41 protein-coding genes and 2 pseudogenes are annotated in these 53,242 nt (G+C 62.7%); 23 read left to right on the forward strand and 20 right to left on the reverse strand.

The window, feature by feature from the left end; genetic code table 11:
- Positions 1-398 precede the first annotated feature (398 nt).
- The 5 genes from CRO07_RS15960 to CRO07_RS15980 all read right to left on the reverse strand — a co-directional run bounded on the left by CRO07_RS15960 (position 399) and on the right by CRO07_RS15980 (position 6,045).
- Positions 399-1,250 carry a phage exclusion protein Lit family protein gene (locus CRO07_RS15960; RefSeq protein ID WP_204840035.1) on the reverse strand — a complete coding sequence of 284 codons (852 nt, stop codon included), beginning with the start codon at positions 1,248-1,250 and terminating at the stop codon, positions 399-401.
- Positions 1,251-1,636: 386 nt separating this feature from the next.
- On the reverse strand, positions 1,637-3,505 hold the full coding sequence (locus CRO07_RS15965; protein ID WP_097031660.1) for a TniQ family protein: 1,869 nt from the start codon (positions 3,503-3,505) through the stop codon (positions 1,637-1,639).
- Positions 3,502-4,485 (reverse strand): TniB family NTP-binding protein, encoded by a 984-nt coding sequence (locus tag CRO07_RS15970; protein WP_235841046.1) that lies wholly within the window; start codon positions 4,483-4,485, stop codon positions 3,502-3,504. The genes CRO07_RS15965 and CRO07_RS15970 overlap by 4 nt, the downstream gene beginning before the upstream one ends.
- A gap of 4 nt (positions 4,486-4,489) precedes the next feature.
- A complete protein-coding gene (locus tag CRO07_RS19440) occupies positions 4,490-5,128 on the reverse strand; it encodes a hypothetical protein (protein WP_204840036.1) in 639 nt (212 codons plus the stop codon).
- Positions 5,125-6,045, reverse strand: a complete 921-nt coding sequence (locus CRO07_RS15980; protein WP_235841048.1) for an AAA family ATPase — start codon at positions 6,043-6,045, stop codon at positions 5,125-5,127. The genes CRO07_RS19440 and CRO07_RS15980 overlap by 4 nt, the downstream gene beginning before the upstream one ends.
- Positions 6,046-6,174: 129 nt before the next feature.
- Here CRO07_RS15980 and CRO07_RS15985 point away from each other — a divergent pair, with 129 nt between their 5' ends.
- Together CRO07_RS15985 and CRO07_RS15990 are read left to right on the forward strand one after the other, a co-directional pair.
- Positions 6,175-6,528: a helix-turn-helix domain-containing protein gene (locus tag CRO07_RS15985; protein ID WP_097031661.1), complete on the forward strand. Its 354-nt coding sequence runs from the start codon at positions 6,175-6,177 to the stop codon at positions 6,526-6,528.
- A complete protein-coding gene (locus CRO07_RS15990) occupies positions 6,528-7,409 on the forward strand; it encodes an ImmA/IrrE family metallo-endopeptidase (protein WP_097031662.1) in 882 nt (293 codons plus the stop codon). The genes CRO07_RS15985 and CRO07_RS15990 overlap by 1 nt, the downstream gene beginning before the upstream one ends.
- Positions 7,410-7,455: 46 nt before the next feature.
- Here the strand turns inward: CRO07_RS15990 and CRO07_RS19530 are convergent.
- Both CRO07_RS19530 and CRO07_RS18485 read right to left on the reverse strand, forming a co-directional pair.
- A pseudogene (locus CRO07_RS19530) lies at positions 7,456-7,653 on the reverse strand (IS3 family transposase); the annotation flags it as partial.
- Positions 7,654-7,995: 342 nt separating this feature from the next.
- Positions 7,996-8,544, reverse strand: coding sequence for a hypothetical protein (locus tag CRO07_RS18485; protein ID WP_141400086.1), 549 nt, complete (start codon positions 8,542-8,544; stop codon positions 7,996-7,998).
- Positions 8,545-8,858: 314 nt separating this feature from the next.
- Here CRO07_RS18485 and CRO07_RS16000 point away from each other — a divergent pair.
- A pseudogene (locus CRO07_RS16000) lies at positions 8,859-9,139 on the forward strand (transposase); the annotation flags it as partial.
- 436 nt (positions 9,140-9,575) lie between these two features.
- On the opposite strand, the gene CRO07_RS16005 reads toward CRO07_RS16000, so the two are convergent.
- Together CRO07_RS16005 and CRO07_RS18490 are read right to left on the reverse strand one after the other, a co-directional pair.
- Positions 9,576-9,854, reverse strand: coding sequence for a TM2 domain-containing protein (locus CRO07_RS16005; protein ID WP_097031663.1), 279 nt, complete (start codon positions 9,852-9,854; stop codon positions 9,576-9,578).
- Positions 9,855-9,911: 57 nt separating this feature from the next.
- Positions 9,912-10,328, reverse strand: a complete 417-nt coding sequence (locus tag CRO07_RS18490) for a hypothetical protein (protein ID WP_176504605.1) — start codon at positions 10,326-10,328, stop codon at positions 9,912-9,914.
- Between the two features lie 494 nt (positions 10,329-10,822).
- Between CRO07_RS18490 and CRO07_RS16010 the strand changes: the two genes are divergently transcribed.
- The 6 genes from CRO07_RS16010 to CRO07_RS19210 all read left to right on the forward strand — a co-directional run bounded on the left by CRO07_RS16010 (position 10,823) and on the right by CRO07_RS19210 (position 22,188).
- Positions 10,823-12,967 (forward strand): AAA family ATPase, encoded by a 2,145-nt coding sequence (locus CRO07_RS16010; protein WP_176504606.1) that lies wholly within the window; start codon positions 10,823-10,825, stop codon positions 12,965-12,967.
- A 230-nt stretch (positions 12,968-13,197) separates the two neighbouring features.
- Entirely contained in the window at positions 13,198-14,412 is a 1,215-nt protein-coding gene (locus CRO07_RS16015; RefSeq protein WP_097031665.1) for a DUF3644 domain-containing protein, read from the forward strand.
- 181 nt (positions 14,413-14,593) lie between these two features.
- Positions 14,594-16,660: a type I restriction-modification system subunit M gene (locus tag CRO07_RS16020; protein ID WP_204840037.1), complete on the forward strand. Its 2,067-nt coding sequence runs from the start codon at positions 14,594-14,596 to the stop codon at positions 16,658-16,660.
- 14 nt (positions 16,661-16,674) lie between these two features.
- Positions 16,675-17,910 (forward strand): restriction endonuclease subunit S, encoded by a 1,236-nt coding sequence (locus CRO07_RS16025; protein ID WP_097031667.1) that lies wholly within the window; start codon positions 16,675-16,677, stop codon positions 17,908-17,910.
- 237 nt (positions 17,911-18,147) lie between these two features.
- A complete protein-coding gene (locus CRO07_RS16030) occupies positions 18,148-21,141 on the forward strand; it encodes a type I restriction endonuclease subunit R (RefSeq protein ID WP_097031668.1) in 2,994 nt (997 codons plus the stop codon).
- A 135-nt stretch (positions 21,142-21,276) separates the two neighbouring features.
- A complete protein-coding gene (locus CRO07_RS19210) occupies positions 21,277-22,188 on the forward strand; it encodes a hypothetical protein (protein WP_235841049.1) in 912 nt (303 codons plus the stop codon).
- A gap of 55 nt (positions 22,189-22,243) precedes the next feature.
- Here CRO07_RS19210 and CRO07_RS18965 read toward each other — a convergent pair whose 3' ends face one another.
- Together CRO07_RS18965 and CRO07_RS16050 are read right to left on the reverse strand one after the other, a co-directional pair.
- Positions 22,244-22,669: a toll/interleukin-1 receptor domain-containing protein gene (locus CRO07_RS18965; RefSeq protein ID WP_235841050.1), complete on the reverse strand. Its 426-nt coding sequence runs from the start codon at positions 22,667-22,669 to the stop codon at positions 22,244-22,246.
- 436 nt (positions 22,670-23,105) lie between these two features.
- On the reverse strand, positions 23,106-25,367 hold the full coding sequence (locus CRO07_RS16050) for an adenosylcobalamin-dependent ribonucleoside-diphosphate reductase (RefSeq protein WP_097031670.1): 2,262 nt from the start codon (positions 25,365-25,367) through the stop codon (positions 23,106-23,108).
- 131 nt (positions 25,368-25,498) lie between these two features.
- Here CRO07_RS16050 and CRO07_RS16055 point away from each other — a divergent pair, with 131 nt between their 5' ends.
- Positions 25,499-25,930 (forward strand): DUF1489 family protein, encoded by a 432-nt coding sequence (locus CRO07_RS16055; protein WP_097031671.1) that lies wholly within the window; start codon positions 25,499-25,501, stop codon positions 25,928-25,930.
- Here CRO07_RS16055 and hisG read toward each other — a convergent pair.
- Genes hisG through hisS form a run of 3 tightly spaced genes read right to left on the reverse strand, consistent with a single transcriptional unit; the run spans position 25,923 to position 29,208 of the window.
- Positions 25,923-26,630, reverse strand: a complete 708-nt coding sequence (gene hisG, locus CRO07_RS16060; RefSeq protein ID WP_097031672.1) for an ATP phosphoribosyltransferase — start codon at positions 26,628-26,630, stop codon at positions 25,923-25,925. The genes CRO07_RS16055 and hisG overlap by 8 nt on opposite strands.
- A complete protein-coding gene (locus tag CRO07_RS16065; protein WP_235841053.1) occupies positions 26,627-27,727 on the reverse strand; it encodes an ATP phosphoribosyltransferase regulatory subunit in 1,101 nt (366 codons plus the stop codon). Before CRO07_RS16065 ends, hisG begins: the two co-directional genes overlap by 4 nt.
- Positions 27,724-29,208, reverse strand: coding sequence for a histidine--tRNA ligase (hisS, locus tag CRO07_RS16070; protein WP_097031674.1), 1,485 nt, complete (start codon positions 29,206-29,208; stop codon positions 27,724-27,726). The genes CRO07_RS16065 and hisS overlap by 4 nt, the downstream gene beginning before the upstream one ends.
- 88 nt (positions 29,209-29,296) lie before the next feature.
- Between hisS and CRO07_RS16075 the strand changes: the two genes are divergently transcribed.
- A complete protein-coding gene (locus CRO07_RS16075) occupies positions 29,297-29,497 on the forward strand; it encodes a SlyX family protein (RefSeq protein WP_097031675.1) in 201 nt (66 codons plus the stop codon).
- Positions 29,498-29,542: 45 nt separating this feature from the next.
- Positions 29,543-30,595 carry an AbrB family transcriptional regulator gene (locus tag CRO07_RS16080; RefSeq protein WP_097031676.1) on the forward strand — a complete coding sequence of 351 codons (1,053 nt, stop codon included), beginning with the start codon at positions 29,543-29,545 and terminating at the stop codon, positions 30,593-30,595.
- On the opposite strand, the gene dnaE is transcribed toward CRO07_RS16080, so the two are convergent.
- Positions 30,592-34,083, reverse strand: coding sequence for a DNA polymerase III subunit alpha (dnaE, locus tag CRO07_RS16085; RefSeq protein WP_097031677.1), 3,492 nt, complete (start codon positions 34,081-34,083; stop codon positions 30,592-30,594). The genes CRO07_RS16080 and dnaE overlap by 4 nt on opposite strands.
- 169 nt (positions 34,084-34,252) lie before the next feature.
- Between dnaE and xdhA the strand changes: the two genes are divergently transcribed.
- The 9 genes from xdhA (at position 34,253) to CRO07_RS16130 (ending at position 45,736) form a co-directional block, all read left to right on the forward strand.
- Entirely contained in the window at positions 34,253-35,647 is a 1,395-nt protein-coding gene (gene xdhA, locus CRO07_RS16090) for a xanthine dehydrogenase small subunit (RefSeq protein ID WP_097031678.1), read from the forward strand.
- Positions 35,644-38,049 carry a xanthine dehydrogenase molybdopterin binding subunit gene (gene xdhB, locus CRO07_RS16095; protein WP_097031679.1) on the forward strand — a complete coding sequence of 802 codons (2,406 nt, stop codon included), beginning with the start codon at positions 35,644-35,646 and terminating at the stop codon, positions 38,047-38,049. The genes xdhA and xdhB overlap by 4 nt, the downstream gene beginning before the upstream one ends.
- Positions 38,042-38,977, forward strand: coding sequence for a xanthine dehydrogenase accessory protein XdhC (xdhC, locus tag CRO07_RS16100; protein WP_097031680.1), 936 nt, complete (start codon positions 38,042-38,044; stop codon positions 38,975-38,977). Before xdhB ends, xdhC begins: the two co-directional genes overlap by 8 nt.
- Positions 38,974-40,497, forward strand: coding sequence for an ABC transporter ATP-binding protein (locus tag CRO07_RS16105; protein WP_097031681.1), 1,524 nt, complete (start codon positions 38,974-38,976; stop codon positions 40,495-40,497). Before xdhC ends, CRO07_RS16105 begins: the two co-directional genes overlap by 4 nt.
- Positions 40,484-41,566, forward strand: coding sequence for an ABC transporter permease (locus CRO07_RS16110; RefSeq protein ID WP_097031682.1), 1,083 nt, complete (start codon positions 40,484-40,486; stop codon positions 41,564-41,566). Before CRO07_RS16105 ends, CRO07_RS16110 begins: the two co-directional genes overlap by 14 nt.
- Complete coding sequence (locus tag CRO07_RS16115; RefSeq protein ID WP_097031683.1) at positions 41,566-42,498, forward strand: ABC transporter permease; 933 nt, start codon at positions 41,566-41,568, stop codon at positions 42,496-42,498. The genes CRO07_RS16110 and CRO07_RS16115 overlap by 1 nt, the downstream gene beginning before the upstream one ends.
- 48 nt (positions 42,499-42,546) lie before the next feature.
- The gene (locus CRO07_RS16120; protein ID WP_097031684.1) at positions 42,547-43,638 is read left to right on the forward strand and encodes a BMP family ABC transporter substrate-binding protein; all 1,092 of its coding nucleotides are present in this window, start codon (positions 42,547-42,549) and stop codon (positions 43,636-43,638) included.
- 129 nt (positions 43,639-43,767) lie between these two features.
- Positions 43,768-44,838, forward strand: coding sequence for an NAD(P)/FAD-dependent oxidoreductase (locus CRO07_RS16125; RefSeq protein ID WP_097031685.1), 1,071 nt, complete (start codon positions 43,768-43,770; stop codon positions 44,836-44,838).
- A 103-nt stretch (positions 44,839-44,941) separates the two neighbouring features.
- Positions 44,942-45,736, forward strand: coding sequence for a glycoside hydrolase family 25 protein (locus CRO07_RS16130; protein ID WP_097031686.1), 795 nt, complete (start codon positions 44,942-44,944; stop codon positions 45,734-45,736).
- A gap of 71 nt (positions 45,737-45,807) precedes the next feature.
- Here the strand turns inward: CRO07_RS16130 and CRO07_RS16135 are convergent, their stop codons facing one another.
- Positions 45,808-47,472 (reverse strand): cation acetate symporter, encoded by a 1,665-nt coding sequence (locus tag CRO07_RS16135; protein WP_097031687.1) that lies wholly within the window; start codon positions 47,470-47,472, stop codon positions 45,808-45,810.
- Positions 47,469-47,777: a DUF485 domain-containing protein gene (locus CRO07_RS16140; protein WP_235841054.1), complete on the reverse strand. Its 309-nt coding sequence runs from the start codon at positions 47,775-47,777 to the stop codon at positions 47,469-47,471. The genes CRO07_RS16135 and CRO07_RS16140 overlap by 4 nt, the downstream gene beginning before the upstream one ends.
- Before the next feature lie 211 nt (positions 47,778-47,988).
- Between CRO07_RS16140 and CRO07_RS16145 the strand changes: the two genes are divergently transcribed.
- Positions 47,989-48,570, forward strand: a complete 582-nt coding sequence (locus CRO07_RS16145; RefSeq protein ID WP_097031689.1) for an eCIS core domain-containing protein — start codon at positions 47,989-47,991, stop codon at positions 48,568-48,570.
- A gap of 119 nt (positions 48,571-48,689) precedes the next feature.
- Here CRO07_RS16145 and CRO07_RS16150 read toward each other — a convergent pair whose 3' ends face one another.
- Both CRO07_RS16150 and CRO07_RS16155 read right to left on the reverse strand, forming a co-directional pair.
- Entirely contained in the window at positions 48,690-49,772 is a 1,083-nt protein-coding gene (locus tag CRO07_RS16150; RefSeq protein ID WP_097031690.1) for a ParB/RepB/Spo0J family partition protein, read from the reverse strand.
- The gene (locus CRO07_RS16155; RefSeq protein ID WP_097031691.1) at positions 49,750-51,156 is read right to left on the reverse strand and encodes an AAA family ATPase; all 1,407 of its coding nucleotides are present in this window, start codon (positions 51,154-51,156) and stop codon (positions 49,750-49,752) included. Before CRO07_RS16155 ends, CRO07_RS16150 begins: the two co-directional genes overlap by 23 nt.
- 584 nt (positions 51,157-51,740) lie before the next feature.
- Here CRO07_RS16155 and CRO07_RS16160 point away from each other — a divergent pair.
- Positions 51,741-53,066 (forward strand): replication initiation protein, encoded by a 1,326-nt coding sequence (locus tag CRO07_RS16160; RefSeq protein WP_097031692.1) that lies wholly within the window; start codon positions 51,741-51,743, stop codon positions 53,064-53,066.
- Here CRO07_RS16160 and CRO07_RS18970 read toward each other — a convergent pair.
- Positions 53,035-53,242: hypothetical protein (locus tag CRO07_RS18970; RefSeq protein ID WP_204840038.1), on the reverse strand; the 208-nt coding region annotated here is incomplete at its 5' end. The two genes, CRO07_RS16160 and CRO07_RS18970, sit on opposite strands and share 32 nt — an antisense overlap.

A 53,242-nucleotide genomic window follows, 5' to 3' on the forward strand; every position in this document is an offset into this window, starting at 1 on the left:
CCGCGCCGAATCCTATGAAATCCTGCAGGCCATGGCCACCAAAACCTCGGGTTTATCGCCTTGGATCAACCACTTCACGGTTGTTCAGGCCGGACCATTTAACGCGCAGCAAGTACAAGTGATCCACTTTGTCCATTAACGTCAAGGTTCATGTCCATGCCAGATACATGCGCCGGGCACCGCCAGGAAAGAAAACGTACCTCACGGAGGTTAACGTCAGCTTAGAACCAGCGAAGAAGGATTAGCTGCTGATAGATGAAAGAGTGTAACGACTCACGACTGACCTAATTCGACCAGACAATGAACCATAAAGGACAGTCCGAACAAGTGCATTGAAGGCAAATAGGAAACCTAGCCCCTATTCACCGCAGGTAGTCACAAGTTTATTATTGAAATCGCTACTTTCGAAAGAGCTCCGTTAAGCGATTCGCCGTCCATTCAAATAGTTCTTTCGGCGTCTCGCAAGCGGGCGATTTTGATGCTGGATCGAAAATAGCTTTCAGTACATAAGCGGCATTCTCTAATCCAGCGCTTCGTTCTCCCATTTCGAATTTTGCTACCGATTCTTGAAAACGAGTAATGGCTGCAGGGTGATCCCTACCTTGGCCAAGCTTTTCCTCATTGAGAAAAAGCCAAGATAATGCAACACATACAACTAGAACTCGGAACTCGCGCTGTATACCAAAACCCGCTTCGTCCAGTATCCAACAAGTGGCAAAGTTATCCGCCTGGAACTCCTGTCGCAATCGCTGATCAACTGGAATGTCTTTTTCATGCTTGAGATGTACGTGTCCAATCTCATGCAAAAGTATCCAAGAAAGAGCTCCGAAGAAAATGTTGTTCACCCGCCCTTCCGGAGCTTCAAACATGGCACTGACGTTAGGAATTTTAAGGCTTGAAGGCCATTCTCGGTCACTATGAAATAGGTCGCGAGCATAATTTATATACTGATAAATCTGCAACTCCGCGCAAAACTTACCAATATCGAAATGCTTCGCTCCCGTGTCTATTTCTCGCTGTAACCGCGACGCTATGTCTGAAATGTGAAAAGCCGCGTAAGAAAGACACCAAAGGCTAGCTAAGCCTGCATACGACGCAGTTACCTTGGCTTCAACTGGGTATGCGTAGAAATTGGCCTCCCCGTGCGTTGTAATTAGTTTCCATCGCCCCTTTACGAAAACCTCTTCGGAAAGATTTTTTCCTCGTTCGGGAGCGATATTAAATGGGGCCCTCTTTGCAAGTTGGAACAATGGGTCCATAAGTGTCTGAGTGGTTTTTTCCATTATTCAGCCTTTCTGCTTGCCCCATTGTATAACCATAAATGATACATTGTTCCACAAGAATCCACGACATTCTATCTTTCGTAAATGGCGGACTTGGAATATTCTCAGAAAGCGGCAGGGGTTACGACCTTGCCGCCATGTTCCACAAGCCTTCTCTGAAGGGCACCTCCATCAATGCCGGCTCCTCGGAGTTAGCTGCCATAAATCCATGATTTTGCGTACAGCCTGCATCGACCGACCGAATTATCAGAGGTGCCTTGAGGCATATTAATGGACAAAAAATGAGGCTTTGGCCCATTGTATTCTGTCTTACAGCGATGAGAAGTAAGATGGCTTGGGTTCAGTGATGTCGTTCACCCCGACCAAATGTCCACCGGCGCATTCGCGATGTCCGCCCAGCGATAGATCCTGACGCCGATCTCCTCCGGGTCCACCACCGGCTCGACGCCCATCTTCTTGAGAGCGTGGCTCAGTTCCATGTGATGCAGCCCCGTCTCCGTGCAGAGATGGCCGTGGGTCACATATTCGCGCTGAAAGTCCATGAGATCCTGCGGCATCAGCCAGATCCCGGCCCTGGCAAATGCCGAAACCGGCACCTTTTGCGACCTCAACAGCGGACCGCCGGGCCGGTCGGCAAGCAGCGCGTGGCCGACACGGAGCGACACCTTCAGGATCTTGAAAGCCTCGCTCGGACCATAGCCAAGCGGCCGAACCGTCGCAAACCGAGCCAGTTCGACAGGGTCAAGGCGCACCGCCGCCAGCCCGTTCTGTCCGGCCAGCCGCGCGGCGCTCGTCAGCTTGCCGTCGAACAGCGCCGGGAGGATCACATCCAGAGTCACCCGCGACAGTTCGGCCGTGCGGGCAAGCCCGTGACGCCCCTCCGGTTCTGTCCGAATGACCGGCAGGCGGCGTTTCAGATCTGCCATCAGCTCTTCAACCTCCCGCCGATCGACGGCGCAACGACTATTGCCGATCTCGATGCCTCCATGCCCGATCGGCTTGAGAATGCCGCAGTCAACCATCAATTGCGCTTGCGACCTCGTGCAGTTCATGAGCTTCGGCAGGTTGGAAACAGGAACGGCGTTCTTCAGCAGTTCAGCCAGTCGCTCGCCCTCCGCGACATCGAGCGTGACGAGGCTGTCCGGCTGCTCCTCGCAGTCGGGGGCGACGGCGCCGCAGGCTTTCAGGAAGTTCCGCAGCGTCTTTGGATGGACCTTGATGTGCTCGGCCAGGGACAGAACGCTGTGGCGGCGCCGCACCGGCAGAACCTCGCCCAGGACTTCATCCCCCGGCGCCACGGCCATCGTGTCGAAGATGTGCTCCCGAAGGAGGTCCCGGATCGGGCCGACGTCCTTTTGGTTCGTGCCGTAAGCCAGCCACTTGAACATCTGTCCGAAAACCTTTTGCGGTCCCACTTTCCCGTTTCGGTCCCTGAACGCATCCTGCACCGTCTGCAGCGCTTCACGGACCCCTTCCGCGCCGCGGCTGGTGTAGTGCCAACCGGTGCGGCAGGCTTGGTCCCGTTCCGCCAGCGTGAGATCGCTTGTCACGCGGTCCCGACCGAACTCAAGCAAGGTGCCCAGCACTTCGGTGGTGCGCGCTGCCTGTTCGATCCCTTGTCCGTCGAGCCAGGCTGGCCCGGTCCCTCCCTCCAGCCGTGAGATCAGATAGTCCTGCAGCCCCGACGGTGCCCGCCGTTCCAACCCTTCAGCCAAGGCGGCAAGGGATTCCCCCTCTTCCGGCACCAGCAGCGACAGTTCGTGATAGATCGAATCCCAGGACTCCCGTCGCCGCTCCACGAGCGGCAAGCCGTGAACCGGGCAGGTGAGCACATGGCGCAGCGTCCAGATCAGCTTCCCCCGTCGATGGGCATGCATGTTTCCGCCCGCCCGGTCGTCTTCGGCCAAACAGGCCGGGCAGAAGGCGGTCATCGCACCCTTGGTGAATTCGAGCGGAAAGACTTCGTCGCGCAGGGCAAATCGCCGGACGCCAGCGCGTTTCAGGCGGTTCTGCGCAACAACGGCCGGATCCTGGCCGGTCACCTCGCAGAGCCTCTCCACGGCATCTTCCGAGTTGAGAACGATACTTTTCGGTTCGATTCCGAAATCCCGCAGGAACGGCACGAAGCGATCGCCGGTGTGGAGGGCCGCCAGACGGGCGGCCCAGGAGAGCAGCGTCTCTGCCGGATCAAACGGCAGGAACGGTCTCAGAAGTTCGGTCATTGCGCTTTCCCCTTACGGGTCTTGCGGGCGGGGACGATCGACCCGGACGGCTGGTCAGGATCGATGGAGCCCCAGTTCGGGCTGAGAAAAACGTTGCGCTCGAGGGGGCAGCCTTCGTCAAAGGCCCAGGCTTCGGCGAAATGCTGCACGTTGAGCCGCGTCGCGCCGTGTTTCATGGCCCATTCGATGGCCTTGATCGCCGTCTCGAGCGTGCGTCCGAACCGGTAGCGGCTGGCATGCATCAGCCGGTCCACCAGATCGGCCTCCGTTGGCGGCTCGAGTCCAGCCTTGCCGCAGTAATGCGCGATCACCGAGGCAATGTCCGGGCCGTTCAGCGCCGGCGTGACGGACGGCAGCGCCAGCGTCGAGAAGCGCCGTTGCACCTGCGGGTCAGTGCGGATCAGATCCCGCAGTTCATCGGTGCCGGCCAGGATAACGATCAGGGCGTCATCACCCTGCATCAGAGATTTCAGCCCGCGCAGGATGAGCCGCCGGTCGTTGCAGAACAGGTCGTGCGCCTCGTCGAGGCAGAGCACCTTGATCCCTTGATCGAACATCCGGTAACGGCAGAGGGACCAGATGCTCCAGGCTTCCCGGCGGCTGGAGATCTCCGGATAACCCGTCGCACGCAGCACCTCGAAACCGACGCTCTTGAAGGTGGCCGGGCTGGGGAAGTTGAGGAACAGGTAGTGATCCTGGTCAGCTCTCGCCGCAGCGCTGAGCGCCGGATGGTTCGCGAGGTTGCGCCTGATCACTGTCGATTTTCCGCTGCCGGGACCGCCCGTCACGATCACACCGCGGGTCTCCGCATTGCCGGAATGGCGGACAGCCTGGGGGAGGAGGTTGCCCTCTTCATCCCTCTGCAGAAGCCGGTCGAGATGTTCGCGGAACATCTGATCGCGCTCGGTTCGGAAATAGATCGAGCGGAGGGTTTCGGTGGTGGCGGAGATTTCCGCCGGGGTGCGAGTCATGGCGTTCATGGGGTTACTCCTCAATGATCCAGGAAGATTTCGTGGGGACGGGCGCCGCAACGGTGTCCGGCGTCGCGGGAGTTTCGGTGTTGGTGGCAGGCACGGTCACGGCGGGGGCCGGACGTTCGACGGCCGGCGGTGCGCCGACGGGCGAAACGGTGATCGGCACCTCGGGCACGGACAGCCCCAGTTGACCGTCCGTTTTCACCGGCCGGGGGCTGGCATCGTTGAAGGAGACGTGGCGGAACAGGTTGACTTCGGTGCTGTCGCGCGCCGTGATGCGCGTACTGTGCTTCTTGAGGGCGCCGCGTACCCAGTCGAGTTCTTCCGCCGCGCAGGGGAGCGAAACGGCCCAGTCGCCGCTGAGGGGATCGAAGCCGACCTTATCCTCGTTCGCGTCACCGCCGTCGATGGCGTCGTCGTCATAGAGGCAGTAGATGCGCGTCCGCGGGCCGTCACAGGTGACGATGATCGCGGCGTCGCGGGGCGTCTGGTCGGTGATAAGGCTGGACGCGACGCCGGACACGGCCATCAACTCGTTATACGCGGCACCGGTCCGGCCTTGGGTCAGGAGCGCGACGATCGCCGTCCAGGTGTCATGGGCGTTGCGATGCGGGATGCTGCGAAAAGTGCGGCTGGCGACGGTGCTCATGAGCGGCCCTCCGTGGTGGTGCGGGACTTCTTGGCGGCATGGGTGGCGGACAGCAGATCGTCGATCGTGACGAGGGCTGGGTTCATCGCAGTCTTGGGGTTCGTGGCCAGGGCGTTCGCCACCATCTTGCGGATCGCGCGCCCATCGAGCCCGACGCAGGCTTCGGCGCAGGCCGCGAACTTCGGCGACGCGGCGAGCTTGGCGATGGCCGGATAGCTCTGGCCGAGCCCCGTGAGGCAGTCCGCGAGGATACGAGCGCACGCCGCCTTGCCGGGAAGAGGCACCGGCATGATCATATCGCAGCGTGACAGGAAAGCGCTGTCGATCGCCTTAGGGAAGTTGCTGGTCGCGACAAACAACAGGTTGGTATGCTCCTCGGCGAGGGCGTCGAGCTGGACGAGAACGGCGTCGGTGGCGCGGTGAACGTCGACCGGGTTCGCATCAAGGCTCAGCTTGGAGCGGTCAGCAGCAAGCGTCTCGACCTCATCCAGCAAGACGATCGTCGGCCCGCCCGCTGCCGCCTCGGCAATGGACTGAGAGAATAGCTCCGTAACGGCGCGCTGCGTCTTGCCGTGCGCGGCGCTTGCCAGAGAATGGGGTTCCACCTCGAGGAGGCGGAAGCGACCGCCGCTGAATGACTCGGCTACGCGGTGCGCCAAGCCCCGCGCCAACGAAGTCTTGCCTGTGCCGGGCGGGCCAACGAGCAGGATGACGCCGTGTAGTGGGATTACACTACGTGGGACCTGCGGGCGGACGGTGAAGTTGAGCACCGCCTGCGACAGCAGGCGCGCTTTCTCACTCTCGTCCATGATGATCGAGTCCCACAGCGCCCCCAGAGTCGCATCCGGCAGACGCCTGATTTTCTGGATGCCCTTGGGCCGCTCTTCGATATCCTTTGACGGCTGGTGCTTCATCATGAGTTTCGTCCTTCTGGCAGACGGGCTGCCGTCAAAGTTCTTGTGCTTGTCGGGTTCGACATGGTTACCTTGTCGGTGAATATACCGGATGGCCCAAAAACCCGTCAAGTTTTACCTGTCGGAGAAGACATGACTGACAAGATCACCCCCTCGCAGATCTTCAGCGAGAGACTGCGGGAAGCCCGAAAACTAAGGGGTTACAATCAGGAAGATCTGGCGGCGAGGGCCGAGATGCCGGCCACGACGATTGCCCATTTTGAGACCGGGACCCGCAAGCCGTCATTCGAATCGCTGCGGCGACTCGCGGTTGCGCTGGAAATCACGACCGATTTTCTCCTCGGCCGAGTCGACAGTCCTGAGCTCGCTCAGGCTGGCGATCCGCTGTATCGCGATATCGGCCGCCTTAGCGGCAACGACCGGGAGATAGCCAAGGACTTCCTCAAGATGCTGGCCGACCGCAATGCAAAGAAGGACAAGGGCTAGTGGGTCGTCCGTTCCAGCTCATGTTGGCGCGGCGTACAGCGGAGGCTTTCCTCCGCAAGGAGGCTATCACGACATTGCCCGTCGACCCGTTTGCCATCGCCGAGAGCCGGGACATCCTCGTCCAGCCTAAACCCGACACTGAACCAGGGGTGTCCGGAATGCTGCTGCGGCACGGCAACAGCTTCGGAATTATCTACGCGACGCACATTCAGAGCCTGGGATTCCAGAGGTTTAGCGTCAGTCACGAGCTGGGACATTTTTTTCTTGAAGGCCACATCGACCAAATTCTGAAAGACGGACTCCACGCATCGCGCGCCGGCTTCGTGACAGCTGATCCTTACGAGTTGGAAGCCGATCACTTCGCGGCCGGGCTCCTGATGCCTGAAACGCCCTTCCGAGCCGCAATGGATAATGCAGAACACAGCCTTGCTGGCATCGAAGCGCTTGCGGACCAGTGTCTCACCTCACTCACCGCCACGGCAATCCGCTATGCCGGACTCACGCGCAAAGCTGCCGCTGTAATTGTCAGCACCGGTGACACGATTGACTATTGTTTCATGTCGGATGCGATGAAGACGCTTCCGAAACTCGCGTGGCTGCGTAAGGGCACTAAGCTCCCGGCGGGCACCGCGACCGCACGCCTCGCCGGTGATCCAGCCAAGATACGGGTCGGCGCACGCGTCACTGACGAAACCGATGTACGTGACTGGCTGGGCGGGACGATCAGACAGGGTGTTTCCGAAGAGTCGATCGGCTTGGGCAGCTATGGTAAAGTCCTGACTGTTCTCTCCTCTAAGGCCATCGGCCGTGAAGATGACGATTATGACGAGGAGGAAGATGAAGATACCCTCGTCGAAAGGTGGACGCCGCGGTTCCGATAACGCGGCCGACTTCTCTTCGCCGATCCTGAAGGCTGCGTCGATCAGCAGGTGCCGGCACGCGGAACTCGCGGTTCACCTTGTCCAACGGGCACGGAGCCTTCTTGTGCGGAATTGTTGTACGGTGCGGCTTGCCGCGGATAATGCCTTGAATATCCATGTCCTTCATCAGCCGTACCACCGTGCAGCGGGCGACGTTGAAGCCCTCGCGGCGCAATTGGCGCCAGACCTTGCGGACGCCGTAGATGTGCGGTGCAGCCGATCTTCGCCGCGATCGGCATCACCGCCTGCCAGCGTGACGGGTGTTTGGCCTCGGTCTCTGGAACCAGCCGCACGGCTCGCTCGCGCACGTCAGGGGAAAACTTATTCGTGGTCTTGCTCATGATGCTCCATCCTACTCAGGAGTTGGAGCCTCCCGCGAACCCGGCGCGGTTCACTGTGGCAATTTACAGGCGCGATGCATGCAAACGGCTGCAAGCACGCTTTGCCGATCTTTGAACCCAGAAAACGGCGGCCTTTCCGCGCCTTGCAGTAAGTTTCTCATGGATTTTGCCGATCTGGCTTGCCGATCATGGGGTCTAAGTTTGCATTATTCGAGATCAATACCACCACTTCCCTTTGAGAAGGAAATAAGTGGCTGAGAATTTCCAAACACATCCATTTCAACTACACAAACTTTTTCGTCATTCTTCCCACGACCACAGAGGGCAAATTTATTCACGTTCTCCCCAAGCCCCCAATCAAGACGAGACTCATAACTAGCCTCCAATCCAGAGACAATACCCTTGTCAACAATAGACTGACCAAGTTCCTTTACGCTGTAGCCACAAGCCTTGAAGTTCTCGCAGGAGTATGTCAGCTTAGTCGCATCAAGCGACATTTCGACTGTGGAATTTCCACTGGAGCAAACATAACTCAAGCCTAAAATCATCGCCCTATCGAAGTTGAATTTTTCGCACTCATAACCACGCGACTCCAAGACGCCAATCATTTGCGACGGCGTCAACTTCCAGCATATCCCCTTTATCTGTGTCATGCCGTTGCAAACGCTCTCTGCGTGAAGGAGTTCTTCCTTTGGCGCGGCCAATGCCGTGGCCTCCCCAAGAAGGATAGTTGCAAAAATTAGGGGAAGAAGCATAATTTTGTTTCCTTCTGTGCGCATTCCTCATGAGAGCAATGATATACCCTAAACGGATTTCGTTCCTCTCTTTTCTTGCTGCTAGGATTAAAACAATGTGGATAAACTGGCTGCACAAGATGCACTGCAAGAGAACGGACGCGGTCACCGGCTGGCGAACGATGAAGATGTTTGCTGGCATCCCGAGGATCATCCTGCTGATCCTGCAGAGTTGAAGAAAGATCGATTCGCATGAGCTTATAAGGATTATCTTACAGATTTTTTCCATCCTGCTGCGACCTCCGATAATTCGTCCATCTGATGCTAGACCGAACATGAAGAGATGGAAGTTCACCCAAGAGCAGATCATTGCGAGCCTGCGTGAGCAGGAGGCAGGTGCCGCAACGGCAGAGGTCTGCTGCAGGCACGGGATCAGTAGCGCCACATTTTATGCCTGGAAGTCGAAGTTCGGCGGTATGGAATTGTCGGAGGCAAAGCGTTCGAAGGCCCTCGAATACGAGAACGCCAAGCTGAAGCGGCTGCTTGCCGAAGCGATGCTCGAAAACACCGCGCATAATGATCTGCTCTCAAGAAAATGGTGACGCCCGCCGCCAAGTGTGAGGGGCACGGGCTTGAGCCTCCGCCGTCTGCGCGAGAGGGCGCCTCGCGCCGGCGCCCGCCTGACTATCTCTGGCAGACGGATGACGCTGGCGCTATCCGCAGTGGCGGCACCGTTCTGGTTTGTGCTCTGGCCGCGACCGATGACGCTGCACTGGGCCGACCCGTAGCAAGCTGAAATCGCGCCGGACCGGAAAGCCACAGCGCCCATGGGTGCCTTGGCCTCATGCGCACACGGTGCCCGAGTGACAAGGGAGCAGGACGAAAACCCCAGTTCGTCGTCGCGATGCCTCGCAGTCGTCTAGCGAAGCCGTCTCGTAACCGCGAAAGCGGCCCAAACGACCCCTAAACCCACCCGATCCGGCCGACAGCGCGGGCTCGGTGAATAAGCTGAGCTTAAGCGCTCAGCCAATGTCAGATACGGGCAGACGATATCAATCGATTCGATTTCCGTCGCCATCTCTGAAATTTCCTGTAAGGATCAGGATAAAGTCGATGAGTACCCAGAGACCAAGTCCGCCGAATGTCAGAATCATCAGAATCGCGGTTCCGGGTTTTCCGACAATAAAACGATGAACACCAATGAACCCCAGAAAGAAGCATACAAGTGCCATAACGATCTTGTCGTGCTTGCTTTTATCGACAGCCCCACAAGCGGGACAACTCTTGGCCGACTCATGCAGTTCCTTGCCGCATCCGATACAGTATTTCATTTTAGGTCCCTTTCATCTATGCAGTGTCATCGAGACTATCACGCGCCAGAAGATTGATTATTGGATCGCCTCATTATTCTGAGGGTTCACCTTATCGATTTCAAAAAGAAGATTCGACTGGATGTCATTATAGATTGTTTTCATATCTTCATCGATCCCCGGTTCACCAACAGGAAGCCATGTGATAAGCTTGACTTTGATACGAGCGAGCGCAGGATTTTTATCTTTTAGACTGAAAACCTCTTGGATCTTTTTATCCAGCTCCGCGGTCTGTTCCTTTCTCAAATTTTCTCGGTCTTCCTCTATCTTCTTAATTTGCTTAACAAATCCATCTGTCACTGAATTGATTGCATTTATATCGGCGGTAAATGCCTCCATATCAAATGGTGCAGGAGTTACATCTTGAGCTGCTGCACCAGTGAAGGCGCTCACGGAAACTACAACAGTAGTCAGAACGCGTATTATGTAGGACATGCTCATCCCTCCTTATGATTGACTTCGCATTCCAATCAGGATGCACTGAATTGAATTAAATTGCATCTGCTTTATTGCGATATTGAGTTCAACTATGTGGATAACCATGCTGCGCAATAAGCAACTTGCAATATGCCCTTTATAGCAATATTGTCTTTTCGCATTAGTGCGCAACTTTCAGGGCAAGATGAACTATCCTGCGATAACCCGGGCGGCAATAATCTCTAATGGTCTGCTAAAGCGGCTTTTCGGACGGGTCCCTTGGTTCAGGTGTTTTCTAGGGATAAGCTCTCGCGGATGATTGACCCGAGCGAGAATACGACTTTTTCCCTGATCCCATTGGCGCAGATGTTGGATTTATCATTAGAGCTCGCAACGTTTTTCAGTTTTTGCAGTGAAAACAGCGTATTGACTCCACCTTGCTCCTCTGATCGGTAAGCTCCGCGATGGAGTGGATACCTCGACTTCATCCGGATTTAATCAGGAGAAAGTTGATGAGCCAGGAGTTTTTCGGCACCAGAAATTTCGGGTATGACGATGCGGTGACGATCAGCAATCGGTCCCATGGCGCCGCCAATGATGAACGCAGGGCAGTTCCCTTTTCATCGGAGATTTCCGCAGCCGGCCTGGCGGATCCCGTCTGCCTCTCCTTTGCGGCCGAAGTCGTCGAGCGTCTGCGCTCTGTCGAGCAGGCCAATGCCGTCGTTTTTTCGTCCGGCGACGGCAACGACAACAAATGTCACCCGACCGCTACGCAACTTCTGCTCGCGCTGCGCCTCGCTGCCACCTTCGGCAGCCGCCGGGCCGTCGACTCCTGCCTGGCGCCACAGGCCCTGACGATGTTGTCCGGGCTGCAATTAACGGAGGTCAAGCCGGTGTTGGAAGTGCTGGACTACGGCCTTCTCCCTCCTGGAACCCGGACGCTGACCAAGTCACGGCGGTCACCGGGCGTCACGCCTGATCTGGTCCTGTGCGCCCCCGAGACTGACGGCCGTGAAATCAGCCGGTTCAACCTTCGAACCTTTCACGAAGATCTCGTGGATGCCTTCGATTCCCGAATCCCTGTCCTGATCCTCTGGCCGGATGAGGAAGAACTCTCGGCCGATATCGCCCGATTTCTCCCGGCACCGCTCAGGCTGGTGCCGACGGACCGCGCGATCGTGCTGGAGCTTCTGCGCCTGACCTATGGTGAGTCTGGCACCTTCGCGGCGGGTGCAATCCTTGCCGCGCTGCCGGACGATCGCGCCTTGGCTGATCTGCCGCCTCTTGCGCTGAAAGCGGCACTTCGGGCGTCCTCAGCGTTGGAGGCGGCGCGTCAACTGGCAGATTTTCTACGTCCCGCAGCCAAAGTGGGGCCAAGTCTTGACGATCTCTCCGGAGATGGAGAGGCCCTGGCCGCAGCCCGGCGGCTGGTGGAGGATCTCGGGCTCTGGAAAGAGCGCCGGATCAAATGGAATGAGCTTTGCCGATCCATGCTGATGTTCGGTCCGCCGGGAACGGGCAAAACCTGGCTTGCGCGGGCCATGGGCGCCAGCGCCGGCGTCGACTTCATCGCCACCAGCTTCGCCGAGTGGCAGGCCGCCGGTCACCTTGGCAACATGCTGGCCGCCATGCAGAAGAGCTTCACCGAAGCGCGCCGGCGATCGCCCTCCATCCTGTTCATCGACGAGATCGACTCGGTCGGGTCCCGGCTCAGCAGCGACAGGCACGGAGCGAACTATTCCCATCAGGTCATCAATGGTTTCCTCGAGCAGATGGACAGGATCTCGAGGGAGGAAGGCGTGATCGTCATCGGGGCCTGCAACTTTCCCGAGCGGATCGATCCGGCCGTGCTGCGGGCCGGGCGGTTCGATTTGAAGATCGAGGTTCCCCTGCCCGATGGCGATGCCATTTTCGGCATGCTGAAGCGCAGTCTGGTGAACGATTTTCCGGAAGCGGATATGCGCGCCCTGGCTCGGTCGGCCATCGGCCGGAGTGCAGCGGATGTCGATGCGGCGGTCCGTAAGGCCCGAAGTGCTGCCCGCAGCGCCGGGCGCGCGCTTCGCCTCGAGGACATCCGGGCGGAGTTTGCGCCGGCCGGCGCCGTCACAGAGGCGGTCGAATGGCGCACCGCCGTACATGAATGCGGGCACGCCTTTGCGGCCATCGCCTTTGGCCGCGGCTCGATCGAGCGCCTCACGCTGACGCCCGACGGTGGGATCACGACTAGGATGCCGGTCAACGACGAGGGTCTGATTGCCGAAATCGAGGCGGAGATGGCCTATCTGATGGCTGGCCGGGCGGCTGAGAGGCTAGTCTTCGGCGAGGTCTCTGCCGGGGCGGGCGGCCCGGAACATTCTGATCTGGCCAAGGCCACCGCGTTGGCGGTCATGTTGGATACCCGGTTCGGCCTCGGGGTCTACGGCTCCCTCTGGATCGACGCGAGCCCGGATGTTCTTCTCCGCGACCCCGAGGTTCGCGATCGCGTCCGCGCGAGGGTCGATGCGGCGGAGGCGCGGGCTGGAGCTCTGCTCACTGAGCACAAGGACCGTCTGGAGGGCATGGCCCGGGTCCTCGTGCGCGAGCGACTGCTGGCCGGCAAGACGCTGGCGGATTGGCTGGTGCCGTTGTCGGGTGTCGCGCCCTCGAACCCCGAGTAAAATCAGACTGACCGGCCCGGTGTAGCCAGATCGGGCCGGCGGCACCCATACTGTCGCTCACAGGACGCGCGGAAGCTTGTCGTGAGCGACGTCCGAGAAATTGCCACCTGAACTCATTCGCCGCGATTCCGGCATCAAGCAACCGTGCGGCGCATCGTCGCTTGATGCCGGCTGAAGCGTCTCTTCGTGCATGATCCGTTGCTTGTTATTCATCTCCCAGGAGGTGCAGCATGGCAGATAAAGAGGACAAGAAGCCCAAGGTAACAAAGCGGCGCCGGGGCAATACCTTGGAAAATTGGGAAATCGCTATCGTGAAAGCCATGATCAGACGCGGCGGTCTTTTCACGAACGACCAAGATATCCTTGCGTATTTCACGCGCCCCACCCGATCGGTGAACCATAGGCTCATTGGTGAAATCAGAAACGAGGCCAAGCATAAAGCCGTAAAGGCCGGGAGCGATGAGGATCTTGATGTCTTCCTTGCAACATGGCCGGATGTCGACCATGAGACGGGCCTAAGTGTCCGCGGTGATGAGCTCCTGATCAAGGCGCGAGAGGCCATGATCGCCGCCGTTCAAACATTCAACAGCGCGGGCCTGACCTTCCGGGCCGAACTCTTCATCGTCACTGCAATCATAGCGTGGACATACCTTATGCACGCTTGGTTCCGGCGTGAAGGGGTTGATTATCGCTACCCGAGCCAAAAGACGAAAGAAGGTGCCGATAAGTATTGGGACCTCGGCAATTGCCTCAAACAGACGAAGTGCCCGGCGAAAGGTGGAGTTGCGAAGAACCTCGAATTCCTGATCGAGCTCAGACACGAGATCGAGCATCGATCGACCAACAGGATCGACGACGCGCTGGGAGCCAAGCTTCAGTCCTGCGCGTTAAATTTCAACGAACTTCTCAAGAAGGAGTTTGGAGTACAATACGGCCTGGAAAGGCGTTTGCCCCTCGCGTTGCAGTTCGTTTCATTCGGGTCGGAGCAGCGAATGGCACTCAAGAAAGCCACTAGCCTGCCCAAGCACATCGAGGCTGCGATAAATGCCTTTGAAAACGGGCTGACCGAAGATCAGATGAAGGACCCGGCTTACCGGATCACCTATGGATTCGTACCAATGGTCGCGAAGAGAGCAGGTGCTGCGGACACTGCGGTGCAGATTGTATCGGCTGGTAGTGATGAGGCCGGTGAGATCGAGAGGATCATCCTCAAGGAGGTAAACAAGGAGAGATATCCGCCCGGAAAGGTCGTGAATAAGGTGAGCGCTGCTGGTTTCCCGCGCTTCAGGATCCAAGACCACACCGATCTTTGGAAGGAACTTGACGCGAAAAAGGAGGGCAAGGGCTTTGGCTGCGTTGGAGATTACGGAAACTGGGTTTGGTTCGATCGATGGATCGAAGAGGTTCTGAAACACTGCGAAGCCAAGGGCGCAACATACCGTTAAAACACGATCAGGCCGAACATCTCACCAACGCGGCGTACGAATTGGGTGTTGGATCAGAGAATGATTGTCTCTACGTCCGGGACCTCCATTAATGTTCAATGATGGTCACGGCAAAAACTTGAGGTTTTCCACATTCCTGTGTCAATTGACACATTGAACGCCTGCGCAATTCGGCTTAGGATTGACCGGAAAGCTCTCGGAATTGAAGGGCTGCAATTGGAGTGACGACGTGGGGCAGGAAGCCATTCAGAATAATGCGGCCTTCATCTGGTCGATCGCGGAACTGCTCCGCGGCGACTTCAAACAATCGGAATACGGCCGAATCGTTCTGCCTTTCACGGTGCTGCGCCGCCTCGACTGCATTCTGGAGACCACCAAGGACCAGGTCCTGGAAGCCGCCGCCAGCCTGCCCGAAGGCACCGACGACGAAGCCCGGTTCATGATCCTGACCTCGGTCGCGAACGCTGGCGGCCAGATCTACAATGTCAGCCCCTTCACCTTCGCCACGCTGCGCGAACAGGACCCCAAGCACCTTCGCAAGAATCTCGTCGACTACCTGATGGGCTTCAGTCCGAACGTGCGTGACATCTTCATCGAGAAGTTCAAGTTCACCGAAGTCCTGAAGGGTCTCGAGGACGCCAAATCGCTCTGGCGCGTGTTCGACAGCTTCGCCCGTGCGGACCTGCATCCGAGCAAGGTCTCCAACCTGGAAATGGGCTACCTTTTCGAGGAGCTGATCCGGCGCTTTTCGGAAATCTCGAACGAAACCGCGGGGGAGCACTTCACTCCGCGCGAGGTGGTCCGCCTGATCGTCGACCTGATCATTGCCAACGACGAGGTTGCGCTGTCAGGCAAGGGCATCATCCGGCGCATCTATGACCCCGCCTGCGGCACCGGCGGCATGCTCTCCACTGCGGAAGAGGCGATGACGGCCCTCAATCCCGGGCTGAAGGTCGACCTCTTCGGGCAGGAACTGAATGCGGAATCCTTCGCGGTCTGCAAGTCCGACATGCTGGTCAAGGGACACGACGCTTCCCGCATCGCCTTCGGCAATACGCTGACCGAGGACGCGCACCGGAACGAGACCTTCCACTACATGCTGTCGAACCCGCCGTATGGCGTGGACTGGAAGAAGTACGCAGACGAGATCAAGGCCGAAGCCGATCGCAAGGGGCACGAAGGCCGGTTCGGGGCGGGCTTGCCGCGGATCTCCGACGGGCAGCTGCTATTCCTGCAGCACATGATCTCGAAGATGCGCGACGACGAGAACGGCTCGCGCATCGGCATCGTCATGAACGGGTCGCCCCTCTTCACCGGCGGTGCCGGTTCGGGCGAGAGCGAGATCCGGCGCTGGATGCTGGAGAACGACTGGGTGGAGGCGATCGTCGCCCTGCCGACCGACCTGTTCTACAACACCGGCATCCAGACCTATGTGTGGATCCTCGACAATCGCAAGGACGCCGCCCGACGCGGCAAGGTCCAGCTGGTCGACGCCTCGGGCGAACGATTTTGGAAGGCCATGCGCCCGTCGCTCGGCTCGAAACGGCGGCAAATCCCCGACGAGGCCCGGGCCGAGATCGTCCGCATCTACCACGAGTTCCTGAACGGCAAGGCCGGCTATGGCGACGTGTCGAAGATCTTCGACACCACGGACTTCGGCTATCGTGAAATCCGGGTGGAGCGCCCGCTGCGCCTGCGCTTCGACATCACCGGCGCGAAGATCGTCGAGATGGATGACGCGAAGGGCCTCGACAAGCTGGGAGATGACCTGCCCGGCCTGAAAGCGGTCCTGCGCGACAGCCTGATGGGCCAAAGCTTCACCAGCCGCGATGCCTTCGAAGGCGCGGTCGCGGCGCTGGCCAAGGCCGTCGGCGTGAAACTGTCGACACCTGTCCGGAAGGCGCTGGTCCAGCACTTCGGTGAGCGGGACGAAGAGGCCGAGATCTGCCGCGACGCCAAGGGGCAGATCGAGCCGGATCCGGAGTTGCGGGATTTCGAGTTGGTGCCGCTGAAGGAGGACTGGAAGGCGTACTTCGCCCGTGAGGTCACGCCCTTCGTGCCCGACGCCTGGGTGGACACCAGCTACACCGATGACAAGGATGGGAAGGTCGGACGGGTCGGCTACGAGATCAACTTCAACCGGTACTTCTACCAGTATGTACCGCCGCGGCCGCTGGCGGAGATTGACGCCGAACTGAAGGAACTGGAAGCGGAGATTGCCGGGCTGCTGAAAGAGGTGGTGGCGTGATCAGACTCCGACACATGCTTCGCATGGCGCCTTCGGCGGGCGAGATCGAAGGCCTTGCATCTGACGACGATGTCACATTCGCGCCGATGGAGGCGCTCGCCGATGGAGTTGGCGGCCTTGATGTTTCAGCCACGCGACCTCTGCGCGATGTCGCGGCAGGCAGCTATAACTACTTTCGAAATGGCGACGTTCTGGTGGCAAAAGTTACTCCTTGTTTCGAAAACGGAAAGAAGGCTTTGGCCGCGGACCTGAAGAATGGAGTGGGTTTCGCCACATCAGAGGTCCACGTGCTTCGTCCAGACCCCAATAAGCTGGATGACCGTTTTCTGCTTTATCTCCTGTCTTCCGAAGATTTCCGTGCAGACGGTATGCGCAGTATGACCGGTGCTGGTGGCCTCAAACGTGTGAGTGACGCAGCCATTCTGAACTACAGGCTGAAGATCCGAGTCCTCGCCACTCAAAAACGGGTCGCCGCATTCCTCGACCGCGAAACCACGCGGATCGACGAACTGATCGCGAAGAAGGAACGGTTGGTGGATGTCCTGAAGGAAAACCTTCTTTCGGAGCTGGAACGCCTGGTGACGCCGGAAGAGCACATTCATGAAGAATTGATCCCCTTCCGCTGGGTTTGCCGCATCACCGAAGGACAAGTCGACCCGACCCAACCGGGATGGACGAATAAGCCGTTGATCGCACCGAACCATATCGAGTCCAGAACCGGACGTCTTCTCGGTATGGAGAGCGCAGCAGAGCAAGGCGCGATCAGCGGGAAGTATGCGTTTCCTGCGGGCACCGTGCTCTACAGCAAGATCCGCCCAAATCTGGCAAAGGCGTGTGTTTCACCGGTGCAAGGTATGTGCAGCGCCGACATGTATCCGGTTCTTCCGGATCGCCGCCTTCGCCCGCAATTCCTGCTGATGCATCTGCTTTCTGCCAAGTTCACTGATTGGGCGACACTGGAATCGATGCGTGTGGCGATGCCGAAGATCAATCGCGAAACATTGGGATCTTACAGGCTATGGGTGCCCGCACTCGATGTGCAGGACGCGGCCGCTGACAAGTTCTTTGCAGAACAGGCACGGAACGAGGCTTTGACCGACAAGGTCAAGGCTTCACTGAGCCACCTCCGCGAATACCGTTCAGCCCTGATCACTGCCGCCGTCACCGGCCAGATCGACGTGGAGACTTATGGCAAGGAGGGCACCGCCTCTGCCTCACTCGACCGGATCGAAGAGGAGATGCAAATATGACGACCACAACCCGCCATACTGTAGCATGTCCTTGCGGTCATAAAGGCACAATCAGAATGCGCGAGAACGACGCCCCATTCACCAGGCAATGGGAAAGCTACTCTTTGGAAGGGCTGAATGGGGGTTCCACAGAAGTGGACGGTTTTCTTTCATGGGAAGAGGTCTTTGCGCGGATTGCCCCTAGTTGCCCGAAGTGCGGCCAGAAATTGACCCCGGATCATTTGACAGGTGATTGAGATGATGAGTCCCGCCCTTTCCCGTGACAAGTTGCACACCGAAGAAGCGGTGGAACTCCATCTCGTTCACCAGCTGGTCTCGCGGCAGGGCTGGCAGGAGCGGCCTTCGACAGCCTATGATCGGGTATCTGCCCTCGATCCAGAGATGATTGAGGATTACGTGCGGGCAACCCAGCCGGACGCCTGGAAGCGCCTGTCGGACCAGTATGTCGGTAAGGCACGCGAAACCCTGGTTCAGCAGCTGGTAAAGCAGCTTCAGGCGGTCGGCACGCTGGAGGTGCTGCGCAACGGGATCAAGATCATCCCGGGCATCAAGATCAGCCTCTGCGGGTTTCGCCCCGCCTCGGGCCTGAATGCCGATCTGGTCCGGGCCTATGAGGGCAACCGACTGACCGTGATGCGGCAGGTCCGCTATTCGGCGCGGAACGAGAATGCCATCGACGTGGTGCTGTTCATCAACGGCCTGCCCATCATCACGATGGAGCTGAAGAACACGGCCACGGGCTCGACCTACCTGACAGCCGAGAAGCAGTATCGCAACGATCGCTCGCCAAACGGGGAGCCGCTCCTGACGTTCAAGCGCGGGGCGCTGCTGCACCTTGCCGTGGACCAGGACAACGTGTCGATGACGACGCAACTGGAGAACGGGCGCACCCGGTTCCTGCCCTTCAACCGCGGACGCGATGGTGGCGCCGGCAACCCGGACCTTCCGGACGAATTCCGTATCGCCTTCCTCTATCGTGGCATGGATGGAGCCGAAGCGGCGCTGTCCCGTGACGTGCTGCTCGACATCCTGAACCGGTTCGCCCTGGTGTCGGAGGTTGAACAACCGGGTGGACGGCTGAAACGGACCACCGTCTGGCCGCGGTATCACCAGCTCGATGCTGTCCGTCGGATCGTGAAACACGCCCGCCGGCTGGGGGCGGGGCACAACTACCTGCTGCAGCACTCGGCCGGCTCGGGCAAGTCGAACACCATCGCCTGGACGGCCTATCAGCTGGCCCTGCTGCACGATGACAATGACCGGCCGGTGTTCGACAGCGTGATAGTGGTCGTGGACCGAAAGGTGCTGGACCAGCAGCTGCAAGGCACCATCTGGTCCTTCGTCACAACGCCCGGGTATTTCCGGCCGATCGACGAGACCTCCGCCCAGCTGCGCAGCGCCATCCAGAGCGGGGCACGGATCATCGCCACGACCATCCACAAGTTCTCGACCGACCATGTGAATGTCCTGAAGAACGAGGCAGGCAAGCGGTTCGCCATCATCATCGACGAGGCACACAGTTCGCAGTCGGGGAAACACGCCGACAATCTCGGCCGGGTTCTGGCCGAGTCCATGCTTGCCGACGAAGATCTGGATGACAACGAGCGCGCGCTGCTCGAGCTGCAACGGATGCGGGGCCCGCAAGCCAACCTGTCCTACCTGGCCTTCACTGCCACGCCGAAGAACGTGACGCTGGAGCGGTTCGGCGTGCGGGGGCCGGACGGCCTGCCGCATCCCTTCCACCTCTATTCGATGCGCCAGGCGATCGAGGAGGGCTTCATCCTTGACGTCCTGCGCAACTACCAGACCTACAAGACCTATTTCGCTTTGGAACGTGCCATCGAGGACGATCCCCAGCTGTCGCCTCGGAAGTCCAACCGCAAGGTCGCGCGCTACGTCGATTTCCATGAGACGGCGATGGAACAGAAGGCCGAGGTCATCGTCGAGCACTTCCGCCGTCATGCCCTGCCCGAACTGAATGGTCAGGCGAAGGCGATGGTGGTTACGGCCAGCCGCGAGCATGCCGTGCGGACCCATCGCGCCATCACCCGCTATATCCGCCGGGAAGGCTACGACGATCTCAAGGCGCTGGTCGCCTTCTCGGGCGAGATCGTGGTGGACGGCGCGAACCTGACCGAGCCCGGCATCAACGGCTTCGGTGAGACGGAATTGCCGGGCCGCTTCGACAGCGATGACTACAATGTCTTGGTCGTTGCCGAAAAATATCAGACCGGCTTCGACCAGCCAAAGCTGGTGGCGATGTATGTCGACCGCCACCTAAGCGGCATTCAGGCGGTCCAGACCCTGTCGCGTCTGAACCGGACCTTCCCAGGGAAGGAAAAGACCTACGTCCTCGATTTCCGCAACGAGGTGGAGGACATCAAGGAGGCGTTCCGGCCCTATTTCAACACGACCGCGATGGAAGAGGTCTCCGATCCGCATCAGGTCTATGCGCTGTTGGCCAGGATGCAGGAGATGCACATCCTCGACCAAGACGAGATCGACCGGTTCGTGTCACGCTTCCTGCAAGCCAATCAGCGCGCCGATGAGCGTCCGGTGCTGGAAGGCATCGTCCGGGAGACGGTAGAGCGGTTCCGGATGGTCCTGACCGAGGAGCAGCAGGAGGAGTTCCGGCAGCTACTGGCGTCGTTCCTGCGGTTCTATGCCTTCATCTCGCAAGTCATCGCCCTCGAGGACAGCGATCTCGAGAAGATGTACCTCTTCGGAAGCTGGCTGAAGCGCCTGCTGCCATCCCGCGAGGCGCCCCAGGGTGGCGACGTCACCGACGACATGCTGGAGTTGCAGGCCTTCCGGCTCTCGGAAGGCGATGTGGTCGATGCATCACTTGAAGCGACAGAGGCGAAGCCGCTGTCACCGATCGACCGGTTCGGGGCAAACCCGTTCACCGAGGAGGAGCGGCGCACGCTGTCAGAGATCATCAGGGCGTTCAACGACCGGCACGCCACGAACTTCACCGAGGACGATTACATCCGCTTCGAGGCGGTGAATGAAGCCATCCTCGACGATGAGGCCTGGGCCGAAATGCTGCGGAACAACCCGCCCGAAGTCGTGAGACCGCGGTTTGGCGAGGAGTTCATGCGTCGGGCCATTCTTGCCTTCCAGCGCGATCGTCAGATGCAGAGCGCCTTCCTGCAGGATCGGGAAGGGCGGGAGATGATCATGGGGCTGATGTTCGGGCGAGCTGTGCGCGGAGCAAGAAGATCAGCATAGAAATTGAGAATTAAGCACTTGTCCGGCAGAAAGGCCTTCCCGAAATTATATCGGGCGAAATTCAAAAGAGCCGCCGTATTGAAGTTGTTTGACAAAATACACATGTAGTTAAAATGCAGCCGCTCGGAGGGCAATATGGACGGTCAGAGAGTATCACAGGAAGAGTTTGAGGAACTCTTGAGGGAACGGCTGAGTCTGTATGAGCAGCTCCATCGTCGACAGTTTCGAGGTGAAGGCATTGGCCTCAAGCTCGCAGACTATGGTTGGCGTCGCCGTGACACCAACAAAGGCGGCCTCTCTTTTGATCTCATGCATTTTGACCAAATGTCTGCCGAGTTTGCCAGAGACGCCGCAAACCACATCAACGAACTCGTGGTTTTAACGAGAGACGTTGCGGATTGGACTGACATGATGAGTGAGACCGAGAACGAAGGCGAAAAAGATGAAATCTACTACGAATTCATCGGGTTGCCAGTCACACTCGCGCTTTGCATGCCGCAGGCGATGAAGGAAAAGTTCTACTTTTACATCTCCCACCTTGCCAATCAGGCGCGACGGATATCACATGGACCCGTGCAGGATAACCTTGTCGAGGATCATCGCATAAATCGCGATGTTGCGAGGAAATTGATTGGCGACTGGCCGAAAGGACAAGACTTTCTGACCCTTCTGGATCGGATTTCTGATGAAGAAATGTCCAGAAGAACTCAGAACTTCAGAAATGGCTTCAGCCATCAAATTACGCCGGGCATTCACGTTGGGATGACTCGGTTTGTCACCCGGTCCATTTTCAAGAATCAGGAAGATCTTGACGTCATTTTCGGAGACCAGAGCAGGATGCCGCAAGAACTTCGGCGCCCGCCAATGAAACCTGGCGAGAAGCGTATCATCTACGGGTTTGGCGGACAGGACGCGCTGAAGCTTCAAGATGTCGTCGCTGTACTCGTTGAACAAATACAACGAATTCATGAATGCTACGAAATGTTCAAAGAGTATGTCTGGTTCTACGAGGATCAGTTCTATAGGGATGCCAAAAAGAGTGTCTGAGGGGAAGGCATTCGTTCGCGCGCACGGCACATCCTCGGTCTTGAACCTGGCGCGACTATGCGGAGACCAATTCGGCGATCTTGGCCGCAACTTCTGCCATTGACTCTTCGGCAGTGCTCAGACCAGCTCGGGAGGCCAACAGGAGACTGACCTTCTCAAGCTCTTCATAGGTTGTACCATGAACGACCGGGACAAGACGCTCACGCCGAAGGAGAGCCGAAAGCTCCTTGTCGGCGATGCCTTCTGTCGGCAGGCGGCGCAACATGGCCGGGGTCACTAAAACAATACCGACTCGCGAGTTCACCAGGCCCTTATCGATCGCGCGCATCATCGGCACCCCGAGGCCAAGGTCCTTCTCACTGAACCACACGCGGACACCCCGGGCCTCGAGCAAATCATGCAATTCCTTGGCGGAGCCCTGCCTGTCATCCCAGGCATGACAAAGAAACACGTCTCGAAGATCAGGCTGCGAGGCCGCCAAGCTCTCGACGTTTTCGCGGACCGGCGTAAGCGCCTGAACCTGTTCAGGCGTGTACCAAACTGACGAACCTGTTCCCGACCAGCGTGGCTTGGCGGTGCGGCGCCCCGAACTACCGCTGGTCCGACCGCTGCTGCTCCCTGAGGAGGATGAAGGAGACGGATATGATCCGTAACTGCTGGATCCATAACCACTATAGCCGCTGGAGCGGCTGTAGCGACTCCCACATGCAGGACATGCGGCCGCGGCAGCCGCCGAGCGATGACCATATACTGGTGCAGTACATCTCGCCATGCCTCTTCACCTCCTTCACCAAACACCACTTCGTCAGTCCGCGGATCCATTGCGCACCACGGCTATCCGTCGCTTTTTGCTCATTAGACGTCGTTTTTCAGCATAATGGACAATTTATCTGAACCGCGAGAACAGCGCAGGTTTCTCAACCAGAACACTTCGAGAAGCCGCAGCTTGCGCAGGTCATGCAGCCTTCGACCATCCGCAGGTCATAGCTTCCGCAGGACGAACATGCTTTGGCCTTCACGCCCAGAACCTCCACATCGGCCTTGGGGTCGACCTTCAGCCCCATGCCCTCGCCCTCGATGAAGCCGATCGCGATCAGGTGACGCTCGATCACGCCGCCGATTGCTGCAAGGATCGAGGGGATATAGCGCCCCTCCATCCAGGCGCCGCCGCGGGGGTCGAAAACCGCCTTCAACTCCTCGACCACGAAGGAAATGTCGCCGCCGCGCCGGAACACCGCCGAAATCATCCGGGTCAGCGCCACCGTCCAGGCAAAATGCTCCATGTTCTTCGAATTGATGAAAACCTCGAACGGGCGACGGTGACCGGCGATCACGATATCGTTCACCGTGATATAGATTGCATGCTCGGACCCAGGCCACTTCACCTTGTAGGTGGCGCCTTCAAGCGCGGCGGGTCGGTCGAGCGGGTCTGTCAGATAGACCACCTCGCCGCCCTTCGCCTCTGGCGCCGCGGCGTCTGCGGCATCAGAAACCGACAGCACCGAGCCGGTCACCTCATTCGGGCGATATGTCGTGCATCCTTTGCAGCCCATGTCCCAGGCCGCCATGTAGACATCGGCAAAATCGTCGAAAGAGATATCCTCGGGACAGTTGATCGTCTTCGAGATCGAGGAATCGATCCATTTCTGCGCCGCCGCCTGCATCTTCACATGATCCAGCGGCGCCAGCGTCTGCGCATTCACGAAATGATCGGGCAAGGGCGCGTCGCCCATCTTCTCGCGCCACAGACGGACGGCATGATCGACGACCTCTTCTTCGGTCCGGCTGCCGTCCTTTTGCAGAACCTTACGCTTGTAGGCATAGGCAAAGACCGGCTCGATCCCGGACGACACATTGCCGGCATAAAGGCTGATCGTGCCGGTGGGCGCGACCGAAGTCAGCAGCGCATTGCGGATGCCATGGGCGGCGATCGCATCGCGCACATCCTTGTCCATATGAACAAGCGAGCCGGATGCGAGAAACTTTTTCGCATCGAACAGCGGGAAGGCACCCTTCTCTTTCGCCAGATCGGCCGAGGCAAGATAGGCCGCCCGCGCGATGGCCTTCATCCAGGCTTCGGTCTGGGCCGCCGCCTCGTCGGAACCATAGCGCAGCCCCACCATCAGAAGCGCATCGGCAAGCCCGGTCACGCCAAGGCCGATACGACGCTTGGTCTTGGCTTCATGTGCCTGTTCCGGCAGCGGAAACCGCGAGGCATCCACCACATTGTCCATCATCCGAACCGAGATCCGCACCAGCGCATCAAGCTCGGCCAGATCCAGCACGGCATCATCGGAAAACGGTTTCACGACCAGACGCGCAAGGTTCACCGACCCAAGAAGACAGGCGCCATAGGGCGGCAGGGGCTGCTCGCCGCAGGGGTTTGTGGCGGCGATGGTCTCGCAATAGGCAAGGTTGTTCATCGCATTGATCCGGTCGATGAAAATCACCCCCGGTTCTGCGAAATCATAGGTCGAGCGCATGATGCGGTTCCACAGATCGCGCGCCTGAAGCGTCTTGTAGACCTTGCCGCCAAAGACCAGTTCCCACGGGCCATCGGCCTTGACCGCAGCCATGAAGGCATCCGTCACCAGAACCGAAAGGTTGAACATCCGCAGCCGCGCCGGATCCTGCTTGGCCACGATGAAGCTTTCGATGTCGGGGTGATCGCAGCGCATGGTGGCCATCATCGCCCCGCGGCGCGAGCCTGCCGACATGATGGTGCGACACATCGCATCCCACACATCCATGAACGACAACGGCCCCGAGGCGTCTGCGGCCACGCCCTTCACCTCGGCGCCGCGCGGGCGGATGGTCGAGAAATCATAGCCGATCCCGCCGCCCTGCTGCATGGTCAGGGCGGCTTCTTTCAGCGCATCGAAAATCCCGCCCATGCTGTCGGGAATCGTGCCCATCACAAAGCAATTGAACAGCGTCACGGTCCGCCCCGTGCCGGCGCCGGCGGTGATCCGGCCGGCGGGAAGAAACCGGAAATCTTCCAGCGCACGATAGAAGCGGTCTTCCCAAAGCTGCGGATCGGCCTCGACCTCGGAGAGCGCGCGGGCGATCCGGCGCCAGGTATCTTCCACCGTTCCATCCAGCGGATGGCCGCCGGCATCCTTCAGCCGATACTTCATATCCCAGATCTGCTCGGCGATGGGGGCGTGGAAGCGCGACATGGGAAGATCCTTGAAGTTGTGGAAAAGCGACAGCGAAGGCCCAAGATATGCCCTGACGCACGCCGGGTCAAACACCTTGGACCGGCAGGGCGGCCGCGCTATATGACCAGCCTGCGAAGGAGGAGAGTCCCTTGCCCGGCCATGTGCACATCCTGAAACTCTGCGTCGGCGCCGAGTCGGTCGAAGACCTTGTGGCCTGGCAAGACAGCCAGCGCGTCCGCTGGCCCGAAGGCAGGCCGCGCCACATCACCCGGATGTGGCCCAAACGCGCCGACGAGATTCGCGCCGGAGGTTCGCTTTACTGGGTGTTCAAGGGCCAGATCCTTGCGCGGCAGCGCATCCTTGACCTTGAACCGGTAACCGGCCCCGACGGCATCGAGCGGTGCGCCCTGGTGCTTGACCCCGACGTGATCCGCACCTCGGCGGCCCCGCGGCGGCCGTTCCAGGGCTGGCGCTATCTGGCGCCTGCGGATGCCCCTGCCGATCTGCCCCAAGGCCGCGCCTCGGAAGAAACGCTGCCGCCCGATCTGGCGCAGGCCTTGGCCGAGATCGGGCTTAGATAACAGCCGGAAGCGGCAGGCCCAGGCGGTCGGCCAGCCTGTCCAGGATCGGACCGGCATCAGACCAGTCGGCCTTGCGTGAGGCAAAAAGAACAGCCTGTGACCGATGCACCACCGCATCGGAAAGGATTTTCAGATGGTTCGCGCGCAGCGTTTCCCCTGACGAGGTAATGTCGGCGATGGCTTCGGCGGTCTGGTTTTTCACCGTGCCTTCCGTTGCGCCCTGACTGTCGACAAGCTGATAATCCGCAACACCGTTCGCCGTCAGGAACTCGCGCACAAGGCGGTGATATTTGGTGGCGATGCGAAGGCGGAAACCATGCGCCGCGCGGAAGGCAGATGCCGCGGCATCCAGATCGTCCAGCGTATCCACATCGATCCAGAACGCCGGAACCGCGATGATCAGATCGGCATGGCCAAAGCCAAGGGGCGCAAGCTCGGTCACCTGGGTTTGCCAGTCGGCCAGTTTGTCGCGCACCAGATCCGAGCCGGTGACGCCAAGATGAATGCGCCCCGCGCCCAGTTCCCGCGGAATCTCGCCTGCCGACAGCAGAACCAGCTCAACCCCGTCGACCCCCTCGACGGCGCCGGAATATTCCCTCTCGGCTCCGGTCTGGCGCATCGCGACACCGCGCGCGCCGAACCAGTCGAAAGTCTTTTCCATCAGCCGCCCCTTCGAGGGCACCCCGATCTTCAGCATCACGAAAGCCCCTTCAGCCGGGCCACAAGCCCCGGACGGATCACGCCCCCCACCGCAGGGATCGAGCGCCCCTGCCCCAGCACCGCAGTCAGCGCATCATAGCGCCCGCCCGTGGAAACCGGCGGCAACGCAGGATCATCGGCGTGGAAGCTGAACACGAAGCCGTCGTAATATTCCAGCGAACTCTGGCCATGGCTGGCTGCGAAAGCCAGCGTGCCGACCGACACCCCGCGCGCGTCCAGCGCATCCAGCCTGCGGGCGAACCGCGCCACCGAAGGCGCGATGGCGGGCATCCGCGCGGCCAAAACTTCAAGACAAAGCAATGCCTTGTCGGCGGTCGCCTCAAGCGAGAGCAGATCGTCCAGCACGGCGGTCTCGGCCGCGTCGATCGGGGCGGTGCGCGCGTCCTCGATCAGCGCCGCGACACGCGCTGCGACATCCGCCGGTTCTCGCAGGCCGATGGCGGGGCCCGCGGCTTCGATCAGCGCGCCCGCATCGGTCCCGGCCAGCCGGTCCAGCAGGCGCAACCGCGCCTCGGGCAGGGGCGCACGCCCGGAAAAACGATCCAGCATCGCGCGGAACCGCGCCGGTCGCCAGATGTGGCGCAAAAGAGCGGCCTTGCGTTTGGGCGTGGTGGACAGGCCCTGCACCGCCGCGGTCAGGATGCCGATATCGCCGGTTTCCGCGCGCAGTTCCAGCGGGGCCAGCAGGCCCGCGATCAGCGCGAACACTTCGGCGTCGGCGGCTTCGGGTTCGGTGCGGTCGAATACCTCGAAGCCCACCTGCATGTATTCCGAGGCGCGCGGGCCGAAATGTTCCTGCCGGCGGAACACCTCGCCCATATAGGTGTAACGCGCCGGTTCGGCACCGCCCGCCATATGCGCCTGCACCACCGGCACGGTGAAATCGGGGCGCAGCATCATCTCGCCCCGCAGCGGATCCGAGGTGACATAGGCCCGTGCGCGGATATCCTCGCCGTAAAGGTCAAGAAGCGTCTCGGCGGGCAGCAGGATGTCGGCCTCGACCGGGGCGGCGCCGGCGGCCTGAAAAGCGGCAAAAATGTTTTCCGCTTCGGCCCGGATCGCTGCTTTCGCACTCACGACAGCATGTCCTTCACCGCCGCCACCAGACCGCCGCGGGCCACTTCGACCTGTGCGGGGCGCGATTTCCATTCCTCAAGGCTGGCACCGGCGGCGATCTTCGCACCCAGCACCAGATCCTTCAGAACCACCACCCCGCGCACGGCTTCGTCCGATCCCTGGATCACCGCAACCGGAGAGTTCCGCGCATCGGCATATTTCAACTGATTGCCGAAGTTCTTGGGATTGCCCAGATAAAGTTCGGCCCGCAGGCCGGCGCGGCGCAACTCGCCCACCATCGCCATGTAATCGGCCATGCGGTCGCGGTCCATCACCGTGACCACCACCGGCCCCTGCGCCTGTTGCCCCGCCCGCCCCTTGGCGCGCAGCGCGGCCAGCAGCCGGTCCACGCCGATCGAGACGCCCGTGGCGGGCACTGCCTGTCCGGTAAACCTTTTCACCAGATCGTCATAGCGTCCGCCACCCGCGACCGAGCCGAACTGCCGCTTGCGGCCCTTGTCATCCAGAATTTCGAACGTCAGTTCGGCTTCGAACACCGGGCCGGTGTAATAGCCAAGCCCCCGCACCACCGAGGGGTCCACCACCACACGGTCCGCACCATAGCCCTGCGCATCCAGCAGGGCCGCAATCGTTTCCAGTTCCTGCACGCCTTCGGCACCAAGGGCCGATCCGGTCACAAGCTCGCGCAGGCGCGCAACGGTGGCCGCGCCGGTTTCGCGGCCGGCGGCCATGAAGCCCATCACCACCTCGGCCTGTTCGTCCGACAGGCCCGCGCCCTTGGTGAAATCGCCCGACTCGTCGCGGCGACCCGCGCCCAGCAGCGCACGCACGCCCGCTTCGCCCAGACGGTCCAGCTTGTCGATGGCGCGCAGGACGATCCCGCGTTCGGATTCGAACTTTGCCGGATCGCTCGGGTCAAGAACGCCGGCCACCTCCATCACGCCGTTCAGAACCTTGCGGTTGTTCACCCGCACAATGTAGTCGCCGCGCGGAATTCCCACCACTTCCAGCGCATCCGACAGCATGGCGCAGATCTCGGCATCGGCGGCCACGCTGGCGGCGCCCACCGTGTCGGCATCGCATTGATAGAACTGGCGGAATCGCCCCGGCCCCGGCTTTTCGTTGCGCCAGACCGGCCCCATCGCATAGCGGCGATAGGGGCTTGGCAGATCGTTGCGGAACTGCGCCGCCACCCGTGCCAGCGGCGCCGTCAGATCATAACGCAGCGCCAGCCAGTCGCCATCCTCGTCCTGCCAGCCGAAAACGCCGTCGTTCGGGCGATCGACATCGGGCAGAAACTTGCCCAGTGCCTCGACCGTTTCCACCGCCGAGGTTTCCAGCGGGTCAAAGCCATAGCGATGATAAACCTCGGCCACCGCATCAAGCATTGCCTTGCGCTCGGTCACATCCGCGCCGAAATAGTCGCGGAAGCCCTTCGGCGTTTCCGCGCGCGGGCGGCGGGGAGCCTTGTCCTTGGCCATGGGTCGCACCCTTCGCTGTTTGTCGCGCGCGGTGTATCGGAAGGGCGGCCCGCGGACAAGCGCCGGGCGGAATCGAAGGAGAAACCGGATGGAGACGCGCCTTGAAGCGACCGAAGTGCAGATCGCGCATCTGACGCGGGCGGTCGAGGATCTGTCAGAGGTGGTGGCCCGGCAGGCGACCGAGATCGCGCTGCTGACGCGCCGGGTCGGGATGCTGATGCAGCGCGAAGCCGAACGCGAAGCCGACGGGGCGGCACTTCTGGCCGATCAGCGGCCGCCGCATTACTGATTGCGGCGCTTGCCTTTCGCGCCACGGGGTGGTGATTTCTTCCCGATGCGCCCGCACTTCGATCCGCTTGGTCTGTGTCTGACGCTCGCGCTTGGCGCGGCGGGTGGGCTTGTGGCGCGGGCGCTGGGGTTGCCGCTGCCACTGCTGCTTGGCTCGCTTTGCGCCGTGGGGGCGGCAGCGGCGTTCCGGCTGCGGCCGTTCGGCCGCCCGGTCGAGGCGCCCCAGGGTCTTCGGCTGTTTCTTGTCCCGGTGATCGGGCTGGCGATCGGTGGCGCCTTCACCCCGGACGTGATCGCCGAAGCGCCGCGCTGGTGGCCAAGCCTTGTCGCCCTTTGCCTGTTCCTGCCACTGGCGCATATCCTGGGCTATCTGATCTTTCGCCGGTTGGGCGGCCTGTCGCGGCCGACCGCCTGGTTCGGCGCCACGCCCGGCGGGCTGATCGAGTCGGTGGCCCTCGGCGACGAGGCCGGGGCCGATCCGCAGATCCTTGTCCTGCTTCAGTTCCTGCGGCTGATCCTGACCATCGCGCTGGTGCCCGCGGGCTTTACCTGGCTGACCGGACATGCGGTGGGCAGCGCCGCGGGTCCGGCGGGTGCCGCCGATCCGCTGGGCGTTCCGGACATGCTGGTTCTGGCCGCGGCGGGGATTGCCGGGGTCTGGCTGGGGCGGAGCTTGCGGCTGCCTGGGCATGTGATGACCGGGCCGGTGGCGCTGTCGGCGCTGGCGCATCTGACGGGGCTGGCGGACGGGGTGCCGCCGGGCTGGCTGATCGGGATCACACAGATCGGCATCGGCAGCATGTTGGGCGCCCGTTTTGCCGGCCTGCCGCGCGGGGCGCTGCCGCTGGCGGCGCGGCTGTCGGCGCTGAACATGCTGGCCGCCCTTGTGCTGGCCTTCGGCTTTGCCTGGCCGGTGGCGGAACTTTCGGGCCAGCCGGTCGCGGCGGTGTTTCTGGCCTTTGCGCCGGGCGGGCTGGCGGAAATGAGCCTGATCGCGCTGTCTCTGCACATGAGCGTGGTCTATGTCACCGCCCATCATATCGCGCGCATCATGCTAAGCGTGACCTTCGCGCGGCTGGTGTGGCGGCGGATCGGCTAGATTTCTTCCACCATCTCGACCCCCGGCACGGCACGCAACGCGCTGCGGATCTGCGGCGTCACCGGAAAATCCTGGCCCAGATCGATATCGATTTCATCCCCGGTGGCGCCATCGCGCACACAGATCCGCACCGGCGCCTTCGCCCGTCCCTGCGCCCGCGCCAGAAGCGCACTGACCGAGGCCGCGGCCTCGGCGCGATCCAGGTGGATGCGCAGCGCGGTAGCGCCGGCCTCGGCTGCGACCGTATCGATGGGCGAGACCCCGCGCGCCAGCAGTTTCAGCGACTCGCCCTCCAGCGTCGCCTCGACCGTCAGCACCACATGGGCGCCCGGTTCCAGCAGGTCGCGGGCCTGTTCCAGCACGTCCGAAAACACCGTGCATTCATAAAGCCCGGTCGGGTCCGACAGCTGAACAAAGGCAAAACGGTTGCCCTTGGCCGATTTCTTTTCCTGCCGCGAGGATACCGCGCCGGCCAGTTTCGCCACCATCGGCCCGCGCTGTGCGGCCTCGGCCAGCGCGGACAGCGTCAGAACGTTGCGCCGCTTCAACGCGCCCATGTAGTCGTCCAGCGGGTGGCCCGACAGATAGAAGCCGATCGCCTGATGTTCCTGCGCCAGCCGCTCGACCGGCAGCCAGTCGTCACGGTTCGGCAACCGCGGTTCGGGAATGTCGGCCCCCGCCTCGCCGAACAGCGAAACCTGCGAGGAATTTCGCGCGTCGTGAATGGCGGCGCTGTAGGACACCAGCGCATCCAGCGCCTCGAACACCCGTGCGCGGTTGCGGTCCAGGCAATCGAAGGCGCCCGCGCGGGCCAGCATTTCCAGCGGGCGCTTGCCGATCCGCTTCAGTTCCACCCGCCGCGCCAGATCGAACAGCGTGGCAAAGGCCCGCTCGCCCCGCGCATCCACGATCAGGCGCATGGCATCCACGCCGACGTTCTTCAGCGCGCCCAGCGCATAGACCACCGCGCCATCCTTCACGCTGAACGTGGCCAGCGAAGCATTCACGCAGGGCGCCACCGTGCGGATACCCAGCTTGTCGACCTCGCGCTTGTAGACCGCCAGCTTGTCGGTCAGGTGGATATCGCAGTTCATCACCGCGGCCATGAACTCGACCGGGTGATTGGCCTTCAGCCAGGCCGTCTGATAGCTGACCACCGCATAGGCCGCGGCGTGCGACTTGTTGAAACCGTAGTTGGCGAACTTCTCAAGCAGGTCGAAAACCTCGCCTGCCTTCTTCGCGTCGATCCCATGGGTGACCTTCGCGCCTTCGATGAACTTGGGCCGTTCCTTCGCCATTTCCTCGGCGATCTTCTTGCCCATGGCGCGGCGCAGAAGGTCGGCGCCGCCCAGCGTATAGCCGCCCATGACCTGCGCGATCTGCATCACCTGTTCCTGATAGACGATGATGCCCTGAGTTTCCTTCAGGATCGGGTCGATGGTCGAATGCAGGCTTTCCAGCGGGCGAAGCCCATGCTTCACCTCGCAGTAAACCGGAATATTCTCCATCGGGCCAGGACGATACAGCGCCACCAGCGCCACGATATCTTCGATGCAGGTGGGCTTCATGCGCCGCAGCGCATCCATCATGCCAGAGCTTTCGACCTGAAACACCGCCACCGTCTTGGCCGCGGCGTAAAGTTCGTAGCTGGCCGGATCGTCCAGCGGGATATGGCCGATGTCATTCTCGGCCCCCGGTGGCGGATCATACAGCACCCGCCCATCCGCCGCGACATGCAAGGGCCGCCCGCCCCCCCGGATCAGGTCAATCGCATTCTGAATCACCGTCAGGGTTTTCAGGCCGAGAAAGTCGAACTTCACCAGCCCCGCGGCTTCCACCCATTTCATGTTGAACTGCGTGGCCGGCATGTCCGAGCGCGGATCCTGATAGAGCGGCACCAACTCGTCCAGCGGCCGGTCGCCGATCACCACCCCCGCGGCATGGGTGCTGGCGTTGCGCAGCAGCCCCTCGATCTGCATCCCGTAATCCAGCAGGCGCTTGACCACCTCTTCGGCCTTGGCGGCTTCCCTCAGGCGCGGCTCGTCGGCCAGCGCCTTCTGGATCGAGACCGGCTTCACCCCTTCCACCGGGATCATCTTCGACAGCCGGTCCACCTGCCCATAGGGCATCTGCAACACCCGGCCCACGTCCCGCACCGCAGCCTTCGACAGCAGCGCGCCGAAGGTGATGATCTGCCCCACCTTGTCGCGGCCATATTTGCCCTGAACGTAGCGGATCACCTCTTCCCGTCGATCCATGCAGAAGTCGATGTCAAAGTCCGGCATCGACACCCGCTCGGGGTTCAGAAATCGTTCGAACAGCAACTGATAGCGCAGCGGGTCCAGATCGGTGATCGTCAGCGCATAGGCCACAAGGCTGCCCGCCCCCGACCCCCGACCCGGCCCCACCGGGATGCCCTGCGACTTGGCCCATTTGATGAAATCGGCCACGATCAGGAAATAGCCGGGGAAGCCCATCTGCTCGATGATGCCCAACTCGAACGCCAGCCGCGCCTCGTAATCCGCAACCGGCGCGGCATGGGGGATCACCGCCAGCCGCGCCGCCAACCCCTCTTTCGCCTGCCGGCGCAACTCCTCCACCTCGTCCTCGGCAAAACGCGGCAGGATCGGCGGACGCTTGGCCGCCTTGAAGGCACAGCGCCGGGCGATCTCGACGGTGTTTTCCAACGCCTCGGGCAGATCGGCAAACAGCGCGCACATCTCGGCTTCGGACTTGAAATAATGCTGCGGCGTCAGACGCCTGCGCGGGGCCGCCTGATCGACATAGGCGCCCTCGGCGATGCAGATCAGCGCATCATGCGCCTCATACATCTCGGCCTTGGGGAAATAGACGTCGTTTGTGGCCACCAAGGGCAGGTCCATCGCATAGGCCATCCCGACCAGCCCCGGCTCGGTCGCACGCTCGGCCTCGGTCAGACGGCCACCCTCGCCGGGATGGCGCTGCAATTCGACATAGAACCGCCCCGGCCAGATCGCCGCCAACCGCTGCATCAACGCCTCGGCCTTCGGCCGTTGACCGGCCTGCAACAGCCGCCCCACCGGCCCGTCCGCCCCGCCCGAAAGACAGATCACCCCCTCGGAATGACGCTCAAGATCGGCCAGCGTCACCTGCGGCAACGCCCCCCCCTTGCCGACATAAAGACAGGACGACAGCTTCATCAGATGGCCATAGCCCACCTCGGACTGCGCCAGCAGCACAAGGGGGGCGGGCGGCTTTGGCTTCTCTCCCAACCCCACCGGATCATAATGGACCGAGATCTGGCACCCGACAATCGGCTGAACCCCCGCCCCGCTGGCCAGAACCGAAAACTCCAACGCCGCGAACATGGCATTGGTGTCGGTGACCGCAACGGCCGGCATTCCGGCCGCCGTGCACAGGCCCACAAGCTTCTTCACCGGCACCGCGCCTTCCAGCAGCGAATATTCGGTATGGACACGAAGATGGATGAATCGCGCGGCGTTTGACATGGCCGCAGCCTACCGGACACGCGCGGCAGGCGGAAGGTCGCAGCTTCTCCTTGCCATCCGCCGCCCCGGCCGCTTTCATATCCCCATGCGCAGCCCGCCTTACGCCGCATCGGGCAGACCTGCGCAAGCCCCACGATCCACTCTCACCCTGAAGGCGGCAGGTTTTCACATGACGGAAATCGCGTTCACCCTGAACGGAACGCATATGTATGTCTCGGCGCCGCCCACGCGCAGCCTGCTCGACTGGCTGCGCGAAGACATCGGCCTGACCGGCACCAAAGAAGGCTGCAACGAAGGCGACTGCGGCGCCTGCACCGTGATGGTCACGGACGAACGCGGCCCGCGCGCCCTGAACGGCTGCCTGCTGCTGCTGGCACAACTCGACGGCAAGACCGTCCATACCGTCGAAGGCCTCGCACCCCCGACAGGAGACCTTCACCCGGTCCAACAAGCCCTCATCGACCATCACGGCTCGCAATGCGGCTTCTGCACCCCGGGGATCGCCATCTCGCTCGCCACCGCCCACACGCTGGGCAGAACCGACCACGACACCGTGCTTGCCGGCAACCTCTGCCGCTGCACCGGCTACGCCCCAATCATCCGCGCGGCCCGCGCCGCCCAATCCCCCCCCTCTCCTTTCATTCTGGCCCAAATATCCTCGGGGGGGGCGAGGGGCGAAGCCCGTCGCAGGGGGGCAGACAGCCCCCCGCCCGGCCTCCACCCGCGCAGCACGGACGACCTCGCCCACCTTTACGCCAGGCGCCCCGATGCCACACTGATCGCCGGCGCAACCGACCTCGGGCTGCGCCTGACCAAGGATCTCGCCGACCTGCCCGACCCGATCTTCCTCTCGGACATCGAAGACCTGCGCCGGATCGAGCCGCAGGGCAACAGCCTGCGCATCGGCGCCGCCGTGACCATCGAAGACCTGCGCGCGGCACTGGTTTCGCACATTCCGGGCATGGCCGACCTGCTTGGCCGCTTCGCCAGCCTGCAGATCCGCAACGCCGCCACCATCGGCGGCAACATCGCCAACGGCTCGCCGATCGGCGACACCCCGCCCGCGCTGATCGCGCTTGGGGCAACACTTCACCTGCGCCGCGGCGAGGCACGGCGCGACATGCCGCTGGAAGCCTTCTTCCTCGATTACCGCAAACAGGACCGCCTCCCCGGAGAGTTCATCGAAGCCGTGACCATCCCCGCCACGGCCCCCGCACTGCGCGGCTACAAGCTGTCCAAGCGGTTCGATCAGGACATCTCGACGCTTTGCGGCTGCTTCAACCTTTGCATCGCCGAGGGGGTCGTCACCTCTGCACGCGTGGCCTTCGGCGGCATGGCCGGCATCCCGAAACGCGCCCCAGCGGTCGAGGCCGCACTTCTGGGCCAGCCCTGGACCCTGGCCACGATCGAGGCCGCCCGCCCCGCCTTCGCCGCCGATTTCACCCCGATGTCGGACATGCGGGCCTCGGCCGCCTACCGGCTGGACGCGGCGGCCAACCTGCTGGTGCGCTATTTCCACGACCTTGCCGGTCAGACGGTCTCGATCCGCGAGCTGCGGGCATGAGCCTTGGCGCCCCCCTGCCCCATGATGCCGCCCACCTGCATGTCACCGGCAGCGCGCGCTATGTCGATGACATTCCCTGCCCTCAGGGCACATTGCATCTGGCCTTCGGCCTGTCGCCCGCAGCGCATGGCGAGATCCTCGGCCTGGATCTGAACGCGGTGCGGGCCGCGCCGGGGGTGGTCGCAGTCATCGGACCGGCCGATCTGGACCCGATGCCCGACTGTTCGCCCTCGATCCATGACGAGCCGCTGCTGGCGCAAGGGCGCGTTCACTACGCGGGCCAGCCGATGTTTCTGGTGGTGGCGGAAAATCATCTGGCCGCCCGCCGCGCCGCCCGACTGGGCCGGCCCGACATCCGCCCCCTGTCCGCGATCCTGACCGTCGATCAGGCGCTGGCCGCCGGCAGCCATTTCGAGGGTGGCCCGGTGATCTGGGAAAAGGGCTGCGCCGCCGCCGCCATCGCCGCCGCTGTGCGATCGGTCGAAGGCCGGATCGAGATAGGCGGGCAAGAGCATTTCTATCTGGAAGGCCAGGCCGCCCTTGCCCTGCCGCAAGAGGGCGGCGAGATGCACATCCATGCCTCGACCCAGCACCCGACCGAGGTGCAGCACAAGGTGGCCGATGCGCTTGGCCTGCCGATGGGCGCGGTGCGGGTCGAGGTACGCCGCATGGGCGGCGCCTTCGGCGGCAAGGAAAGTCAGGCGAACGCGCTGGCCATCGCCTGCGCGGTGGCGGCGCGGGCGACGGGGCGGCCCTGCAAGATGCGCTATGACCGCGACGACGACATGGTGATCACCGGAAAGCGGCACGATCTGCGCATCGACTATCGCGCGGGCTTTGACAGCGACGGCCGGCTGACGGGGGTCGAGTTCCGCCATCTCTTGCGCTGCGGCTGGTCGCAGGATCTGTCTTTGCCGGTGGCGGATCGGGCGATGCTGCATGTCGACAACGCCTATTTCCTGCCCGCGGTGCGGATCGAAAGCCACCGGCTGCGCACCAACACCCAAAGCGCCACCGCCTTTCGCGGTTTCGGCGGGCCGCAGGGGATGCTTGGGATCGAGCGGGTGATGGATCATGTGGCATTTGCGCTGGGTCGCGATCCATTGGATGTGCGGCGGGTGAATTTCTACCGTGGCGTGGGAGCGGTGGGGGATGCGCCCGGGGACGCCCCGGGGCGCTGCCCCGGACCCCGGGATATTTCTGCCAGAATGAAAGAGGGCGCGGGCGGGCTTTTGGTTGAGAGCGCGGGTGCGGCGCCGCGCGGGGTTCAGACGACGCCGTATCACATGCCGGTCGAGGATTTTGTGGCCGACGCGATGGTGGCGGCGCTGGCCAAGCGGGCCGATTACGCGGGCCGTCGGGCCGAGATTGCAGAGTGGAACCGGGGGGCTACGGTTCTGAAGCGGGGGATTGCGCTGACGCCGGTGAAGTTCGGGATCTCGTTCACGCTGACCTGGCTGAATCAGGCCGGGGCGTTGGTGCATGTCTATCAGGATGGTTCGGTGCAGGTGAACCATGGCGGAACCGAGATGGGGCAAGGTCTGTTCCGCAAGGTGGCGCAGGTGGCGGCGGACGAGTTCGGGCTGCCGATCGGGGCGGTTCGGATCACCGCGACCGATACCGGAAAGGTGCCGAATACCTCGGCCACGGCGGCCTCGTCGGGGTCGGATCTGAACGGGATGGCGGTTCGGGCCGCTTGTGAGGTGCTGCGCGGGCGCATGGCCGGGATGTTGGCTGCGCGTCATCAGGCGGAGGTGGCGGATGTGATCTTTGCCGATGGGCGGGTGCGGGTTGCGGGGGCGGATTACGGTTTTGCCGAGGTAGCCGCGATGGCCTATCAGGCGCGGGTGTCGCTGTCGGCAACGGGGCATTACCGGACGCCCAAGATTGTGTGGGACCGGGAAAAGGGATGCGGGCGGCCGTTTTTGTATTTCGCCTATGGGGTGGCGGTGTCCGAGGTCGTGATCGACCGCCTGACCGGCGAGAACCGCATTCTGCGGGTCGACATCCTGCATGACACCGGGGCCAGTCTGAACCCGGCCATCGACATCGGCCAGATCGAGGGCGGGTTCGTGCAGGGGGCGGGCTGGTTGACGATGGAGGAGTTGGTCTGGGACGATCAGGGTCGGCTGCGGACCCATGCGCCTTCGACCTACAAGATCCCCGCCTGTTCCGACCGGCCCGATGTGTTCAATGTGGATCTTTGGGATCAGCCGAACCGCGAAGACACGGTGGGGCGATCAAAGGCGGTGGGAGAGCCGCCGTTCATGCTGGGGATCTCGGTTCTGATGGCGGTGTCGGATGCGGTGGCGGCCTGTGGCGATGGCTCGGTCTATCCGGGGCTGGATGCGCCGGCCACGCCCGAGCGGGTTCTGATGGCGGTGAGGCGGCAGGGTGGCTGAGGGGTTCGACCTTGACGGGGTGCGCGCCGCGGTGGCCGCGCAGGGCCGGGTGGCGCGGATCGTGGTGGCCGCCTGCGAGGGATCGGCCCCGCGCGAGGTGGGGGCGGCGATGCTGGTCTGGGCGGGCGGCAGTTCCGGGACCATCGGCGGCGGCGCGCTGGAATGGCAAGCCATGGCGCGGGCGCGCGATCTGGTGGGGGGGGCGCGGCTGGACCGGGTGGCGCTGGGGCCGGGTCTGGGCCAGTGTTGCGGCGGGGCGGTCACGTTGTTGACCGAAGTTTTCGGGTCGGAGGATGTGGCGCGGCTTTCGGGGCCAGTGATTGCGCGCAGCGTAACGGGGGCTGCGATGCCGTTGGCGGTCCGGCGTCTTCTGGCGCGGGCGCGGGCCGAGGGGGTATTGCCTGTGTCGCAGTTTCTGGCCGGCTGGATGGTCGAGCCTGCGGCCCGGCCCGGCCGGCCGGTCTGGGTCTGGGGCGCGGGGCATGTCGGGCGGGCCGTGGTCTCGGCCTTGGCGCCGCTGCCGGATCTGGATGTCACATGGATCGATGCGGGGCGCGACCGCTTTCCCGACGCCCTGCCCGACCGCGTCACGCCGCTATGGGCCCACCGGCCCGAGGATCTGGTGGCCCATGCCCCGGCCGCAGCCGAGCATCTGGTTCTGACCTATTCCCACGCTCTGGATCTGGAACTTTGCCATCGGATCATGGCACAGGGGTTCCGCAGGCTGGGGCTGATCGGCTCGGCCACCAAGGCCGCGCGGTTTCGCGCGCGGCTGCGTGCGCTCGGCCATCCCGAGGCGCTGGTGGCGCGGCTGGTCTGCCCCATCGGCGACAAGGGGCTTGGCAAGCATCCGCAGGCGATCGCACTTGGCATCGCGGTGGATCTGCTGAAGGAAAATGGGCAGAGACGGGCGGAGATCGCGTCATGACGGAACTTCTTCGGGTCGAGGGGGTGACGAAGGCCTATCCGGGCGTCGTCGCCAATGCGGACGTCTCTTTCGCGATCCGCGAAGGCGAGGTTCATGCGCTGCTGGGTGAGAACGGCGCCGGCAAGTCAACGCTCGTCAAGATGATCTATGGCCTTGTCCGGCCCGATCACGGCCGGATGTGGCTGCGCGGGCAGGACTATGCCCCGCAGGAACCGCGCGAGGCCCGCGCCGCCGGTGTGGGCATGGTGTTTCAACATTTCAGCCTGTTCGAGGCGCTGTCCGTCGCGGAAAACGTGGCGCTGGGGATGGAATCGCCACCGCGGCTGGGCGATCTGGCCGCCCGTATCCGGCAGGTGTCCGAGGAATACGGCCTGCCGCTCGATCCGTCGCGGATGGTGGGCGACCTGTCGGCGGGCGAACGCCAACGGGTCGAGATCATCCGCTGCCTGCTGCAAGACCCTCGCCTTCTGATCATGGACGAGCCGACCAGCGTGCTGACCCCGCAAGAGGTGGAAATCCTGTTCCAGACCCTGCGTCAGCTTGCGGCCGAGGGCACGGCGATCCTTTACATCAGTCACAAGCTTGAGGAAATCCGCGCCTTGTGTGACACGGCGACGATCCTGCGCCGGGGCCGCGTGGTCGCCACCTGCATCCCGCGCGACCGCTCGGCCCGCGAGATGGCCGAGTTGATGGTGGGCGCGGTCCTGACCCCGCCCGAGCGTCACGGCCGGCCGGCGGGCGAGGTCGCGCTTGAGGTGGCGGGCCTGTCGGTCGCCTCGCCGATCCCGTTCGGCACCGCGCTGAAGGACGTGGGCTTTTCCGTCACCCGCAGCGAGGTTCTGGGCATCGCGGGCGTTGCCGGCAACGGGCAGGACGAATTGCTGCTGGCGTTGTCGGGCGAGTTGAAGGCACCACGCGATGCGGTGCGCATCGCCGGCCGCGGGGTGGGCGATCAGGGGCCGAACGCGCGGCGGGCGCTGGGGCTGGTGGCGGCGCCGGAAGAACGGCTGGGCCATGCCGCGGCGCCCGACATGAGCCTTGTGGAAAACGCGCTGCTGTCGGGGATGGTGCGCAAGCGGCTGGTGCGGCGGGGGTTCATCGACTGGGGCGCGACGCGCGCCTTTGCGCAGGCGATCGTGGCGGCATTTGACGTGCGCACGCCCGGCACCTTTGTCGCAGCGCGGGCGCTGTCGGGCGGCAACCTTCAGAAGTTCGTGGTCGGCCGGGAATTGTCGCAAGAGCCGTCGGTCATCGTCATCAATCAGCCGACATGGGGGGTCGATGCCTCGGCGGCGGCGGCGATCCGGCAGGCGATTCTGGATTGCGCAGCGGCGGGGGCGGCGGTGGTGGTCATCAGTCAGGATCTTGACGAGCTGCTGGAAATCGCCGACCGCTTCTCGGCGCTGAACGAGGGGCGGATGAGTCCGCCCCGGCCGACACAGGGTCTGACCATCGAAGAGATCGGGCTGATGATGGGCGGCGCACACGGGATGGAGGTGGCCCACCATGCTCATGCTTGAAAAGCGGCCCAGCCCGTCGCGGTTCTGGAACTGGGCGACGCCGGTCCTTGCGGTGGTGCTGACGATGCTGGCGGGCGGGCTGATGTTCGCGCTGCTGGGCAAAAGCCCGACCGAGGCGATCCGGACCATCTTCTGGGATCCGCTGTTCGGCGAATTCGCTTGGTATTTCCGCGGGCAACTGCTGGTGAAGGCGGGGCCGCTGATCCTGATCGCGGTGGGGCTAAGCCTTGGATTTCGCGCAGGGATCTGGAACATTGGCGCCGAGGGTCAGTATATCATGGGCGCGATCTTCGGCGCTGCGGCGGGGCTTGCGCTTTATCCCGCCGACAGCCGGCTGATCTTTCCGCTGATGGTGGTGGCCGGCGCTTTCGGCGGCTGGCTGTGGGCGATGATCCCGGCGATCCTTCGGACCCGTTTCCGCACCAATGAGATTCTTGTCTCGTTGCTGCTGGTCTATGTCGCGCAATCGATTCTGGCCAGCATGGCGCTGGGGGCGTTGCGCAACCCCGATGGCGGCGGCTTTCCCGGATCGCGCAACCTGTCGCAATGGGCCTCGTCTGCGAACCCGGAGCTGATTGCGGGCACCGGGATGCACTGGGGCGTGGTGGCGGCAATGGCCGCGGTGATCGCGGCCCATGTGCTGCTTCAGCGCCATATCCTTGGCTTTCACATCCGGCTGGCGGGACAGGCGCCAAGGGCCGCGCGATTTGCCGGGGTCTCGCCCGGGCGGCTGGTGCTGCTGTGCATGGGGATCTCTGGTGGGCTGGCCGGGCTGGCCGGCATGTTCGAGGTGACGGGACCGGCCGGCCAGATCCAGATCGACTTTGCGTCCGGCTATGGGTTCACCGCGATCATCGTGGCCTTTCTGGGCCGGCTGAACCCGGTGGGCATCCTGCTGGCGGGGCTTCTGATGGCGCTGACCTATGTCGGCGGCGACAATGCCGCAACCAACCTTGGCCTGCCTGCGGCCTCGATCCAGGCGTTTCAGGGGATGCTGCTGTTCTTCCTGCTGGCGCTGGATCTGTTGTCGAACTACCGCATCCGGCTTACCCGGAAGGAAGCAGCCTGATGGACCTTCTTGGAGGCATCAATCCCGCCGTCCTTGTGGCTTCGCTGATGATGGCCTCGGTGCCGATCATCTTCGCGGCGATCGGGGAACTGGTGGTCGAGAAATCCGGCGTTCTGAACCTCGGCGTCGAGGGGATGATGATCATCGGCGCGATCTGCGGCTTTGCCGTGGCGGTGGAAACCGGCAGCCCGGTGCTGGGCTTTGTCGGTGGCGCGCTGGGGGGGGCCACGCTCAGCCTGATCTTCGCGCTGCTGACGCAGTTCCTGATGGCCAATCAGGTGGCCACGGGGCTGGCGCTGACGCTGTTCGGGCTGGGCCTGTCCAGCCTGATCGGGCAGGGTTATGTGGGGGTGAAGCCGCCGCCAGTGGACCGGCTTGACCTTGGGCCGCTGTCAGACCTGCCGGTGCTGGGCACGATCCTGTTTCACCACGATCTGATGGTCTATCTGTCCATCGCCGCGGTGGTCGCGGTCTGGGCGGTGATGCACCACACCCGCGCGGGTCTGGTTCTGCGCGCGGTGGGCGAAAACCACGACGCAGCCCATGCGCTTGGCTATCACGTCATCCGTATCCGGGTGCTGGCGATCCTGTTCGGCGGTGCGATGGCGGGGCTGGGCGGGGCCTATCTCAGCCTGATCCGGGTGCCGCAATGGACCGATGGCATCACATCGGGCGCGGGATGGATCGCGCTGGCCATCGTGGTCTTTGCCGGCTGGCGGCCGGGGCGTGTCCTGCTGGGCGCCTATCTTTTCGGCGGCATCACCGTCCTTCAGTTGAACCTGCAAGCGGCTGGCGCGCGGATTCCGGTGCAATACTTGTCCATGTCGCCCTATCTGATAACGATCCTTGTGCTGGTCATCATGTCGGCCGACCGGCGCCGGATCGCTTCGGCGCCGGCGTCGCTGGGCAGGACCTTCCACGCCTCGCGCTGAGGCACGCACTACCGGCCGGGCGACCGGCCCATTCAGGGAGCACTACCAATGGATCGCAGAACGCTTCTCGCCGGCGCCGCCTCGGGGCTGGCGCTGTCGCTGGCCGGTCGGACCGCGCTGGCGCAGGCGAAAGAGAAGGTGAAGGTCGGCTTTGTCTTCGTCGGCCCGATCGGCGACGGCGGCTGGACCTTCCAGCACAACGAAGGCCGTCTGGCCGTCGAAAAGGAATATGGCGACCGGGTCGAGACGATCTATCAGGAAAGCGTGCCCGAAGGATCGGACGCCGAACGGGTGCTGACCCAGATGGTGCTGGCCGGTTGCGACATCATCTTCACCACCTCGTTTGGCTACATGGATGCGACCAACGCCGTCGCCGCCAAGTTCCCGAACGTGAAGTTCGAACACTGCACCGGCTTCAAGCGCGACCATGCGAACGTCGCGACCTATAACGCCCGCTTCTACGAAGGCCGCGCGGTCTGCGGCACCATCGCGGGCATGATGACCAAATCGAACAAGATCGGCTATATCGGCTCTTACCCGATCCCCGAGGTGGTTCAGGGCATCAACGCATCCTTCATCCATGCGAAGAAGGTCAACCCGGACGTCACGATCTCGGTCGTCTGGGCCTACACCTGGTTCGACCCGGCGAAAGAGGCCGACGCCGCCAAGGCGCTGATCGAACAGGGCGTCGACGTGATCCTTGCCCATACCGATTCGACCGCGCCGCTGGCCGAGGCCGCCAAGACGCCGGGCGTGATCGGCTTTGGTCAGGCATCGGACATGGCGAATTACAAGCCCAGCCCCCGGGTGTCTTCGATCATCGACAACTGGGCGCCCTACTATGTGAAGCGCGTGGGCATGGTTCTGGACGGAACCTGGGCCAGCACTGACGCCTGGGAAGGCATCGCCGGTGGCGAGGTCCAAGTCGGTGAGATCACCGACGCCGTTCCCGCCGAGGTCAAGGCGAAAGCGATGGAAATCCACGACGCCATCGCCGCCGGCACCTATCATCCCTTCACCGGGCCGCTGAACCGTCAGGACGGCAGCGCCTGGCTTGCCGAAGGTCAGGTCGCCTCGGACGGTGATCTGCTGGGCATGAACTTCTATGTCGAAGGCATCAGCGGCGAGATCCCGAAATAAGCCGCCCCTGACCTGAAACGAAGGCCCGGACCGACAACGGCCCGGGCCTTTTGCTGTGCGCGGCGGCCGGTGACGGACCGCACCAGACACCCCCTTGCCAATCCCCGCGCGGCGGGTCAGCTTGCCGGCATGGACAGCGATTTTCTTATCATCGGCGGGGGCATTGCCGGCGTATCGGCCGCCGCCCGGCTTTCGGAACTGGGCTCGGTCACGCTGCTTGAGGCCGAGGATACGCTGGCGCATCACGCCTCCAGCCGGTCGGCGGCCCTGTATGAACCGCGCTATGGCCTTGCGCCGGTGGTCGAGCTGTCGCTGGCCTCGGGTGCGTTCTTTCATGCCGCCAAGGGCATCCTGTCGCCGCGCGGGATGATGGTCGTCGGCCGCGACGACGAACGTGATCGATTCATGGCCGAGACGCAGGCGATGCAGCTTGACGCCCTGTCACCGGCCGAGGCGCGCGCCATCGTGCCGATCCTGGCGCCTGACGTGACGCTGGCGGCCCATGCCGCCCATGCCTGGGACATCGACACCGACCTGCTGCTGCAAGGCTTTGCCCGCGAGGCGAAGGCCCGCGGTGCCACGCTGCGCACCAAGGCGCGGGTGACCGCGATCGCCCATCAGGGCGGGCGCTGGCAGGTAACGGCGGATGAGGGCTACAGCGCCGGCGTTCTGGTCAATGCCGCCGGCGCCTGGGCCGATCAGGTGGCCAGGATGGCGGGGGTGGCCCCCCTTGGCCTGACCCCTCTGCGCCGATCCATGGCGCGGATTCCGGCGCCGGGCGGGCATGATGTGTCGGGCTGGCCGATGATCTTCGGTGTGGGCGAAAGCTGGTATGCCAAGCCCGACGCCGGCGCGCTGATCGTCTCGCCGGCCGAGGAACACCCGATGGAGCCGCACGACGCCTGGGCCGACGACATGGTTCTGGCCGAGGGCCTGGCGCGCTACGAAGAGATGGTGACCGAACCCGTCACCCGGCTTCTGGCATCCTGGGCGGGGTTGCGCACCTTCGCCCCCGACCGGGTTCTGGTGATCGGCCCCGACCGCGCCCGGCCGGATTTCGTCTGGCTGGCGGGACAGGGCGGCTATGGTTTTCAGACCTGCCCGGCGGCAAGCCGCCTTGTCGCTGACCTGATCGGCGGCCGCGGAACGGACCTGTCCACCGCGCTGGTTGCGGCCCTGTCGCCGGCGCGCTTCGGCTGACCCCGTGCGGCCGGCGCCCAAGGGGTGACAGCGGGGCGCATCTGCGCCACAGTCGGGGCTGTTCCCGCCCCCTGCCCCCCCTACCGATACCGACCGGAGCCCCATGACCCGACGCCTTCTTGCCATTGGCCTTGCCTCGCTGCTGCTGTCCTGCGGCGGTCAACCCGACCGGACCGCCGGGATCTCCCCCGGGCAGACCGTCAGCGTCGCCCGCCCCGCGTTCGGGGACGCCAAACCCCACGCCTGGACGGGCCGCGCCCCTCAAAGCTATGCGGTTCACGGCATCGACGTGTCGCGGTTTCAGGGGCCGATCGACTGGCCGACCGCAGCCGCGGCCGGCGTCTCTTTCGCCTTCCTGAAGGCAACCGAGGGGGGCGACCGCGTCGATGCGATGTTCCACGAAAACTGGCGTGCCGCCGGCCGCGCCGGGGTGCCGCGGGGCGCCTATCACTTCTTCTACTTCTGCCGCCCGGCGCATGAACAGGCCGACTGGTTCATCCGCAACGTCCCGGCCAGCCGAGACAGCCTGCCACCGGTTCTGGACATGGAATGGAACCCGTTTTCACCCACCTGCACCTTCCGCCCCGAACCCGCGGTGGTGCGCCGGGAAGCGCAGACGTTCCTTGACCTTGTGGGCCGGCACTATGGCCAGCGGCCAATCATCTATACCACCGTCGATTTCTTCGAACGGAACCAGATGTGGCGGCTTTCGGGCTATGAATTCTGGCTTCGCTCGGTCGCGGCGCATCCGTCAGACCGCTATGACGGCCACCCCTGGACGTTCTGGCAATACACCGGCACCGGGATCGTGCCCGGCATCGACAAGGTGACCGACATCAACGTGTTCCATGGCAATGCCGCCGCCTGGGCCGCATGGCTGGGCCAACGGGCACAGTAACCACCCCACGCATGACAAAGGGGCGGCCGGTGTCCCGGCCGCCCCCTTTCGTTATCGGATCGCAGGCGCCCTTAGTGCGCGACCGCACCCGCCGCACCAAGCCCGGTTTCGGACCGGACGAACTGCGCCGGGAAGCCGGCCTTGTCCAGTTTTGCCCGCTCGGACCGATCGGTGACCGAGAAGAACCAGATCCCGCCAAAGGCCGCCGTCATCGAGAACAGGGCGTATTGCTCCCACGGGAAGATCGCCGTTTCAAAGCCCAGCACGTTGACCCAGACCGTCGGGCCCAGCACCACGCAGCCCACCGCCGAGAACAGACCCATCAGCCCGCCGATGAAGGCGCCACGGGTGGTCATGTTCTTCCAGAAGATCGACAGGAACAGCACAGGGAAGTTCACCGAGGCCGCAAGACCGAAGGCAAGGCTGACCATGAAGGCGATGTTCTGGTTTTCAAACACCAGACCCAAGGCAATCGCCAGCACGCCAAGAACCAGCGTCGCCATCCGCGACACCATCATCTCGGTCTTGTCCGAGGCGCGGCCCTTCTTGATGACGCGGGCATAAAGGTCATGGCTGACCGCCGAAGCCCCCGACAGCGCCAGCCCCGACACCACCGCAAGGATGGTCGCGAAGGCCACCGCCGAGATGAAGCCCAGGAACACATCGCCGCCGACTTCGCCCGACAGGTGAATCGCCGCCATGTTGCCGCCGCCCAGCAGCTTGCCTGCCTCGTCCAGATAGGCCGGGTTGGTGCCGACAAGCGTGATGGCCAGGAAGCCGATGGTGACCGCCAACATGAAGAAATAGCCGATGAAGCCGGTGGCATAGAACACCGATTTCCGCGCCTCTTTCGCATCCGGCACGGTGAAGAACCGCATCAGGATATGGGGCAGACCCGCCGGGCCGCACATCAACGCCAAGGCCAGCGAGATGGCGGTGATCGGGTCAGAAATCGAGCTGGACGGCGACAGGATCGCCTCATGCGCCGCATGATTGTCGATCGCCGCCTGCATCATCGCCTCTGGCGAGAAGCCGAAATGTTTCAGCCCCAGCAGAACCAGCAGCGTGCAGCCCGACAGCAGCAGCACCGCCTTGGTGATCTGCACCCAGGTCGTCGCCAGCATCCCCCCGAAGGTCACATACAGCATCATCAGGACGCCGACGAGGATCACCGCATAGGCATATTCCAGCCCGAACAGAAGCTGGATCAGCTTGCCCGCGCCCACCATCTGCGCAATCAGATAGAAGATCACCACCGTCAGCGCACCAAAGGCCGACAGCGTGCGGATGCGGGTCTGCTCCAGCCGGAACGAAGCCACGTCAGCGAAGGTGAAGCGGCCAAGGTTACGCAGACGTTCAGCGATCATGAACAGGATCAGCGGCCAGCCCACGGTCCAGCCCACGGTGTAGAACACGCCGTCGACGCCCTTGCCGAACACCATGCCCGAGACACCCAGAAAGGCCGCGGCCGACATGTAGTCGCCGGCGATGGCCAGACCGTTCTGAAAGCCGGTGATCCCGCCCCCGGCGGTGTAGAAGTCCGACGCCGACTTGGTGCGCCGCGCGGCCCAGGCCGTCAGCCCCAGCGTCGCCGCCACGAAGAACAGAAACATCGCGATGGCGATCACGTTCACCGAACGCTTGGTCACGTCGCCGTCAATGGCGCCGCCGGCGGCAAGACCAGAGCCGGCAATGGCCACCAGCGCGGCGGCCGAAAGGAAAAAGACGCGGATCATGCAATGGTCCCCCGGATCGCTTCGCGGGCCAGCCGGTCGAACTGGCCGTTCGCCCGCGCCGTGTAGATCCCGGTCATCACGAAGGCGAAGGCCTGGATGCAGAACCCGACAACCAGCCCCACACACCAGGCCGACGTGCCCATAAGCGGCATGGAGAACAGCGCCGGATTGAAGATGGCGACAGAGACGAAGCTGATATAGACCGCCAGCACGATGACAGACAGCGTGATGGCGAAACGGTTGCGGCGCGAGACCAGCTGCTTGAAGCGCGGGTCGGCCAGAATCTTTTCGTGTGCGGGAACCATAGAACTCCTCCTCGGTGCACCGTGGTGCGCAATATTATGTTGGCGAACGGAATCAAAGCGAAACTTTCGCTCTTGCAGCATGGCTTTTGCGCCTGCGGCATAATGTGCGGGCGGGCCGCAACCAAAGACATATCCGGCGCCCGGTCCGGTTGACTGCGCCCGCACATCGCCCGAAACTTGCGCAGGCCATCTTCGCAGACCGAGCCATCGCATGATCCTGTTTCGCGTCTTTCTGCTTGCCGTGGTGTGTTTGCCGGCGACGGGTGCGGCGGCGCGCGAAACCGCGGCAGAGGCCCTCGCCCGGTCGCTGGCCATAGCCGGCACACAGCAGGCGGTGCAGGTTCTGGCAAACGCGATCCAGACCTCGCGCGATCAGGCCCTGGCCGAAGGGGTCGCGCCAATCCCGGCCGAGATCCGGCGCCAGCTTTCAGGCCATGTCCCTGATGCCGATCTGGACTCGGTGCGCTGGCGTGTGCGCGGCGGCAGCGACCTGTCGCTTCAGCGCACCGCGCTGGATCACGGCAGGGCCACGGCAATCACCCTGATCGACATCGTGGTTTTCGCGGACAAGGGCGACGCGCTGGCGAATGCCGCGCTCTGGGCCCATGAGCTGCGCCATGTGACCCAGTATCGCGAATGGGGCCTTACCGAGTTCAGCCGCCGCTATCTTGCCGACCATACCGCGGTCGAGGCCGACGCGGCAGGTTTCGCTGCGAAATGGTCAGGTCCGCTCTCGCGCGCCCGCAAAGCCCCGCAGCGCCGGCCGTGGACACCGCAGACCAACGCGCCGTAGCCCGCCATATCCGAGACACACCCCTTGCGCGCATTATGGCCAGAAATGCGCGCAATGGCCATAAGTCTATGTTTTCATGCGAATATTTCGCACAAGGCAAACTCACCGAACACCATATCTCAGTCCGGTTTCGCCGGCGAAACCTTGCCCGACACCAACAATCGGCGGAGTTCGTCGACCACGCGGCGAACCAGCGCCTCATCGACGTCGGCCCCTTCCAGTCGAAGAAGATAGCCATCGCCGTCACGGGCGGCGATCGTCACCTGTGCCGCTGTCGCGGTCGGCTTGCGCACCGGGCGTCCCCCGCGCGACGGGTCGGGCGCCTTGCCCTCGGCCGCTTTGACCAACGGCTCCATCAACGCCCATTCCGATTCGGCATCGGCGCCCTGCCCTGTCGCCAGCGCCTGACGCAACGGACCAGCATAGCCGGTGCGCAGCGCATGGGCCAGCCGCAGGCCCGGCCGTTCGCCCAGCGAAACCGCGAAGGTCAGCAGGTCGCCCAGCTCCTCATGGATCAACGCAAAGCTGCGGATCTTCGACCGCTTCGCCTTCGAGGCTGCGGCGAACAGCACGTCCACCGCTTCCTCCACGGATGCGAACGCCCCCTGCCCCGCAGCCAGCGCCGCGATCCGGCCGCGCTCATACGGAGACAGATCGGCGCGGATCTCGTTTTCTTCGACCATCGCGACATAAGCAGCCGAGACATCCGCAGGCTGCCGCACCAGCGCCCGCACCCGCGCGAAGCGGTCGTCGCCGGTCTCGGCATGAAGCGAGCGCAGCGCCCACAGCCGCCGCCAGCCCGAGATCAGGCCGTAGCGTTCGCCGTCACCCTCTGACCGCTCGAACACCTCGACCGGCAACCGCAGCCCGTGCGCCCGGATCGAAGCGCACAGCTCGTCCATCTCCTCGCCATCAACCCGCAGCCGGTCGCGGGTCAGATCGTCCGCGCGAATGTCGGACAGCGCAATCTCGATCAGCAGCAGGCCGCTGGCCTCGGCCGCGCGCAGCCGGCCGGCATCGGCGCTGTCGCGCGCCGCTGCGGCGCGGTCGGCCACAGGCAGAGGCACCGACAGCGCCGCGGCATCGGCGGCAACCTGCGCGATCGGCGGCCGGGTCGAGACCGAGGTTTCGCGGGCGAAACCTGTCTCCAGTTCCTCCAGTTCCGCCGCCGAGGGCGCCTCAAGCCGTCTGCGCTTCGCCATCACGCGCCTCCTTCTGTTGCATCGCCTGATCGCGCCACCACGAACCGATCAGGATCTCTTTGAACTCGGCATAGGTCCGGTCGAACGTCTCACGACCGCGGACATAGGTCTCGCGATTGAAGTCGCGATAGTCGGCCTCGTAGATCCCGTTTACCTGTTCGCCCGCCTGACCCACCAGCGCCGTGAAATCCTGCCGATAGGCGTTCATGAAGTCGCCGAAATAGGCCTGAACGACATTGGCAAGGTCGGTCTGCTGGTTCGCGTCGAAACGGGTGATCAGCGCGCGGACCACGTCCCATTCGAACTTCACCTCGGGCAGGCCAGCCGCACGCCGGGCGCCGTTCTCGCCATCCTCGATGCTGGCGAAGGTGGAATAGAGCATGTCGAAGAACCGTCCGGTCGAATCGAACTCCAGAAACGAGGCGCCCAACGGCACGAGCAGGATGTCCGCCGCAGCCAGCGCATTGATCGTCAGGTACCCAAGCGCAGGAGGCGTATCGAGCAGGATGATATCGTAATCCTCCAGCAAGCCCTCACGGTCGAGAAATCCGGTCAGCGCATCCCACAGCGGCCAGCGCCGCAGCATCATCCGCCAGACAGGTACCTGAAACTCGGCCCAATACAGGTTCAGTTGCGCGCCGATCAGATCAATATTCGGCCAATGGGTTTTCTGCACCACATCCGCCGCGGTGATCTTCAGCGCCTCGGTCAGGGTCTCATCAAGGGGCAGGGGGGCCTCACCCTTCGCGGACCGGACCTCGTTCTCCTCTTGCACATGCAGCGCGTAATCCTTGGCGAGCAAAGGAAATACGGTCTGCCATTCATCCGCGACCCGTCCGCCCATGATCGAGGTCATCGAGCCCTGACTGTCCAGATCGATCACCAGCACCCGATAGCCGTCAAGTGCCGCGGACATCGCCAGATGTGCAGCGGTCGAGGTTTTGCCCACCCCGCCCTTGAAGTTGGCGACCGCCACGACTTTGGCAGGCAACCCCTTGGGCCTGTAAGGCCGATACTCCTTCGATGCAGCGCCTTCCTCGGCGAAGAAGTTTCGCAGCACCAGAACCTCTTCAAGCGTGAACCATTTGGCCCCGCCTTCGCCTTCCCCCTGCGGCAGGTCGGGATTGTTGCGCAGCACCCGCCGCAAGTGCGACGATGCCACCGGAATCAGATAACGGCAGATCTCCCATGTCGAGAACTTGCGCAAACGCTTCTTGCCGTCCGGGGCGTAGCCTTTCCGTGCCAGATCATCGCGCCCGCGGGCACAGAACGCGGCCGCTTTGGCGAATCGCGTCGTATCCACCGGCGCCCCGAGTTTTGCCGCAGCCGCGGCCGGGTCGAGGTTGAAATAGGGTGGCAGAGGGAAGTCAGTCTTCCGTGTCATGCTCTCGCCTCAGATCGATGTCACATATTTTGCTGTCTGTTGGCGAAACTATGGCACATCCCACGATGGATGTGAATCGGCTTCCACCGCGAACATGCCTTCCGATGAAAGAGCGCAGGTTTCGCCCGCGAAACCCCCATGAACCCGAAGATCCAGCACGACAAATCTTGTAGATTCTTTAGGAACTTTAAGACTTTGGATCAAACTTATTACATATTATCAGTGTGTTACCCCACGATAGGCACCTGCCTACAGGATGGTGGGCACCCATTTTCAGGCGCTCTGGCACCCGCTTTCAGGATGAATGGTGGCTGATTCCAGTTGGAAAGGCGCCCGTATGCGGTCCGATTCCCTTCCAGGGGCCTCCGATTCGCTAATCTCTGGTCACCGGACCGCTCCATCAGCCCCTTGCATGCCTTCCCACAAGAACGTCGCCCTGTATCCGGGTTCCTTTGGCCGATGTGCCGCCTTTGGCGGTACCTGTTTACAGGAGAGCGGCCACACCCCTCATGGGTACCTGATGGCCGCTTGAGCAAAGGTGCCGATTGCGGCATCATCGGCGCCGGGCAGAAGAAGGGCAGGGCATGGCGCAGAAGATCGCTGGCCGGGAAAAGGCGCCAAAGGGCGCCGTGATGCAGATCCCGAAAGAGGTGCTGACCGGCGCGCTGCGGCGCGAGTCGGTGAAGAAGAACGTGGCGGCGATCCACGTCTCGGGCAAGCTGACGCTGTTGCAGCGGAAGCTTTCCAATGTGCTTCTTTTGAACGCCTATGACCACCTGATCACCCGGCCGAAGCATTCGATCGATGCGCGCACGCTGTGCCTGATGGTTGGCTACAATTCTAACGACATGGAGACGCTGAAAGCGTCGCTTCGCAGCCTGGCCGAGACGGTCGCCGAATGGGACATGCTTGACCAGAAGGGGCGGCAGGAATGGGGGGTTTCGTCACTGCTCTCTTATGCCAAGCTTGCGGGCGGGATCTGCGAATACGCCTATTCGCCGGCGCTGGCGGAAAAGCTGCACGATCCGAAGGTGTTCGCGCTGATCAACCTGAACATCCAGCGCCGGTTCACCTCGGGCCATGCGCTGGCGCTGTATGAAAACTGTTTTCGCTTCGTGCGCACGGGCTCGACCGGGTGGTGGCCGATCGAGATCTTTCGCCGCCTGATGGGGGTGGACGACAGCGCCTACTACGAAAACTTCAAGCAGCTGAACGCCAAGATCATCAAGCCGGCCGTGGCCGAGGTGAACCGCAACTCGAACATCCTTGTCGAGCCAGAGTTCCGCAAGATGGGCCGCGCCGTCACCGAGATCCGGTTCCTGATCAAGGAAAACCCGCAGCTGGCAATGTTCGAGATCGACGATGGCGAAGCGGTGCGCAGTTCGCGCACCTATCAGCGTCTGATCGCGATCGGCGTGGGGGACCGCTTGGCGCGGCAATGGATCGCCGAACACGGCGAGGCCTATGTGGGCGAGAAGCTGGATTATGTGGCGGGGCAGGGCGGTGTGACGAGTCCCGTCCGCTATCTCTCCGCCGCCTTGCGCGATGACTATGGCGCGGCTGCCGACCCCGTGCCCTCACCCGAGGCGGTCGAGGCGCTGACCCGGCGGAAAGAGGCCGAGGATGCGCAGGCCCGGGCCGAAGCCCTGCGTGAGGCCGCGATCTCGGCCGAGCGGCGCGAGCGGGCCGAACGCATGGCGAAGGTGCGGGCGGTGGCCGAATCGCGCAATCCGACTCAGCGTGATGCCGACCGCAGGCTGTTCCTGCGCCAACTGGAGGGCGACCTCGAACGCGAGGATTTTGCCAGGCATGGTTGGGCTTCGGCGCTGAATGCGCGGGCGATCTTTGCCTTCTGGGAAGAGTTGGAGCCGGGCCTTTTCAGCGGGACGGACCAGCCTGGGCTTCGGTGACGGCGCGGGGCAGGGGGGCGGCGAAGAGCGAAGAAACGTTACTTATCAGCGGTTTACCATGTGTCATGTGTATTTGTTTATTTTTCCTCTTGCGGGTTTTTTGTGTGTTCCCTAGATAGCGGCTCACCGAAGCGGAACGGCGACGGTTTTTGGGGTTGGGTTGCGGCGGTGCTGCG

Source organism: Cereibacter ovatus, assembly GCF_900207575.1.
GTDB lineage: Bacteria > Pseudomonadota > Alphaproteobacteria > Rhodobacterales > Rhodobacteraceae > Cereibacter_A > Cereibacter_A ovatus.

Excerpts from the sequence above, each read along its gene's own strand:
- dnaE (WP_097031677.1), bottom strand. The coding sequence starts at position 34,083 with ATGTCAAACGCCGCGCGATTCATCCATCTTCGTGTCCATACCGAATAT.
- hisS (WP_097031674.1), bottom strand. The coding sequence starts at position 29,208 with ATGGCCAAGGACAAGGCTCCCCGCCGCCCGCGCGCGGAAACGCCGAAG.
- CRO07_RS16025 (WP_097031667.1), top strand. The coding sequence starts at position 16,675 with ATGCTTCGCATGGCGCCTTCGGCGGGCGAGATCGAAGGCCTTGCATCT.
- CRO07_RS16015 (WP_097031665.1), top strand. The coding sequence starts at position 13,198 with ATGGCAGATAAAGAGGACAAGAAGCCCAAGGTAACAAAGCGGCGCCGG.
- CRO07_RS16010 (WP_176504606.1), top strand. The coding sequence starts at position 10,823 with ATGAGCCAGGAGTTTTTCGGCACCAGAAATTTCGGGTATGACGATGCG.
- CRO07_RS16125 (WP_097031685.1), top strand. The coding sequence starts at position 43,768 with ATGGACAGCGATTTTCTTATCATCGGCGGGGGCATTGCCGGCGTATCG.
- CRO07_RS16105 (WP_097031681.1), top strand. The coding sequence starts at position 38,974 with ATGACGGAACTTCTTCGGGTCGAGGGGGTGACGAAGGCCTATCCGGGC.
- CRO07_RS16140 (WP_235841054.1), bottom strand. The coding sequence starts at position 47,777 with ATGGTTCCCGCACACGAAAAGATTCTGGCCGACCCGCGCTTCAAGCAG.
- CRO07_RS16120 (WP_097031684.1), top strand. The coding sequence starts at position 42,547 with ATGGATCGCAGAACGCTTCTCGCCGGCGCCGCCTCGGGGCTGGCGCTG.
- CRO07_RS18490 (WP_176504605.1), bottom strand. The coding sequence starts at position 10,328 with ATGTCCTACATAATACGCGTTCTGACTACTGTTGTAGTTTCCGTGAGC.
- CRO07_RS16005 (WP_097031663.1), bottom strand. The coding sequence starts at position 9,854 with ATGAAATACTGTATCGGATGCGGCAAGGAACTGCATGAGTCGGCCAAG.
- CRO07_RS16135 (WP_097031687.1), bottom strand. The coding sequence starts at position 47,472 with ATGATCCGCGTCTTTTTCCTTTCGGCCGCCGCGCTGGTGGCCATTGCC.
- CRO07_RS18485 (WP_141400086.1), bottom strand. The coding sequence starts at position 8,544 with ATGCTTCTTCCCCTAATTTTTGCAACTATCCTTCTTGGGGAGGCCACG.
- CRO07_RS16115 (WP_097031683.1), top strand. The coding sequence starts at position 41,566 with ATGGACCTTCTTGGAGGCATCAATCCCGCCGTCCTTGTGGCTTCGCTG.
- CRO07_RS16160 (WP_097031692.1), top strand. The coding sequence starts at position 51,741 with ATGGCGCAGAAGATCGCTGGCCGGGAAAAGGCGCCAAAGGGCGCCGTG.
- CRO07_RS19210 (WP_235841049.1), top strand. The coding sequence starts at position 21,277 with ATGGACGGTCAGAGAGTATCACAGGAAGAGTTTGAGGAACTCTTGAGG.
- CRO07_RS16155 (WP_097031691.1), bottom strand. The coding sequence starts at position 51,156 with ATGACACGGAAGACTGACTTCCCTCTGCCACCCTATTTCAACCTCGAC.
- CRO07_RS15980 (WP_235841048.1), bottom strand. The coding sequence starts at position 6,045 with ATGATGAAGCACCAGCCGTCAAAGGATATCGAAGAGCGGCCCAAGGGC.
- CRO07_RS16080 (WP_097031676.1), top strand. The coding sequence starts at position 29,543 with ATGCGCCCGCACTTCGATCCGCTTGGTCTGTGTCTGACGCTCGCGCTT.
- CRO07_RS19440 (WP_204840036.1), bottom strand. The coding sequence starts at position 5,128 with ATGAGCACCGTCGCCAGCCGCACTTTTCGCAGCATCCCGCATCGCAAC.
- CRO07_RS16075 (WP_097031675.1), top strand. The coding sequence starts at position 29,297 with ATGGAGACGCGCCTTGAAGCGACCGAAGTGCAGATCGCGCATCTGACG.
- CRO07_RS16145 (WP_097031689.1), top strand. The coding sequence starts at position 47,989 with ATGATCCTGTTTCGCGTCTTTCTGCTTGCCGTGGTGTGTTTGCCGGCG.
- CRO07_RS15985 (WP_097031661.1), top strand. The coding sequence starts at position 6,175 with ATGACTGACAAGATCACCCCCTCGCAGATCTTCAGCGAGAGACTGCGG.
- CRO07_RS16110 (WP_097031682.1), top strand. The coding sequence starts at position 40,484 with ATGCTCATGCTTGAAAAGCGGCCCAGCCCGTCGCGGTTCTGGAACTGG.
- xdhB (WP_097031679.1), top strand. The coding sequence starts at position 35,644 with ATGAGCCTTGGCGCCCCCCTGCCCCATGATGCCGCCCACCTGCATGTC.
- xdhA (WP_097031678.1), top strand. The coding sequence starts at position 34,253 with ATGACGGAAATCGCGTTCACCCTGAACGGAACGCATATGTATGTCTCG.
- CRO07_RS15965 (WP_097031660.1), bottom strand. The coding sequence starts at position 3,505 with ATGACCGAACTTCTGAGACCGTTCCTGCCGTTTGATCCGGCAGAGACG.
- CRO07_RS16130 (WP_097031686.1), top strand. The coding sequence starts at position 44,942 with ATGACCCGACGCCTTCTTGCCATTGGCCTTGCCTCGCTGCTGCTGTCC.
- CRO07_RS16050 (WP_097031670.1), bottom strand. The coding sequence starts at position 25,367 with ATGTCGCGCTTCCACGCCCCCATCGCCGAGCAGATCTGGGATATGAAG.
- CRO07_RS15970 (WP_235841046.1), bottom strand. The coding sequence starts at position 4,485 with ATGAACGCCATGACTCGCACCCCGGCGGAAATCTCCGCCACCACCGAA.
- CRO07_RS16150 (WP_097031690.1), bottom strand. The coding sequence starts at position 49,772 with ATGGCGAAGCGCAGACGGCTTGAGGCGCCCTCGGCGGCGGAACTGGAG.
- CRO07_RS16030 (WP_097031668.1), top strand. The coding sequence starts at position 18,148 with ATGATGAGTCCCGCCCTTTCCCGTGACAAGTTGCACACCGAAGAAGCG.